The organism is Microbacterium sp. NPDC064942 (assembly GCF_049545525.1).
Taxonomy (GTDB): Bacteria; Actinomycetota; Actinomycetes; order Actinomycetales; family Microbacteriaceae; genus Microbacterium; species Microbacterium gawkjiense.
The window spans coordinates 169,821-227,491 of the sequence record NZ_JBMWDR010000002.1; the positions used below are offsets into that span (position 1 = coordinate 169,821).

The 57,671-nt window shown below is 71.8% G+C and carries 46 protein-coding genes (2 of these 46 cut by a window edge); 25 read left to right on the forward strand and 21 right to left on the reverse strand.

What is annotated here, in order from left to right; genetic code table 11:
* The 3 genes in view from ACPEH2_RS05180 to ACPEH2_RS05190 are tightly spaced (each overlapping or abutting the next) and all read left to right on the forward strand, a layout consistent with a single transcriptional unit that may run on beyond the window.
* On the forward strand, positions 1-1,651 hold the 3' portion of the coding sequence (locus ACPEH2_RS05180) for a beta-galactosidase (RefSeq protein WP_423718364.1). It extends 359 nt beyond the left edge of the window; 1,651 of the gene's 2,010 nt are visible here — the last part of the coding sequence; its start codon lies beyond the left edge, outside the window; it ends in the stop codon at positions 1,649-1,651.
* Positions 1,648-3,924, forward strand: a complete 2,277-nt coding sequence (yicI, locus tag ACPEH2_RS05185; protein ID WP_423718365.1) for an alpha-xylosidase — start codon at positions 1,648-1,650, stop codon at positions 3,922-3,924. Before ACPEH2_RS05180 ends, yicI begins: the two co-directional genes overlap by 4 nt.
* Complete coding sequence (locus ACPEH2_RS05190) at positions 3,921-6,419, forward strand: glycoside hydrolase family 3 C-terminal domain-containing protein (RefSeq protein ID WP_423718366.1); 2,499 nt, start codon at positions 3,921-3,923, stop codon at positions 6,417-6,419. Before yicI ends, ACPEH2_RS05190 begins: the two co-directional genes overlap by 4 nt.
* Here ACPEH2_RS05190 and ACPEH2_RS05195 read toward each other — a convergent pair.
* Genes ACPEH2_RS05195 through ACPEH2_RS05210 form a run of 4 tightly spaced genes read right to left on the reverse strand, consistent with a single transcriptional unit; the run spans position 6,409 to position 11,897 of the window.
* Positions 6,409-8,706 carry a glycoside hydrolase family 3 N-terminal domain-containing protein gene (locus ACPEH2_RS05195; RefSeq protein WP_423718368.1) on the reverse strand — a complete coding sequence of 766 codons (2,298 nt, stop codon included), beginning with the start codon at positions 8,704-8,706 and terminating at the stop codon, positions 6,409-6,411. The genes ACPEH2_RS05190 and ACPEH2_RS05195 overlap by 11 nt on opposite strands.
* Before the next feature lies 1 nt (position 8,707).
* Positions 8,708-9,583 (reverse strand): carbohydrate ABC transporter permease, encoded by an 876-nt coding sequence (locus ACPEH2_RS05200; protein WP_423718460.1) that lies wholly within the window; start codon positions 9,581-9,583, stop codon positions 8,708-8,710.
* Positions 9,584-9,591: 8 nt separating this feature from the next.
* Entirely contained in the window at positions 9,592-10,605 is a 1,014-nt protein-coding gene (locus tag ACPEH2_RS05205; protein WP_253035736.1) for a carbohydrate ABC transporter permease, read from the reverse strand.
* Positions 10,606-10,607: 2 nt separating this feature from the next.
* The gene (locus ACPEH2_RS05210) at positions 10,608-11,897 is read right to left on the reverse strand and encodes an ABC transporter substrate-binding protein (protein ID WP_423718369.1); all 1,290 of its coding nucleotides are present in this window, start codon (positions 11,895-11,897) and stop codon (positions 10,608-10,610) included.
* Between the two features lie 151 nt (positions 11,898-12,048).
* On the opposite strand from ACPEH2_RS05210, the gene ACPEH2_RS05215 reads away from it, so the two are divergent.
* From ACPEH2_RS05215 to ACPEH2_RS05245, 7 genes are all read left to right on the forward strand, one after another.
* Positions 12,049-13,071: a LacI family DNA-binding transcriptional regulator gene (locus ACPEH2_RS05215; protein WP_423718371.1), complete on the forward strand. Its 1,023-nt coding sequence runs from the start codon at positions 12,049-12,051 to the stop codon at positions 13,069-13,071.
* Positions 13,072-13,080: 9 nt separating this feature from the next.
* The gene (locus ACPEH2_RS05220) at positions 13,081-13,764 is read left to right on the forward strand and encodes a GTP pyrophosphokinase (protein ID WP_423718372.1); all 684 of its coding nucleotides are present in this window, start codon (positions 13,081-13,083) and stop codon (positions 13,762-13,764) included.
* A gap of 5 nt (positions 13,765-13,769) precedes the next feature.
* A complete protein-coding gene (locus ACPEH2_RS05225) occupies positions 13,770-14,249 on the forward strand; it encodes a glutaminase (protein ID WP_217529545.1) in 480 nt (159 codons plus the stop codon).
* Positions 14,250-14,318: 69 nt separating this feature from the next.
* Entirely contained in the window at positions 14,319-16,529 is a 2,211-nt protein-coding gene (gene glgX, locus ACPEH2_RS05230; RefSeq protein WP_366213688.1) for a glycogen debranching protein GlgX, read from the forward strand.
* A complete protein-coding gene (treY, locus tag ACPEH2_RS05235) occupies positions 16,529-18,877 on the forward strand; it encodes a malto-oligosyltrehalose synthase (protein ID WP_423718373.1) in 2,349 nt (782 codons plus the stop codon). Before glgX ends, treY begins: the two co-directional genes overlap by 1 nt.
* Positions 18,874-20,592, forward strand: a complete 1,719-nt coding sequence (gene treZ, locus ACPEH2_RS05240) for a malto-oligosyltrehalose trehalohydrolase (protein ID WP_359920206.1) — start codon at positions 18,874-18,876, stop codon at positions 20,590-20,592. Before treY ends, treZ begins: the two co-directional genes overlap by 4 nt.
* Positions 20,593-20,777: 185 nt before the next feature.
* Complete coding sequence (locus tag ACPEH2_RS05245) at positions 20,778-21,596, forward strand: tryptophan-rich sensory protein (protein ID WP_423718461.1); 819 nt, start codon at positions 20,778-20,780, stop codon at positions 21,594-21,596.
* A 90-nt stretch (positions 21,597-21,686) separates the two neighbouring features.
* Here ACPEH2_RS05245 and ACPEH2_RS05250 read toward each other — a convergent pair whose 3' ends face one another.
* The 4 genes from ACPEH2_RS05250 to ACPEH2_RS05265 form a co-directional block, all read right to left on the reverse strand.
* On the reverse strand, positions 21,687-22,412 hold the full coding sequence (locus ACPEH2_RS05250; protein WP_423718374.1) for a glutamine amidotransferase-related protein: 726 nt from the start codon (positions 22,410-22,412) through the stop codon (positions 21,687-21,689).
* 42 nt (positions 22,413-22,454) lie between these two features.
* The gene (locus tag ACPEH2_RS05255) at positions 22,455-23,177 is read right to left on the reverse strand and encodes a LysR substrate-binding domain-containing protein (RefSeq protein WP_359920217.1); all 723 of its coding nucleotides are present in this window, start codon (positions 23,175-23,177) and stop codon (positions 22,455-22,457) included.
* Positions 23,178-23,202: 25 nt separating this feature from the next.
* On the reverse strand, positions 23,203-23,733 hold the full coding sequence (locus ACPEH2_RS05260) for a thermonuclease family protein (protein ID WP_423718376.1): 531 nt from the start codon (positions 23,731-23,733) through the stop codon (positions 23,203-23,205).
* A 66-nt stretch (positions 23,734-23,799) separates the two neighbouring features.
* Positions 23,800-24,207: a transferase gene (locus ACPEH2_RS05265; RefSeq protein ID WP_064003742.1), complete on the reverse strand. Its 408-nt coding sequence runs from the start codon at positions 24,205-24,207 to the stop codon at positions 23,800-23,802.
* A gap of 96 nt (positions 24,208-24,303) precedes the next feature.
* Here ACPEH2_RS05265 and ACPEH2_RS05270 point away from each other — a divergent pair, with 96 nt between their 5' ends.
* Positions 24,304-24,969, forward strand: a complete 666-nt coding sequence (locus tag ACPEH2_RS05270; RefSeq protein WP_423718377.1) for a YitT family protein — start codon at positions 24,304-24,306, stop codon at positions 24,967-24,969.
* Complete coding sequence (locus ACPEH2_RS05275) at positions 24,969-25,268, forward strand: putative quinol monooxygenase (protein WP_423718378.1); 300 nt, start codon at positions 24,969-24,971, stop codon at positions 25,266-25,268. Before ACPEH2_RS05270 ends, ACPEH2_RS05275 begins: the two co-directional genes overlap by 1 nt.
* A 7-nt stretch (positions 25,269-25,275) precedes the next feature.
* Here the strand turns inward: ACPEH2_RS05275 and ACPEH2_RS05280 are convergent, their stop codons facing one another.
* From ACPEH2_RS05280 to ACPEH2_RS05295, 4 genes are all read right to left on the reverse strand, one after another.
* On the reverse strand, positions 25,276-26,049 hold the full coding sequence (locus ACPEH2_RS05280; protein ID WP_423718379.1) for a DNA-formamidopyrimidine glycosylase family protein: 774 nt from the start codon (positions 26,047-26,049) through the stop codon (positions 25,276-25,278).
* A 9-nt stretch (positions 26,050-26,058) separates the two neighbouring features.
* The gene (locus tag ACPEH2_RS05285; RefSeq protein WP_423718380.1) at positions 26,059-30,816 is read right to left on the reverse strand and encodes an ATP-dependent helicase; all 4,758 of its coding nucleotides are present in this window, start codon (positions 30,814-30,816) and stop codon (positions 26,059-26,061) included.
* 59 nt (positions 30,817-30,875) lie between these two features.
* Positions 30,876-32,570 (reverse strand): ABC-F family ATP-binding cassette domain-containing protein, encoded by a 1,695-nt coding sequence (locus ACPEH2_RS05290; RefSeq protein ID WP_423718381.1) that lies wholly within the window; start codon positions 32,568-32,570, stop codon positions 30,876-30,878.
* Between the two features lie 285 nt (positions 32,571-32,855).
* Entirely contained in the window at positions 32,856-33,515 is a 660-nt protein-coding gene (locus ACPEH2_RS05295; RefSeq protein WP_359920230.1) for an alpha/beta hydrolase, read from the reverse strand.
* A 92-nt stretch (positions 33,516-33,607) separates the two neighbouring features.
* Here ACPEH2_RS05295 and ACPEH2_RS05300 point away from each other — a divergent pair, with 92 nt between their 5' ends.
* Entirely contained in the window at positions 33,608-34,234 is a 627-nt protein-coding gene (locus ACPEH2_RS05300) for an NUDIX hydrolase family protein (RefSeq protein ID WP_217529510.1), read from the forward strand.
* A gap of 3 nt (positions 34,235-34,237) precedes the next feature.
* Here ACPEH2_RS05300 and ACPEH2_RS05305 read toward each other — a convergent pair whose 3' ends face one another.
* Positions 34,238-35,305, reverse strand: coding sequence for a threonine aldolase family protein (locus tag ACPEH2_RS05305; RefSeq protein WP_359920233.1), 1,068 nt, complete (start codon positions 35,303-35,305; stop codon positions 34,238-34,240).
* Positions 35,306-35,370: 65 nt separating this feature from the next.
* On the opposite strand from ACPEH2_RS05305, the gene ACPEH2_RS05310 reads away from it, so the two are divergent.
* Entirely contained in the window at positions 35,371-36,786 is a 1,416-nt protein-coding gene (locus ACPEH2_RS05310) for an MFS transporter (RefSeq protein WP_359920236.1), read from the forward strand.
* A 57-nt stretch (positions 36,787-36,843) separates the two neighbouring features.
* Here ACPEH2_RS05310 and ACPEH2_RS05315 read toward each other — a convergent pair whose 3' ends face one another.
* Positions 36,844-38,256: a DUF6421 family protein gene (locus tag ACPEH2_RS05315; RefSeq protein WP_423718382.1), complete on the reverse strand. Its 1,413-nt coding sequence runs from the start codon at positions 38,254-38,256 to the stop codon at positions 36,844-36,846.
* A 118-nt stretch (positions 38,257-38,374) separates the two neighbouring features.
* Between ACPEH2_RS05315 and ACPEH2_RS05320 the strand changes: the two genes are divergently transcribed.
* The 6 genes from ACPEH2_RS05320 (at position 38,375) to ACPEH2_RS05345 (ending at position 44,174) form a co-directional block, all read left to right on the forward strand.
* Positions 38,375-38,833 (forward strand): Lrp/AsnC family transcriptional regulator, encoded by a 459-nt coding sequence (locus ACPEH2_RS05320; RefSeq protein ID WP_359920242.1) that lies wholly within the window; start codon positions 38,375-38,377, stop codon positions 38,831-38,833.
* Between the two features lie 180 nt (positions 38,834-39,013).
* A complete protein-coding gene (locus ACPEH2_RS05325) occupies positions 39,014-39,961 on the forward strand; it encodes a diacylglycerol/lipid kinase family protein (protein WP_359920245.1) in 948 nt (315 codons plus the stop codon).
* Between the two features lie 59 nt (positions 39,962-40,020).
* Positions 40,021-41,184 carry a sensor histidine kinase gene (locus tag ACPEH2_RS05330; RefSeq protein WP_359920247.1) on the forward strand — a complete coding sequence of 388 codons (1,164 nt, stop codon included), beginning with the start codon at positions 40,021-40,023 and terminating at the stop codon, positions 41,182-41,184.
* A 19-nt stretch (positions 41,185-41,203) separates the two neighbouring features.
* Positions 41,204-41,845, forward strand: a complete 642-nt coding sequence (locus tag ACPEH2_RS05335) for a response regulator (RefSeq protein WP_064003752.1) — start codon at positions 41,204-41,206, stop codon at positions 41,843-41,845.
* 101 nt (positions 41,846-41,946) lie between these two features.
* Positions 41,947-42,708, forward strand: a complete 762-nt coding sequence (locus tag ACPEH2_RS05340; RefSeq protein WP_217529498.1) for an ABC transporter ATP-binding protein — start codon at positions 41,947-41,949, stop codon at positions 42,706-42,708.
* Positions 42,705-44,174: an FtsX-like permease family protein gene (locus ACPEH2_RS05345; protein WP_359920250.1), complete on the forward strand. Its 1,470-nt coding sequence runs from the start codon at positions 42,705-42,707 to the stop codon at positions 44,172-44,174. The genes ACPEH2_RS05340 and ACPEH2_RS05345 overlap by 4 nt, the downstream gene beginning before the upstream one ends.
* 74 nt (positions 44,175-44,248) lie before the next feature.
* Here the strand turns inward: ACPEH2_RS05345 and ACPEH2_RS05350 are convergent, their stop codons facing one another.
* Entirely contained in the window at positions 44,249-44,755 is a 507-nt protein-coding gene (locus tag ACPEH2_RS05350; RefSeq protein ID WP_359920252.1) for a hypothetical protein, read from the reverse strand.
* Positions 44,756-44,845: 90 nt separating this feature from the next.
* Here ACPEH2_RS05350 and ACPEH2_RS05355 point away from each other — a divergent pair, with 90 nt between their 5' ends.
* Together ACPEH2_RS05355 and ACPEH2_RS05360 are read left to right on the forward strand one after the other, a co-directional pair.
* Positions 44,846-47,305 (forward strand): beta-glucosidase, encoded by a 2,460-nt coding sequence (locus ACPEH2_RS05355; RefSeq protein ID WP_359920254.1) that lies wholly within the window; start codon positions 44,846-44,848, stop codon positions 47,303-47,305.
* Positions 47,302-47,961, forward strand: a complete 660-nt coding sequence (locus tag ACPEH2_RS05360; protein WP_359920256.1) for a 2-phosphosulfolactate phosphatase — start codon at positions 47,302-47,304, stop codon at positions 47,959-47,961. The genes ACPEH2_RS05355 and ACPEH2_RS05360 overlap by 4 nt, the downstream gene beginning before the upstream one ends.
* Here ACPEH2_RS05360 and ACPEH2_RS05365 read toward each other — a convergent pair.
* The 3 genes from ACPEH2_RS05365 to ACPEH2_RS05375 form a co-directional block, all read right to left on the reverse strand.
* A complete protein-coding gene (locus ACPEH2_RS05365) occupies positions 47,948-48,436 on the reverse strand; it encodes a SprT-like domain-containing protein (protein ID WP_217529482.1) in 489 nt (162 codons plus the stop codon). The two genes, ACPEH2_RS05360 and ACPEH2_RS05365, sit on opposite strands and share 14 nt — an antisense overlap.
* A 43-nt stretch (positions 48,437-48,479) precedes the next feature.
* A complete protein-coding gene (locus tag ACPEH2_RS05370) occupies positions 48,480-49,007 on the reverse strand; it encodes a hypothetical protein (RefSeq protein WP_064003759.1) in 528 nt (175 codons plus the stop codon).
* Between the two features lie 88 nt (positions 49,008-49,095).
* Positions 49,096-49,959: a spermidine synthase gene (locus ACPEH2_RS05375; RefSeq protein WP_253034819.1), complete on the reverse strand. Its 864-nt coding sequence runs from the start codon at positions 49,957-49,959 to the stop codon at positions 49,096-49,098.
* A gap of 149 nt (positions 49,960-50,108) precedes the next feature.
* Between ACPEH2_RS05375 and ACPEH2_RS05380 the strand changes: the two genes are divergently transcribed.
* The 3 genes from ACPEH2_RS05380 to ACPEH2_RS05390 all read left to right on the forward strand — a co-directional run bounded on the left by ACPEH2_RS05380 (position 50,109) and on the right by ACPEH2_RS05390 (position 53,825).
* Positions 50,109-51,779 carry an ABC transporter substrate-binding protein gene (locus ACPEH2_RS05380; protein ID WP_253034820.1) on the forward strand — a complete coding sequence of 557 codons (1,671 nt, stop codon included), beginning with the start codon at positions 50,109-50,111 and terminating at the stop codon, positions 51,777-51,779.
* Between the two features lie 85 nt (positions 51,780-51,864).
* Complete coding sequence (locus ACPEH2_RS05385; RefSeq protein WP_064003762.1) at positions 51,865-52,869, forward strand: ABC transporter permease; 1,005 nt, start codon at positions 51,865-51,867, stop codon at positions 52,867-52,869.
* Complete coding sequence (locus tag ACPEH2_RS05390; protein ID WP_253034821.1) at positions 52,866-53,825, forward strand: ABC transporter permease; 960 nt, start codon at positions 52,866-52,868, stop codon at positions 53,823-53,825. The genes ACPEH2_RS05385 and ACPEH2_RS05390 overlap by 4 nt, the downstream gene beginning before the upstream one ends.
* 388 nt (positions 53,826-54,213) lie before the next feature.
* Here the strand turns inward: ACPEH2_RS05390 and ACPEH2_RS05395 are convergent, their stop codons facing one another.
* From ACPEH2_RS05395 to galT, 3 genes are all read right to left on the reverse strand, one after another.
* Positions 54,214-55,875, reverse strand: a complete 1,662-nt coding sequence (locus ACPEH2_RS05395) for an ABC transporter ATP-binding protein (protein ID WP_217529473.1) — start codon at positions 55,873-55,875, stop codon at positions 54,214-54,216.
* A 70-nt stretch (positions 55,876-55,945) separates the two neighbouring features.
* A complete protein-coding gene (galK, locus tag ACPEH2_RS05400; protein ID WP_253034823.1) occupies positions 55,946-57,124 on the reverse strand; it encodes a galactokinase in 1,179 nt (392 codons plus the stop codon).
* Positions 57,121-57,671, reverse strand: partial view of a galactose-1-phosphate uridylyltransferase gene (gene galT, locus ACPEH2_RS05405; RefSeq protein WP_217529465.1) — the 3' end only. The gene runs 631 nt beyond the window's last position; only the last 551 of its 1,182 coding nucleotides appear in the window; its start codon lies beyond the right edge, outside the window — the gene reads right to left on this strand; the stop codon is at positions 57,121-57,123. Before galT ends, galK begins: the two co-directional genes overlap by 4 nt.

The following is a 57,671-nucleotide window of genomic DNA, read 5'->3' on the forward strand; positions in this document are numbered from 1 at the left end:
CAATCAGTTCGCGCCGTCCTCGCGGGTGTACCGCGACGCTGCGCGGGCGATCACGGCCGACCTCGCGGCGCGGTACGCGCAGCATCCCGCCGTCCGGATGTGGCACGTCGGAAACGAGTACGGCCAGATCGACCACGGCGACGAGGCGGCCCGGGCGTTCCGCGCGTGGCTGCTGCGCCGGTACGGGTCGATCGAGGGGATCAACGAGGCGTGGGGCACCGCCTTCTGGGCCCAGCGCTACGCCGACGTGTCCGAGATCCTGCCGCCACGGCGCGCGCCGTACCTCATCAACCCGACGCAGTCGCTGGACTTCCGGCGGTTCACCTCCGACGAGCTGCGCGACTGCTACCGCGAGCTGCGCGACACGATCCGCGAGGCCGGCGCGACGCAGCCCATCACCACCAACTTCATGGGGCCGTTCGCGCACGTCGATTACTGGTCGTGGGCCGACGACGTCGACGTCGTGAGCGACGACCAGTACCCCGACCCCGCCGATCCCGACAGTCCCGCCGACATCGCCTTCGCGCAGGACCTCATGCGCGGTCTCGGCGGCGGCCGGCCGTGGCTGCTCATGGAGCAGGCGATCAGCGCCGTGCAGTGGCGGCCGCACAACCTCCCGAAGACGCCCGCGCGGGCGCGGCTGGATTCGCTGCAGGCCGTCGCGCGCGGTGCCGACGGCGTCTGCTTCTTTCAGTGGCGCCAGTCGACCGCCGGCGCCGAGCGGTTCCACTCGGCGATGCTGCCCCACGCGGGCGCCGACACCGAGGTGTTCGCGGGCGTCCGCCGCCAGGGGAGCGACCTGCACCGGTTGCGGCCCGTCGTCGGCGGGCGCGTCCCGGCCCGTACGGCGCTCCTGTTCGACTGGTCCTCGTGGTGGGCCTCCGACGAACCCGCCCGCCCGACGACCCGGTTCGACGGCCTCGACCAGGTGCGTCGCTGGTACCGCGCGCTGTGGCGGCGCGACGTGCCCGTCGACGTGGTGCGCTTCGACGCGGACCTCACCGGCTACGACGTCGTCGTCCTGCCGCACGGCTACGTCCTGCGCCCCGCCGACGCCGCGCGCCTCGCGGAGGCCGCGGCCGCCGGTGCGCAGGTCGTGATCGGACCGTTCAGCGGCGTCGCCGACGAGCGCGGCCACATCCTGACGGGCCGCTCGCCCGCGCTCCTGCGCGACCTCATCGGCGCGAGCGGCGAGGAGTGGGTCGCCCTCCCCGACGCGGGGCTCGCCCTCGCCTCGGCGGACGGGCGGCACCCGGCATCCGTCGCCTCGGTCCTCGCCGAGAAGCTCCGCTCGGACGGGGCCGAGACGGTCGTGGCCTTCGCCGAGGGAGACCTCGCCGGGCGGCCGGTCGTGACACGCCAGGGCGGCGCGTGGTACGTCGGCGCGGTCGTCGACGACGCGCTGCTCGACGGGATCGTCGGCGACGTCCTCGAGGCGGCCGGGGTCGCCGGTGCGCTCGCCGAGCCCGTGCCCGGAGTCGAGGCGGTGCGCCGCGGCGACGCGCTGTTCCTGCTGAACCGCTCCCTCGAGGATGCGACGATCCCGCTCCCGGGCGCGTGGATCGACCTGTTGACGGATGACGAGATGGACGAGCACGTGACGGTCCCGAGGGGGGACGCGCGGGTCGTGACGGAAAGGCGAAGGACATGAAGTTCACCGACGGCTACTGGCTCATGCGGCCCGGAGTGACCGGGCTGTACGCGAGCACGGTGGACGATGTCCGTGCCGACGCCGAGGCGGGGAGTCTCACGGTCTACGCGCCCACCGCGCAGATCCGCCACCGCGGCGACACGCTCAACCGCCCGCTGATCACGACGACGTTCACGGCGCCGGCGCCCGGGGCGATCCGGGTGCGGGTGCAGCGGCACGCGGGCGCCGCGCACCGCGGGCCCGACTTCGCGCTGACGGCGCAGGAGGGGTACCTGCCGACGGTCTCCGTCGACGACGCCGAGGCGGTGCTGGATGCCGGTGACCTCCGCGTCCGCGTCTCGCGCGAGGGGGCGTGGCGGGTGGCGTTCGAGCAGGGCGACCGCGTCCTCACGACATCGCTGCCCCGGTCGATCGGACACATGAGCGGTCCCGACGGCGCCTTCGTGCACCAGCAGCTGTCGATCGAGCCCGGCGAGCGCGTCTACGGCTTCGGCGAGCGGTTCGGCGCGTTCACGAAGAACGGGCAGTCCATCGACACGTGGAACGCCGACGGCGGCACCTCGAGCGAGCAGGCCTACAAGTCGGTGCCGTTCTACCTGACGAGCCGCGGCTACGGCGTCTTCGTCGACAGCCCTGACGCGGTGTCGTTCGAGGTGGGGTCCGAGATCAACTCGCGCGTCCAGTTCTCCGTCCCCGGCGAGACGCTCGACTACTACGTGATCGCCGGCCCCGAGCCGAAGGATGTGCTCCGCCGGTACACGGCGCTCACCGGTCGGCCCGCGCGTGTACCCGCCTGGTCTTTCGGCCTGTGGCTGACGACGTCGTTCACGGCCGCCTACGACGAGGCGAGCGTCACCGAGTTCGTCGACGGCATGCGGGAGCGCGAGCTGCCGCTGTCGGTCTTCCACTTCGACTGCTTCTGGATGCGGGAGTTCCAGTGGACCGACTTCACGTGGGATCCGCGCATGTTCCCCGACCCCGACGGTCAGCTCGCGCGGCTGCGGGAGCGGGGGCTCAAGGTATCGCTGTGGATCAACCCGTACATCGCGCAGCGCTCCGCACTGTTCGCCGAGGCGGCCGAGAAGGGCTACCTGCTCAAGACCACGGACGGCGGCGTCTGGCAGTGGGACATGTGGCAGGCCGGCATGGCGATCGTCGACTTCACCAACCCCGAGGCATCCGCGTGGTTCGGCGAACACCTGCGCCGGCTCGTCCGGCAGGGGGCGGACAGCTTCAAGACCGACTTCGGCGAGCGGATCCCCACCGAGGGCGTCGTGTGGCACGACGGCTCCGACCCGCAGCGCATGCACAACTACTATCCGCAGCTCTACAACGCGCTGGTGTTCCGCGTGCTCGAAGAGGAGCGCGGCGTCGGCGAAGCGGTGCTCTACGCGCGCTCGGCGACGGCCGGCGGGCAGCAGTTCCCGGTGCACTGGGGCGGCGACAACGACTCGACCCTCCTGTCGATGGCCGAGACGCTGCGCGGCGGCCTCTCGCTCGCGATGAGCGGGTTCGGCTACTGGAGTCACGACATCGGCGGGTTCGAGGGCACGCCGGATGCCGGTGTCTTCAAGCGCTGGCTGGCGTTCGGTCTGCTCTCGTCGCACTCGCGACTGCACGGATCGGGGACGGTCCGCGTGCCGTGGGCGTTCGACGAGGAGGCGGTCGAGGTCACGCGCCTGTTCACGCGCCTGAAACTGCGCCTGATGCCGTACCTCGCGCGGGTCGCGGAGGAGGCGCACACCGACGGCATCCCGATGATGCGTCCGCTCGTGCTCGAATTCCCGGACGACCGCACGACGCACGACGCCGACGTGCAGTACCTGCTCGGTGACGCCCTGATGGTGGCGCCGGTGTTCGGCGAGGACGGTGACGTCGAGTACTACCTGCCCGACGGGCGATGGACCTCGCTCCTGACCGGCGATGTCGCGGAGGGGCGGCGCTGGCACGCCGAGCGCCACGGGTACGACTCCGTCCCGCTGCGGGTGCGGCCCGGCACGGTGCTGCCGTGGGGTGCTCGCGAGGACCGACCCGACTACGACTGGGCCGACGGGGTCACCCTGCGCTGCTTCGAGCTGCCCGACGGGTACGACGCCGAGACGATCGTGCCGGGCTTCGACGGCGCGCCCGCGACCGTGTTCCGCGTGCGCCGCGAGGGCGGTCGCATCACCGCCGAGTCGAGCGATGCGCGTGCGCCGTGGAGCCTGCAGGTCGGCGACCGCACGGCGTCGGCGACCGGTGCCGGCAGCGTCAGCGTGGAGGCGGCGGGGTGAGCGCCGAGGCCTTCCGCCGCGTCGACCTGCCCCTCGCCGAGCGGGCGCGCGACCTGCTCGACCGGCTGACCCCTGAGGAGCGCCTCGCGATGCTGCACCAGGCGATGCCGGCGGTCGACCGTCTCGGCATCCGTCCCTTCCACACCGGCTGCGAGGCCCTGCACGGGCTGGCCTGGGTCGGGGTCGCGACGGTGTTCCCGCAGCCGGTGGGCCTCGCCGCGACCTGGGACCCCGACCTGATCGAGCGGATCGGCGACCTCGTCGCGACCGAGGTCCGCGCGAAGCGCGCGTCGGGCGCCGACGTCGACCTGAACGTCTGGGCCCCCGTCGTCAACACGCTCCGCCACCCGGCGTGGGGGCGCAACGAGGAGGGGTACTCCGAGGACCCTCACCTCACCGGTCAGCTGGGTGCGGCGTACAGCCGCGGGCTGCGCGGCGACCACCCGCGCGTGTGGAAGACGGTGCCCTCGCTCAAGCACTTCCTCGCCTACAGCAACGAGACCGACCGGTCGGCGACGTCGTCGGAGATGTCGCTGCGCACCCTCCACGAAGAAGAGCTGCCCGCGTTCCGCCCGGCGATCGAGCAGAAGGTCGCGGGCAGCATGATGCTCGCGTACAACCGGGTGAACGGGGTGCCGGCGCACACGCAGCCTGAGCTCGTCGCCGAGGCGCGCCGCTGGAGCGACGAGTCGATCGCGGTCGTGTCGGATGCCGGTGCCCCCACCTTCCTCGTGACCATCCAGCGCGCGCAGCCCGACAAGGTGCACGGCGCCGCGGCGCTCGTGACGAGCGGGATGGACTCGTTCACCGACGACGGCCCCGACGCCGGCCCCACCCTCGAGGCCGTCCGCGGGGCGCTCGCGGCGGGGCTGCTGACCGAGGCGGATGTGGATGCCGCGGTGCTGCGTCTGCTCGAGATGCGGGTGCGGACCGGCGAGTTCGACGGCGACGACGATCCGTACGCCGGGATCGCCCCGGACGAGATCGACATCGCGGAGGCCCGCGAGCTCGCCCGGGTCGCCGCGGCGCGCCAGGTCGTGCTGCTGCGCAACGACGCCGGCATCCTTCCGCTCACGCCGCCCTCGTCGGTCGCGGTCGTCGGACCGCTGGCCGATCTCGTGCTCACCGACTGGTACTCGGGCACGCCGCCCTACGAGGTCGGGATCGCCCAGGGGGTGCGCGACCGGTACCCCGACGCGCACGTCGAGGCGGTCACGGGAGCCGACACCGTCGCCCTGCGCGCCCCCTCCGGCTACGTCGCCGCGACGGCCGACGGCGCGTTCGTCGACGCCGTCACCGCGACCCGCACCGACACGACGCTGTTCGACGTGACCGACTGGAGCGACGGCGTGCTCACGCTGCGGTCGCACGCGAGCGGCCGGCTGCTCACCGGCGCCGGCTGGCCGATGCGCGCCGACGCGACGCGCGTCGGCGGCTGGGTCGTGCAGGAGAGCTTCCGCCGTCACGTCCACGAGGACGGCACGTGGTCGCTCCTGCACCTCGGCTCGGGCCGGTGGGTCCGGGTCGTCCGCGACATCGGGCAGCTCGCCGCCGAGGCGGTCACCCTCGACGAGGCCGCGCGCTTCGAGGTCGAGACGGTCGTCTCGGGCCGCGACGAGGTGGCCCGCGCAGCCGCGGCGGCTGACGTCGTGATCGTCGCCGTCGGCAACGATCCGCACCTGTCGGGGCGCGAGACCGTCGACCGGCCGCACCTGTCGCTGCCGACCGCTGCCACGGATCTCTGGCGCACCGCGCGCGACGCGAACCCGCGCAGCATCCTCACGATCGTCTCGAGCTTCCCCTACGTGCTCGCGGACGCCGCCGACGCCGAGACGGTCGTGTGGTCGAGCCACGCCGGCCAGGAGCTCGGGCACGGTCTGCTCGACGTGCTGAGCGGCGACCGCGAACCGACCGGCCGCCTCGCCCAGTCGTGGCCCGCGCACCCCGCGCAGGCCGGCGACCTGTTCGACTACGACACGCAGCGACAGCAGGCGACCTACCGCCATCAGCCCGATCCCTACGCCTTCGCGTTCGGCCACGGGCTGGGCTACGGCGAGGTCGCCTACACGGCGGTGACGGTGGATGCCGCCCAGGTCGCCGCGCCGGCGCCCGGCCACCGGCATCCCGCCCTCGACCCACGGGTCGACGAGAGCGTCGTCGTCGCGACCGTGACGGTCGCGAACACGTCGGCACGGGCCGTCGAGGAGCTCGTGCAGGTCTACGCGGTCGCGCCCGAGCTGCCCATCGCCGCTCCCCGCCGCCTGCTGCTCGGGTACGCCCGCGTGCGGGTGCAGCCCGGCACCACCCGCACGGTGCAGGTCCCCTTCGCCGTCGAGCGCCTCGCGGTCTGGGACGACACGATCCGGATCGACGGGGCGCCCGAGGGCTGGCTGCACGAGGGCGCGCTGCGGGTGCAGCCGGGGGCGTACCGCATCGCCGCCGGCTGCTCGGCCGACCGGCTCGCGGTCGAGGCGGCCCTCGTCGTCACCGACTGACGACGGCGCCCTCGAGGACGGATGCCGTCGCCAGCCGCGCGTCGTCCGGTCCGATGACGTACGCCTCACCCGTGAACTCGACCGAGGCCGTCGCTTCGCGGTCGGCGCTGGAGGGCCCGACCCACAGGTCGACGCGTCCCGGCTCGACCGCGCGCACCGCGTCGCGGCCGGCGTAGGCGAGGCGGGCGGGCGGCACGCGGAACTCGACGGTCGCCGCCTCGCCCGGGCCCAGCGGCACGCGCTGGTAGGCGAGCAGCTGCGCCGACGGTCGTGTCGTCGTGCCCACGACGTCGTGACCGTACAGCTGCACGACGTCGGTCGCCGGGGCCTCGCCGGTGTTGCGCACCGTGACCGTCGCGGTGAGCCCGTCGCCGGTGGCGGCCTGCGGCGCGACACGCAGGTCCTCGTACGCGAACGTCGTGTAGGTCAGTCCGAACCCGAACGGCCGCACCGGGGTGGGGTCGGCGCTCGTGATGTCGCTGCGTCCGCCGAGGCGCGGGTGCAGGTAGGTGAACGGCTGCGCACCGGCCGAGCGGGGGAGCGAGACGGGCAGGCGGCCCGACGGGGTGACCCGACCCGAGACGATCCCCGCGAGGGCGTCCGCGCCCTCTTCGCCCGGGAAGAAGGACTGCACGATCGCCGCCGGCGCGGCGGCGCCGTCGAGCGCCCATCCGATCGCGTACGGCCGCCCCGAGAGGACGAGCACGACGACGGGGGTGCCCGACGCGACGACCTCCTCCACCAGGCGCCGCTGGACACCCGGCAGCTCGAGGTCGTCGACGTCGTTGCCCTCGCCCACGGTGCCGCGGCCGAACAGGCCGGCGCGGTCGCCGACCACGACGATCGCCAGGTCGGACCGGGATGCCGCGGCCACGGCATCCGCGATCCCCGCCGCGTCCTCGCCCTCGACGTCGCACCCGCGCACCGACTCGATCCGCGCCGCCGGGTACTCGGCGCGCAGCGCGTCGAGGACGGTCGGGATCTCGATGCCCGCGGGTGTGCCGGGGTGGTGGGCGAGCACGTGGTTCACGAACGAGTAGCAGCCCATGAGCGCCTCGGACGAGTCGGCGTTCGGGCCGAGGACGGCGATGCGCGCCGGCGCTGCCGCGGGCAGCGTGCCGTCGTTCGAGAGCAGGACGGCGGACTCGGCGGCGAGGCGCCGCGCGAGCTCGCGGTGGCGCGGCCCGTCGAGGTCGACGCTCGCGGGAGGCTCGGCGAAGTCCGCGTCGAGCAGCCCCAGGCGCTCCTTCTGCGCGAGGACCCTCAGGACGGCATCGTCGAGGACGCCCTCGTCGAGCGCCCCCGAGCGGATGCGGTCGCGCAGGGGACCGGCGAACGCGTCGAGCGTCGGCAGCTCGACGTCGATCCCGGCGCGCAGGGCGAGCTCCGCCGCTTCGCCCAGGTCGGCGGCGACACCGTGCGTGGAGTGGAGGAACGCGACTGAGAAGTAGTCCGCGACGACCGGCCCCTCGAACCCGAGGCGTCCGCGGAGGACCTCGCTCAGGTAGTACGGGCTCGCGCCGACCGGAGCGCCGTCGATCTCGGCGTAGCTGTTCATGACCGATCGCGCGCCGCCGTCGCGGAGGGCCATCTCGAACGGCGGCAGGAAGACGTCGGCGAGCTCGCGGGGTCCCGCGTGGACCGGCGCATGGTTGCGACCGGACTGCGAGCCGGAGTATCCGACGAAGTGCTTCAGCGTGGCATCCACCCCCGTCGACTGCAGACCGCGGACGTAGGCCGTCCCGATCGTCCCGACGAGGTACGGGTCCTCGCCGATGCACTCGTCGACGCGCCCCCAACGGGGATCGCGGATGACGTCGAGGACGGGAGCGAGCCCCTGATGGATGCCGAGCTCGCGCATCGACTCGCCGATCGCGACGGCCATCTCGGCCACGAGGTCGGGGTCGAACGAGGCGCCCCACGCGAGCGGGGTCGGATACGTCGCCGCCTGCCACGCCGCGAGGCCCGTCAGGCACTCCTCGTGGACGATCGCGGGGATACCGAGGCGCGTCTCGGTCTGCAGGCGGCGCTGCTCGCCCCACAGCCACGCCGCCCGCTCGACCGGGTCGACCGGGCGTGTGCCGTAGACCCGGGTGAGGTGGCCGAGGCCGTGGGTCGTGGCATCCGCGTACTTCGTCGTCGTGACCATCTCGTCGGCCAGGGGAGCGACGACCTCGCCGCCCTGGTCGACCCAGTAGCCGACGAGCTGCGCCGTCTTCTCCTCGAGCGTCATCTGCGCGAGCAGGTCGCGTACGCGCGCCGAAGCGCGCACCGTCGTGTCCGTCATGTCAGCCCTTCACGGCTCCGGTGAGGCCGCCGACGATGCGCCGCTCGAACAGGCTGAAGAACAGCAGTGCGGGGAGCATCGACAGCGAGGTGAACGCCAGCACGCGCGCCGTGTCGACGGAGTACTGCGACGAGAACGCCTGCACGCCCAGTGGGAGCGTGAACGACGCCTCGTTGTTGAGGATGAACAGCGGCAGCAGGTACGCGTTCCAACTGCCGATGAAGGCGAGGATGCCGACGGTGATGACACCGGGCACCGCGAGCGGCAGCACCATCCGCCAGAAGAACCCGAGTCGGCTGCAGCCGTCGATCGACGCCGCCTCCTGGATCTCGTCGGGGATCGCCCGCAGGAACGGCACCAGGATGATGATCGTCGTCGGCAGCGCGAACGCGATCTGCGGGAGGATGATGCCCGGCAGCGAGTTCATGAGCCCGAGCGAGCGGATCACGATGTAGAGCGGCGTGATCGCGACGGTGATGGGGAACATGAGCCCCGACGCGAACAGCGCGTAGAGCGCGCCGCGGCCGCGGAAGTTGTAGCGGGCGATGACGTAGCTCGCGGCGAGGCCGAGGGCGACGGCGCCGACGGTGGTGGCGAGCGCCACCATGGTCGAGTTCCCGACCTGCCCCCAGAACTGGCCGCTCGTGATCACCCCGACGTAGTTGTCGACGTTCCACGGATCGGGGAAGCCCGCCGGGTCGACCGTGATCGCCGAGTTCGACCGGAACCCGCCCAGGATGATGTAGATCACCGGCCCGAGCATGAGGGCGATGACGACGAGGGCGACGAAGTAGACGACCGGCGAGCCCCACGGCAGCGCCTTCTTGGGTGCACGGCGCGGGCGGGTGTCGACGGGCGGAGCCGTGACGAGGGTCATGGTGGCGCTCACTGCACGCCCCTCTCTGTGATCGCCCCGGCCGTGTCGCGGCGGAGCACGAAGCGCTGGTAGAACAGCGCGACGATGAGCGAGATGACGAAGATCACGACGGCGACGGCGTTGCCGTAGCCGAAGTTCCCGGCGTTGCGACCGGTGACGACCATGTAGATCGCCATCGTGTTGGTGCCGGCGACCGACGAGACGTACTGACCCCAGATGATGTACACGAGGTCGAACAGCTGCAGCGCGCCGATGATCGACAGGAACGCCCAGATGCGCAGGGTCGGAGCCAGCAGGGGCAGCGCGATGCGGCGCTGGATCTGCCAGTACGACGCGCCGTCGATCGCGGCGGCCTCGTAGAGCTCCTCGGGGATGCCTTGCAGGCCCGCGAGGAAGAGGATGACGGCGAAGCCGACGTACTTCCACGTGAGGATCGCCATGAGGGTCCAGATGGCGATCGCCGGGTCGGCGAGCCAGTCCTGCGCGAGTCCGCCGAGGCCGAGCTTCTCGAGCATCCCGTTGGCGGCGCCGCCCGTCGAAAGCAGCAGGCTGAACCCGGTGCCGACGACCACCTCGGCGATGACGTACGGCACGAAGATGAGGACGCGGATGACGGACTGCCCCCGCATCTTGCGGTTGAGCAGCAGTGCCAGCAGGATCGCGATCGGTCCCTGCAAGACGATCGACATGACGACGATGAAAGCGTTGTGCAGCAGGGCGCTCTGGAAGTTCGGGTCGCTGAAGATCGTGATGTAGTTCTTCAGCCCGACGAACTCGGTGGCCGGCCCGAACCCGGACCAGCGGAAGAAGCCGTAGTACGCGGCCATCAGCACCGGCAGGATCACGAACCCGACGAAGAAGACGACGGCGGGCCCGGCGAGCAGGAGCACCTCGAGGCGCCCCGACCAGCCGAGGCCCCGCCGGCGGCGGGACCGCGGCCGTGCCGGGGGCGACGAGTCGCCGCCCCCGGCGTGCGCCGCGAGAGCAGGGGTGTCCGAGACGGACATCTCGCGAACGGTCATGCTCAGCCCTGTGCGCCTGCGGCGTTGACGGCGGCGATGAACTTCTCGGGGTCGCTGCCTCCCGCGAGCAGGTCGACGACCGCGACGTTCAGCGCGTTGCCGACGTTCTGGCCGAGGACCGTGTCGAGCCACTGCGAAACGAACGGTGCGTTGTTGTACGCCTCGAGGATCTGCTGCAGGTACGGCTCCTCCACCGCCTCCTGCGCGACCGAGTTGACCGGCGGCGACTGGAAGGCCTCGTAGTACTTCGTCTGCTGCTCGGAGCCTGCGATGAAGTTGAGGAAGTCGGCGCACTCCTTGGGTGCCTGCGCGGCGCACGAGTAGCCGTCGACACCGCCCATCATGGAGCCCGGCTCGCCGTCACCGCCCGAGATCTCGGGGAAGGGGAACCAGGCGAGGTCGGGGAGCGGCTTCTCGTCGGGGGTGAGGGACGCGATCACGCCCGGGTCCCACGCGCCCATGAGTTCCATCGCGGCCTTGCGGTTGGCGATGAGGCCCGCCGAGCTGCCGGCGCCCTGCTGGGCGGCGGTCGTCAGGAAGCCCTCGTTGAACGGCTGGATGGCGGCGAAGTCCGTGAGGTCCTGAGCCGCGCGCGTCCAGCACTCGTCGCTGAAGTCCTTGGAGTCGCCGGTCTCCTCGATCACCTGGGGGCTGCACTCACGAAGGGCGAAGAAGTAGTACCAGTGAGCGGCGGGCCAGGCATCCTTCGCGCCGAGGGCGATCGGGGCGATCCCGGTGCCCTTCAGGTCCTCGACCGCGGCCTTCAAGTCGTCGATCGTGCTCGGGTTCTCCGCAATGCCGGCCGCGTCGAAGGCGTCCTGGCTGTAGAAGAAGCCGCCGGGGAGGACGGAGAGGGGCATGGCCCACACCTTGTCCTGGTAGGTCTCGGCGGCGAACGAACCCTCCGACACCTCGCTGCGGACGTCGTCCGAGATCAGGTCGGTGAGGTCCATCAGCTGGCCCGCGTTCACCATCGCGGTCATCTTGCCGCCGCCGCGCTGCAGGAAGATGTCGGGCGGGTCGCCGGCGTTGAGCGCGGTCTGGAGCTTGCCGTCCATGTCCTCGTTCTGGACGGACTGCATCGTGATCGTGACGCCCTCGTTCTCGGCCTCGAAAGCTTCGATCGCGTCCTTCCAGAACTGCTGACCGGGGCCGGTGGTCGAGTTCTGCCACAGCGTCATCTCGACGTCACCGCCGCCGCTGCCGCCGCCATTGCCTGCCGAACATGCGCTGAGCGCGAGGGTCGCCGCCGCGAAGGCCGCGAGTCCCACTGCGAACCGTCTGGTCCTCATGTGATCACCAATCTCCTCATTGAGTGCACGCTCGGTCGTCGAGGTGCGGGTGGTCCCGGCGGTGCGTGCCGGGCTTGCTCCAGTGTCGGAATTGTTGTGGTCGGCGTCAAACGTTTTCGAAAATGTTTTCCATGGGGCTACGCTTCGAGGCATGCGCAGGCGCACCACCATCCACGATGTCGCCGCGGCGGCCGGTGTGTCGGTCGCCACGGTCTCGAAAGCCGTCAACGGTCGCTACGGTGTCGCGCCGGCGACGGTGCAGCGCGTGCTGGGTGCCGTCGAGGAGCTCGGCTACGAGTCGAGCCTCGTCGCGAGCAGCATGCGCGCACGTCGGACGGGGGTCGTCGGGGTGCTCGTCGCGGACTTCGAGCCCTTCTCGGCCGAGGTGCTGAAGGGCGTCGGGGCGGCGCTGCGCGATTCGCGTCTGGACCTGCTCGCCTACAGCGGGTCGCGCCAGGTGTCGAGTCAGGGCTGGGAGCGGCGTTCGCTCAGCCGGCTGAGCGGCACGCTCGTCGACGGCGTGATCATGGTGACGCCGACCGTCGTGAACGTGACCGCCGAGGTGCCGGTCGTGGCGATCGACCCGCACACGGGGCCGGCGGATCTGCCCACCGTCGAGTCCGACAGCTTCGCCGGCGCCCGTCACGCGGTCGCCTACCTGATCTCGCTCGGGCACCGGCGCATCGGATTCGTCGCGGGCCGACCGGACCTGCGCTCGTCGATGCTGCGGGAGGGCGGGTACCGCCGCGCGCTGGAGGACGCCCGCATCCCCTTCGACCCGAGCCTCGTCGGGGTCGGAGAGTACGTCGAGGACATCTCCCGCGAAGCCGCGACCCGGCTGCTGCGCCGCGCCGACCGGCCGACGGCAGTGTTCGCCGCGAACGACGTCTCGGCGTTGACCGTCATCCGCGTCGCGCACGAGCACGGGCTGTCGGTGCCGGGCGATCTGTCGGTCGTCGGGTTCGACGACGTGCCCGACGCGTCGCAGTCCGACCCGGCGCTCACGACGGTCCGTCAGCCGATGCAGCGCCTCGGCGCCGAGGCCGTGACGATGCTGCTCGAGCTGATGGGCGGGGCGACCCCGGCCGCGACGCACCTGCGGCTGCCGACGGCGCTCGTGACGAGGGCGACGACGGCGCCGCCCTCACAGCACGCTCAGAGTGGTTCCCGATAGCGTCGCACCATGTCCACTCCGCTCGACGAGCAGCAGATCACGGTGTCGGCGTCCTCCCTCCGGGCGATGCGCGACGAGTTCCAGCGGTTCCTCATGGAGTACCGGTTCGGGCTGCAGGAGATCGAGACGAAGATCTCGATCCTCCGCGAGGAGTTCCACGAGATGCACGACTACAACCCGATCGAGCACGTCTCGAGCCGGGTGAAGTCGCCCGACAGCATCGTCGAGAAGATCCAGCGCCGCGGCATCGAGCCCGACTTCGACTCGGTGCGCGCGCACATCACCGACATCGCCGGCATCCGCATCACCTGCAGCTTCGTCAGCGACGTGTACCGGCTGTTCGACCTGCTCACGGCGCAGGACGACATCACGGTGCGCGAGGTCGAGGACTACATCGCGACACCCAAGGGCAACGGGTACAAGAGCCTGCACACGATCATCGAGGTGCCCGTCTACCTCTCGACGGGGCGGGTCGACGTGCCGGTCGAGGTGCAGTTCCGCACGATCGCGATGGACTTCTGGGCGAGCCTCGAGCACAAGATCTACTACAAGTACGAGCGGCAGGTGCCCGAGCACCTGCTGGGCCAGCTGAAGGACGCCGCCGACGCCGCCGCCGAACTCGACGCGCGCATGGCGCGGCTGCATCAGCAGATCCGCGGCGGCGCCGCGGTCGCGCCGACCCGCCTCGTCTGACGACGGTGACGGATGCCTCGACGACCACGGTCGGTCTGCTCGACGCGGCGCGCGCCCGGCTCGCCGGCTCCCCGCGGGAGCGACTGGGGGACTGGGCGGCGAACCGCCGCATCCTCGGCATCGGTCGCGCGCCTCGCATCCTCCCGGTCACCGAGGCGTGGCACGTCGGGGTCCTGCTGATCGGCGACGATCGGGTGTTCGCCACGGGAGAGGTCCTGCGCGCTCGGCACGACGCCGTCCGCGGGTACACGGCCGAAGCGCAGCGGGCACGCTCCGAGCGAGCCGCGGCGGCTTTCCGCGGCGGTTTCGCCGAGGGTGAGGTGCTGCACCTCGGCTGGACCGAGATGGATGCCGCAGCCGTCGACCGCGGCGAGAGCTCCGGCATCCTGTCCCTCGTGGACGGCGTGCCGCACGTCGCGTGGAGCACGACGGGGCCGCCGCGGCCCCTCGCGGCGTACCTCGACGACATGCTGTCGCTGCGCTGACCTGTCAAGGGCCGGAGGGTGGAAACCTCGCCTGGGTACTGTGGCCTTCCACCTAACACGGGAGTACGCATGCAGGTTTGGCCCGGTTCCGCTTACCCCCTGGGAGCGACCTTCGACGGCAATGGGACGAACTTCGCCCTGTTCAGCGAGGGCGCCGAGAAAGTCGAGCTCTGCCTGTTCGACGAGAGCGGTCAGGAGACCCGCGTCGAGCTCATCGACGTGGACGCGTTCGTCTGGCATGCCTACCTGCCGTCGGTGCAGCCGGGGCAGCGGTACGGCTACCGCGTGTACGGCCCGTACGACCCCGCCAACGGATGCCGCTTCAACCCGAACAAGCTCCTCCTCGACCCCTACGCCAAGGCCGTCGACGGCCAGGTCGAGTGGGGGCAGTCGGTGTTCAGCTACACGTTCGGCGACCCCGACTCGACCAACGACGAGGACTCGGCCGCAGCAAACATGAAAGGCGTCGTCGTCAACCCGTTCTTCGACTGGCAGGGTGACCGGCAGCCGAAGACCCCGTACGCCGAGACCGTCATCTACGAGGCGCACGTCAAGGGCCTCACGATGACGCACCCCGACATCCCCGAGGACATCCGCGGCACGTACAGCGCGATCGCGCACCCCGTCGTCATCGAGCACCTCAAGAAGATCGGCGTGACGGCGCTCGAACTCATGCCGGTGCACCAGTTCGTCAACGATTCGACGCTGCAGGAGAAGGGCCTCTCGAACTACTGGGGCTACAACACGATCGCCTTCTTCGCCCCGCAGAACACGTACTCGGCGGGCGGCGGCGTCGGCCAGCAGGTGCAGGAGTTCAAGGCGATGGTGCGGGCGCTGCACGCCGCGGGCATCGAGGTCATCCTCGACGTGGTCTACAACCACACCGCCGAGGGCAACCACATGGGCCCGACGCTGTCGATGCGCGGCATCGACAACATGGCGTACTACCGGCTCGAAGACGACGACAAGCGGTACTACACCGACTACACCGGCACGGGCAACAGCCTCAACGTCGGCAACCCGCACGCGCTGCAGCTGATCATGGACTCGCTGCGCTACTGGGTGCTCGAGATGCACGTCGACGGCTTCCGTTTCGACCTCGCCTCGACCCTCGCCCGCGAGTTCTACGACGTCGACCGCCTGTCGACGTTCTTCGAGCTCGTGCAGCAGGACCCGGTGGTCAGCCAGGTCAAGCTGATCGCCGAGCCGTGGGACATCGGCCCCGGCGGGTACCAGGTCGGCAACTTCCCCCCGCAGTGGACGGAGTGGAACGGCAAGTACCGCGACACCGTCCGCGACTTCTGGCGCGGCGAGCCCTCTACGCTCGGCGAGTTCGCGTTGCGCCTGACGGGGTCGGCCGACCTGTACGAGCAGGACGGGCGGTGGCCGGTGGCATCCATCAACTTCGTCACGGCGCACGACGGGTTCACGCTGCGCGACCTCGTGTCGTACAACGAGAAGCACAACGACGCCAACGGCGAGGACGGCAACGACGGCGAATCGCACAACCGCTCCTACAATCACGGCGTCGAGGGGCCGACCGACGATCCCGACATCCTGCGGGTGCGGGCGCGGCAGCAGCGGAACTTCCTCGCGACGCTGCTGCTGAGCCAGGGCGTGCCGATGATCGCGCACGGCGACGAGCTCGGCCGCACGCAGGGCGGCAACAACAACGGGTACGCGCAGGACAACGAGATCACCTGGATCGACTGGAGCTCCGTCGACCAGCCGCTCATCGAGTTCACCTCGGTGCTCGCTCGGTTGCGGCGCGACCACCCGACGTTCCGGCGTCGGCGGTTCTTCGACGGCCGACCGGTGCGCCGCGAGGAGGGGGCGCCGCTCCCCGACATCGCGTGGATCCGCCCCGACGGCTCCGAGATGCAGCCCGAGGACTGGGATTCCGGGTTCGGGCGCGCGGTCGGCGTGTTCCTCAACGGCGACGGCATCCGCGAACGCGACCGTCGCGGTGAGGAGATCCACGACCGGCACTTCTTCGTGTTCTTCAATGCGAGCGACGAGGACATCGACTTCACGGTGCCGACAGCGTCGGCGAGCCCCCGCTGGGAGGTGATCGTCGACACCGCCGGCGGTGCGGCAGACGCCCCCCTCGTCGACCCGGGCGGCACCGTCTCGGTCGGCGGTCGTGCGCTCGTCGTCCTGCGCGACCACGTCCAGGAGACCGTCGAGCCGGATCCGTCCGTCGCGGCCTCGCTCGCCGCCCTGACGGGCGCGATCGACGTGATCCCCGCTGAGGCGCCGCAGATCGAGCTGCCCCACTGATGACCGGGCGACGGAGCACTCCCCGGTCGACGTACCGGCTGCAGATCCGCAAGGCTTTCGACCTGGATGCCGCAGCCGAGCTCACCGACTATCTGCGCGACCTCGGCGTCGACTGGGCCTACCTGTCGCCGATCCTGCAGGCGACGAGCGGCTCGGACCACGGCTACGACGTGACCGATCCGACCGTCGTCGACCCCGAGCGGGGCGGCGCGGAGGGTCTGCAGCGGTTCGCCGACGCCGCTCGCGCGGCGGACCTCGGCATCCTCATCGACATCGTGCCGAACCATCAGGGCGTGTCCGCCCCGCGGGAGAACCCGTGGTGGTGGGACGTGCTGCGGCGCGGTCAGGACTCACCCCACGCGGCCGCGTTCGACGTCAACTGGGCGCTCGGCGGGCGGTTGCGGCTGCCGGTGCTGGGCCGTGAGCTCGAGCAGGCGATCGACGACGGCGAGATCGAGGTCGACTCCGCAGCGGGAGTCGTGCGGTACTTCGACCACGAGTTCCCGCTGGCCGACGGCACCGGTGAGGGCGACGTGCGCGACGTGCTCGCCCGGCAGCACTACGAACTGCTGTTCTGGCGGCGCGGCGACGCGGAGCTCAACTACCGGCGCTTCTTCGCCGTGACGACGCTCGCGGGGGTGCGCGTCGAGGACCCGGCGGTCTTCGACGCGTCGCACGTCGAGATCGTGCGGTGGATCCGCGAGGGCCTCGCCGACGGACTGCGGGTCGACCACCCCGACGGCCTGGCCGACCCGGGCGGATACCTCGACCTGTTGGCGGATGCGACCGGCGGCGCGTACGTGCTCGTCGAGAAGATCCTCGAGCACGGCGAGGAGCTGCCCGCGTGGTGGGCGACCGACGGCACGACCGGGTACGACGCGATGGCGGTGCTCGACCGTGTGCTGATCGATCCGGCCGGGGAGCAGGCGCTGACCGAGCTCGACGCCCGGCTGCGGGGCGGCCAGGACGCCGACTACGCCGACATGATGCACGAGGCGAAGCTCGCCTGGGCGACCGACGGGCTGCACGCCGAGGTGCTGCGGCTCGCGGCCCTCGTGCCCGCTGCCGAGCGCGGCGGAGCGTCGGACGAGCAGTGGCTCGACGCGCTCGCCGAGCTGCTCGCAGCCTTCCCGGTGTACCGCGCGTACCTGCCGGCGGGAACCGAGGAACTCGACGCGGCGGTCGCGCTGGCGTCGGGACGGCGCCCCGAGCTCGCCGCCGCCTTCGAGGCGATTGCGGCCCGGCTGGTCGCGGAGCCCGAGGCGGAGTTCACGCGACGGTTCATGCAGACGACCGGCCCCGTCATGGCGAAGGGCGTCGAGGACACGACCTTCTACCGGTTCACCCGGCTGGGCACGCTCACCGAGGTGGGCGGCGACCCGACCGAGTGGGCGGTGGATGCCGACGGGTTCCACGCGGCATCCGCTCACCGTCAGGCGGCGTGGCCCGCGGCGATGACGTCGCTGTCGACGCACGACACGAAGCGCAGCGAGGACGTGCGCGCGCGACTGTCGGTGCTGGCCGAGATGCCGGAGCGGTGGGCCGAGGTGCTCGGCGCGCTGCGCGAGGTCTCGTCCACGGGCGACGGACCGTTCGACAACCTTCTGTGGCAGGCGATCGTGGGGGCGTGGCCCGCGTCGCGCGAGCGGCTGCACGCGTACGCCGAGAAGGCGTCGCGCGAAGCCGGGAACAGCACGACGTGGTCGGAGCCCGACGAGGCGTTCGAAGAGAAGATGCACCACCTCGTCGACGCCGCGTTCGGCGACGCGCGGGCGATCGTCGAAGGGTTCGTCGACGAGATCGCGCCGCTCGGCCGGTCGAACTCGCTGTCGCTGAAGCTGCTGCAGCTGGCGGGACCGGGTGTGCCCGACGTGTACCAGGGCACCGAGCTGTGGGACCACTCACTCGTCGATCCCGACAATCGCCGCGAGGTCGACTTCGCAGAGCGTCGCCGGCTGCTCGCGCGTCTCGACGAGGGGTGGATGCCGCCCGTCGACGGCTCGGGCGCGGCGAAGCTGCTCGTGGTGTCGCGCGCGCTGCGGCTCAAGCGCGACCGCCCGGAGCTGTTCGCGCGGTACACGCCGATGACGGCGGCCGGGGAGGCGGCGGACCACGCGGTCGCGTTCGACCGCGGCGGGGCCGTCGCGGTGGCGACGCGTCTGCCCACCGGTCTCGCCGCGCGCGGCGGCTGGGGCGACACCGAGCTGCTGACGCGCACGGGTGCGATGGTCGACGTGCTGACCGGCCGACGTGTCGAGGGTGGGCGCGTGCGCCTGGCCGATCTGCTGGACAGTTATCCCGTCGCGCTGCTGGCGCCGGCGGATGTCATCGAGGGGAACGCATCGTGATCGAGGTCTGGGCTCCGCGGGTCGAGCGGGTGCGTCTGCGCCGTCCCGGGATGGACGACGTGGCGATGGTCGCGGCCGGCGACGGCTGGTGGCGTGCCGACGTCGTGCTCGCGGACGGCGACGAGTACGGCTTCGTGCTGGGCGACGGCGACGACCTGCGGCCGGATCCCCGGTCGCGGCGGCAGCCGCGCGGTGTGCACGAGGCGTCGGCGTGGTTCGACGCGGCATCCTTCTCGTGGACGGATGACGCGTGGACGGGGCGTCAGCTCGGTGGCGGGCTGATCTACGAGCTGCACCTGGGGACGTTCACACCCGAGGGAACGCTGGATGCCGCGATCGCCCGGTTCGACCACCTGATCGACATCGGCGTGACGCACATCGAGCTGCTGCCGGTGAACGCCTTCAACGGCACCCACAACTGGGGCTACGACGGCGTGCTGTGGTACGCCGTGCAGGAGACCTACGGCGGGCCGGCCGCGTATCAGCGGTTCGTGGATGCCGCGCACGCCGCGGGTCTCGCGGTCATCCAGGACGTCGTCTACAACCACCTGGGTCCGAGCGGAAACTACCTGCCGGAGTACGGGCCGTACCTGCGGGACGGGTCGCGGAACACGTGGGGCGACAGCCTGAACCTGGATGAGGCGGCCGTGCGGTCGTTCATCGTGGAGAACGCGCTGATGTGGATGCGGGACTTCCACGTCGACGGTCTGCGTCTGGACGCGGTGCACGCGCTGCACGAGTCGGGCGCGCAGCCGGTGCACATCCTGCAGGAGATCGCGGAGCGGACCGATGCACTGAGCGCGCACGTCGGGCGGCCGTTGACGCTGATCGCCGAGAGCGACATGAACGATCCGGTGATGTTCCTGCCGCGCGAGGCCGGCGGGTACGGTCTGACGGCGCAGTGGTCGGACGACTGGCATCACGCCGTGCACGTTGCTCTGACGGGCGAGACGGTGGGGTACTACGAGGACTTCGCCGATCCGGAAGCGCTGCCGAAGGTGTGGACGAAGGGCTTCTTCCACGACGGGACCTACTCGTCGTTCCGGGAGCGCGATCACGGCAAGCCGGTGCCCGACGAGTCGGCGTCGTGGCGGCTGGTGACGTACGCGCAGGACCACGACCAGATCGGCAACCGCGCGGCGGGCGACCGGTTGACGGCGACGCTGTCGACGGATCGGCTGGCGGTGGCCGCGGTGCTGACGCTGACCGCGCCGGGGACGCCGATGCTGTTCATGGGCGAGGAGTGGGGCGCGTCGACGCCGTGGCAGTTCTTCACCTCGCACCCCGAGCCCGAGCTCGCCGAGGCGACCGCGAAGGGACGCATCGAGGAGTTCGTGAAGATGGGTTGGGATGAGAGCATCGTGCCGCATCCGAACGAGCCCGCGACGTTCGAGCGGTCGAAGCTGGACTGGTCGGAGGTCGAGGTCGGTGATCACGCACGGTTGCTGGACCTGTACCGGCGGCTGGCCGAGCTGCGGCGTTCGCGCCCCGAGCTGACGCATCCGGGTCCCGGTGGGCGGGATGCCGAGGTGCTGCCGACGGCGTCGGGCAACCGGTACATGCTCCGCCGTGGTGGTGCCCGCGTGGTCGTGAACCTGTCGAGCGAGCCCTGGGACGTGCCGGGCGGCGACGTCTGGATCGCGTCGACCGACCCCGGTCGCGAGGGCGATCGACTCGTCGTCGCGCCGGACTCCGCGGTCGTCATCGGGGAGTAGGTCGGCGGGCGCCTACCTGCGCCGGATTCGGAGCATGTCCCCGGATTCGGATGCCAACCGCTGGTGTGGTCCGAATCCGGCGGGCACATCCGAATCCGTGACACCCGCGACCGCGCTGGGCGCCCCGGCATCCGACTGTCAAGAGCTCGCTGCGCCGCCGGGGCGCGACGTACCGTCGCGCCATGATGAGCTCCACCGCATCCCGCTCCTCCGACCTGACACGTCAGATCGTCGTCATCTCGGCGGTGACGTTCATGATCATCGCCGCGCTGTTCGGCTCGGGCGTCTTCGGCGGCACCCCGGTGCAGGATCTGCAGAACGGCGCGCTCTCCGCGACCTCGACCGTGCTCGCGCCGGCGAGCTCCGCGTTCTCGATCTGGAGCGTCATCTACACGTTCATGATCGCGTACACGGTCTGGCAGGCGCTGCCGTCGCAGCGGGGCAGCGATCGTCAGCGTCGCGTCGGCTACCCCATCGCCCTGACGGCCGTCCTCAACGGTCTGTGGCTGCTCGCGGCCCAGTACACGACGCTCCTGCTGACCGTCGTGACCATCGTCGCGCTCCTCGTCGCGCTCGGCTGGACCATGCGTCTCCTCGTCCTGAACCCGCCGCGGACGGTGGCCGAGACGTTCTTCACAGACGTCACCGTGGGGCTTCACCTCGGATGGGTGACGCTGGCGACGGTCGCCAACACGACAGCCTGGCTCACGACCGAGGTCGCCCCCGAGTCGTGGGGTCGGGCGGCGAACGCGTGGGGCGTCGCCGTCCTCATCGTCGTCGCCCTCATCGCCGCGGCCAGCGCGATCGGCACGGGCGGCCGCCTCGCCCCGGCCCTCGCCTCGGCGTGGGGCCTGCTCTGGATCGGCGTCGGCCGCACCGTGAGCGAGCCCCAGTCGACCCCGATCGCCATCGCGGCGTTCATCGCGGCCGCCGTCGTCGTGCTCGTCCCGATCGCGCTCTGGATCCGCGGACGCCGCGGCGAACTCGCCCTCGCCCGCGCCTGACGTCCGCACGACCCGTGGGGTCGGTGTCGCCTCACGCGGCTCGCGTGTGCACACCAGCACCACGCATCGTGCAGATGCCCGGCGACCGGGTCAGAACATGGCAGCGAAACGGCGCAACAGACGCTGCGGCTCGGCGAGGTCGGCCGACAGCACGAGCGCCGCGACGGCGTCGTACTCGTCCGCGTCGAAGTAGCCGTGGTTGCGGTAGATCGTCATCCGCTCGGTGAAGGCGACCCCGGTCGGCTCGGGGTGGAACTGCGTCGCGTACAGCCGCTCGCCCAGCCGGTACGCCTGCACCGGGCAGTCGTCGTTCGTGGCGAGCAGCACGGCATTCGCGGGCAACCGCGAGGTGCCCTCCTTGTGCGCCGTCAGCGCGCTGAACTCCTTTGCCAGGTCGCCGAACAGCGGATCGCGTCGACCGTCCTCGGTGAGACGGATGCCTGTGGGCCCCGTCCCCTCCGGGTAGTCCCGCGTCACCTCGCCGCCCAACGCGCGCGAGGCGACCCCGATCCCGAAGCACGTGAACAGCGCGGTCGTCCGGCCCGCCGCGGCAGCCTGCGCGACCGCACCGAGGCCCGCCTCGATCCGCCGCTGCTCCACCGGTTTCGTATCGGCGGGATCGGTCGTGTTGTACGGGCTCCCGCCGACCACGAACCCCCGCCACCGGGTGAACGCGTCGGCGGGCAGGTCGTCCTCGACGAGGTTCCACCGCTCGAGCCCGGTCTCGTCGACGCCCATCGCGTGCTGGAACGACGCGTACTCGCCGTCCGCGGCATCCACCTGCGGGCGCACGCAGAGGTAGACGAGCGGGGCCATCCGTCCAGTCTAAATGCCCGGTCGGAGGCCGAACGCCGTGTGTCAGCGGGACGAGTTGGCGGTGCGGCCCCGCACGATGCCCACGAACGCATCGACCAGCTCGGTCGTCCCGTCCGCCGGCCAAGCCAGGGCGACAGCGGATGCCGGGGCCCCCGCGAGCGGACGGAACGTCACGTCCTTGCGGTGATGCAGCCGTGCGAGGGACATCGGCACGACGACCATCCCGACGCCGGCGGCGACGGTCTCGATCGCCTCGCCCGTCGTCGCAGGTGCGGCGAAGCGGGGCGCCTCGGTTCCCGGCAGGTCGACGCCGAGCACATCGTCGCGCGGGACGATCCGCACCTCGCCGGCGAGGTCCTCGACGGTCAGCTCATCGGCAGCGGTCAGGTGCGAGTCCGCGGCGCACACGACGACCGTCGTCTCCTCGTACAGAGGGATGACGTGCAGCCCGTCGCGGTCGATGGGCAGCCGCACGATCGCGGCGTCGACATCGCCCCGCTCGAACGCCCCGCGCTGCTCCGCGACGAGCAGGGGGACGAGCTCGAGCGGCGTGCGCGGCATCCGCGTCTTCCAGGTGTCGATCCACTTCCCGGGGGTCGCGCCGGGCACGGCGCCCAACCGGAACGGTCCCGCGGGAGGTGCCGCGACGGTCGCCGGCTCCGGCACGGCCTTCGCGCGCGACTTCGGCTTCGCAGACGTCTTCGCCGAAGCCTTGCCCAGGCCGGGGCGGCCGCCCTTGCGCTGGGGTCCGCCGCGTGTCGCCATGCCTGTCAGCGTAGCCGCGCGGGTCTCAGCACGACCCCCAGCGGCCGAGACCGTCCGCCTCCGCGGTGCGCTGCGCGTCGGCGAACCGCGTCGCGTAGCGCGTGTTCGGAGGGATGCGGAGAGTCTCCGCGTGGCCCTCGGCGACGAGCGTCTCGTTCACGAACACCCCGTCGGGCGTCCAGAGGTAGCGCAGCGCACGGTCGTACCGGTCGACCGGCTCCCGGTCGGCGGTCGCCCAGACCCGGCTCCCGTCGGGGGCGAGTTCGCGCAGCCGGGCGGTCGCGGCATCCGCTCCGCACTCCGGTTCGGGCCGGGCCTCGGGGGTGTCGATGCCGATGAGGCGCACCCGCACCTCGCCGTCCGGCCCCCGTGCGGCGAGGGTGTCGCCGTCGACCACCCGTTCGACCGTGTAAGCGACCGCGCCCTCGGGAACACCCGCGCCCTCGGGAACACCAGCGGGCTCGGGCGCAGCGGACCACGCCACCCAGAGCCCGGCGAGCACCAGCATCCCGATCACGGCCGCCAGGGCGACACGACGCGACCGGGAAGTACTCACCCGCCGAGGCTAACCCGCGGCACGGACAACGACCCGACCGGGTGAGGGTCGGGTCGTCCGATCAGGTCAGGCCGCCAGTCGCAGCCCGCGACGGTCGGTCGCGACACGCTCGCCGTCGCCGATGCTCTCGTCGTCGCCGATCAGCGACTCGTTCGCCACACGGGCGCCCGCCCCGACGAAGCAGCGCACGCCGATCTTCGCGCCCGCGCCGATCACGGCGCCCGGGCCGATGTGCGCGTGCGGCGCGATCTCGGCGTTCGGGCCGATCATGGCATCGGGTTCGATCCAGACGCCGCGTCCGATCCGCGCCCCGGCCGCGATCTGCGCTCCCGGTTCGACGTAGGCGCCCGCTTCGACGACCGCGCTCGGGTGCACCTTGGCGCCGTTCGCGATCAAGCCACGTCCGTTGGCATGCTTGCGGTAGCGCAGCGTCTCGCCTCGGTCGTTCTCGATGTCGATGTAGTTCTTGCCCACGGGTCCTCCTCGACGGATACAACGTCCCACAAGGCATTTCATTCCCCTGAGACCACCGAAATCATGGGGTTGACCAGGGCTGGGTAACCTGATTCGGTGACCGCGCCCGCAGACCCGATCGACGCCGCCGCTCCCGAGACCGGTCCGTCGCTCGTGTTCGAGCAGAAAGCCGCTCCGCATTCATGGCTCGACGACGTCGTGGGATTGGCGACGGGCACTTTCACCGTCTCGCTCGGCCTGTTCCTGCTGCACCTCAGCACCGCGGTCACCGGCGGAACCGCGGGCCTTTCGCTCTTGCTGAATTATGCGGTCTCGTGGCCCTTCTGGGCCTTGTTCGCGGTGGTCAACCTGCCCTTCGGTGTCCTCGCCGTCTGGAAGCGCGGCTGGGACTTCGCGCTCCGCACCCTGGTCTGCATCGGCGCCGTCTCGGGGTTCTCGGTGCTCATCGAGCACTTCTTCGTCGTCGAGCGCATCGACCCGATCTTCGGCACCGTCGCCGGGAACCTCCTCGCCGGCATCGGGCTGCTCATCGTCTTCCGCCACGGCGCCAGCCTCGGCGGCGTCAACGTCGTGGCGTTGATCGTCCAGGATGCGACCGGCATCCGCGTCGGGTGGACCATGATGGTCTTCGATGTCCTCGTCATCCTGCTCGCCCTCCTCGTGGTCCCGTGGCCGAACGTCCTGCTCAGCGCTGCGGGGGCCGTCGTGCTGAATCTCGTGCTCGCCCTCAACCACCGGCCCGGCCGGTACATCGGTCACTGATGGTCGACATCGGAGGCGTCCGTCTGTCGGGCCGCATGATCTGCCACACGCAGGAAGAAGCGGATGCCGTGCGTCGCCACGTCGACGCGCACATCGAGCGCACGCGGGCCGAGCCCGGATGCCTGCTGTTCGAGATCACCCCGCTCGGCGGGGGTCGCGCCTGGTCGGTCGAGGAGCTCTTCACCGACGCGCAGGCGTTCCGCGCCCACCAGCGTCGCACGGCGGAGAGCGAGTGGGGCCGCGCGACGGCGGGCATCGAACGCCGCTACCGCATCGAGGGGCTGCCGCCCGAGGAGTGAGCCTCTGTCACGGCTGGCAGACGGGACACCAGAAGACGATCCGCTCGCTCGTGGCGCGCGCCCCGAGCTCGGACCCCTGGATGAGCGTGCCGCACCGGCGGCACGGCTTGCCGCCGCGTCCGTAGACCCACGTCTGCTTGCCGGGTCGGTTGTCGCCGGTGAACGTCCGCCCTTGCCGGTCGCGGTTCGCGCGGATCATCCGCACCCCGGTGTCGATGAGACCCGCCACGTCGACCTCGCGGGCGAGGGCGGTGGGACGGATGCCGCGCACGAACAGCAGCTCGTTGGCGTACTCGTTGCCGAACCCGGCCACGTTCCGCTGGTCGAGCAGCGCGACGTGGATCGCCCGCTCGTCGGCGGCGACCCGGCGCACCGCCTCGGCGGCATCCCAGTCGGCGGACAGGGGATCCGGCCCCAGGTGCCCGACGACGCGGCCCTCGTCGGCGGTCGGCAGGACCTCGACCAGGGCGAGCTCGAAACCGACGGCATCCGCGGGTCTGGTGCCGACGATCGCCCGCGCCTGGAACGCGGGCGCGCGCCACTTCTGCCCGGGCCGGTAGACGTGCCAGCGGCCCTCCATCTTGAGGTGCGAGTGCAGGGTCTGTGTGCCGATGCGCATGAGCAGGTGCTTGCCGCGGGGGACGACCTCGCGCACGGTCTCGCCGCGCAGGTCGACGGTCGCGCTGCGCGGCACCCGCACCTCGAAACGGGTCACCTCGTGGCCGGCGAGTGCCTCGTGCAGCTTCCGCGCGGCGCGGAAGACGGTGTCGCCCTCGGGCATGCGGCCTCCCTACGCTCGCTGCGGCTCGCGAGCTCCGCGCCGCAGCGTGAGGCCCTTCGGCGATTCGACGAACCCGGCGTCGCGCAGGGCGCGGCCCGCGGCGGTCGTATAGACGAACGCGCCGCTGACCTGCTCGATCGTGAGGGTGTCGAGTTTCCGCGCGCGGGCGGTGTCGACGAGGCTGCGGGCGGCGGCGGCGAGGATCTCCTCGTCGTCGGTGAAGGCCAGCGCCGTGCGCCCGCCGCGCTCGAGGTACAGCACGAGGGCGCCGTCCACGAGCACGACGAGCCCGCCCGCCTTGCGCCCGGGCCGGTGGTTCACACCCTCGAGCGCGGGCCAGGTGAGCGCCGCACCGTACGGGTTCGCCGGGTCGGTCGCGGCGAGCGTCCGCGCGGTGAGCGGCGCGGGCTCGGGCACCGACGCGAACTCGCGCAACCGGTCGACGGTGGCGGACGTCGCGAACTGGGCGGCGCCCAGCTTCTCGACGAAGTAGCCGCGGCGGCAGTGCCCGGCATCCTCGAATCCGGCGAGGATCCGGTAGACCTGCGCGAACCCGCCGGGCACGCCCTCGGACTGCACCGAGCCGCGCGTGACGACGCCGTAGCGCTCGAGCAGCAGACCGGCCGTCGCCGTCGCCCGCAGCGTCGCGTCGGTGTCGGGCGTCGGCAGCAGCGACCACCGCCCGCCCACCATCGCGGGACGCTGCGGTGCGGGACGTGCGGCGGCCGCGATCGGCGTGCCGCGGAACATGCGGCTGCGCGGTGTGCGCCGGGTCACGCGGTGGGCCTGCGACCCCCCGCCGAGGAGCCCGCGGACCGGGGCGAACGTGTCGTTCGTCACCCGCCCCGACCAGGTCAGGTTCCACAGCGCGTCGATGACGGACTGCTCGTTCGGCGCCTCGACCATGCCGGCGAGCTGGCCCGCGAAGTACGCGCCGCCCGCGCTGAGCGCGTCGAGGATCGACTGCTCGAACGGCGTGGGCTCGTCCTCGGGCACCTGCAGGGTGAGGGATGCCGCATCCGCGGGGTGCAGGGCGATCCAGCCGTCCCGACCGGGCAGTGAGCCGTGACCCGACCACAGCACCTCGCCGGTCGCGGTGAGCTCGTCGAGCAGCGCGGGGGAGTAGTCGCGGACGCGCGAGGGGAGGATGAGCGACTCCCACGCGCTCGCCGGCAGCGGCACACCCGCCAGCTGTTCGACGACCGCGAGCACGCCGTCGACCCCCTCGAGCGGACGCGTCAGATGCTGCCAGACCGGCAGGAAGCGGCCGAGCGCGTCGGGGGCGACGGGTTCGACGCTGCCGCGGATCGCGGCGAGCGACCGCATCCGGATCCGGCGCAGCACCTCGCTGTCGCACCACTCCAGGTCGTCGGTGTGCGCGGAGTCGGCGGGCAGGAAGAATCCGCTCGCCAGGCGCCCCTGCGCTTCGAGTCGCTGCAGCGTCTGGCGCGCGACCGCACCGCCGACGCCGAGGCGGGTCGCGACGTCGGAGGTGCGGAACGGGCCGTGCGTGCGCGCGTAGCGGGCGACGAGGTCGGCGAGCGGATCGGCGACGGATTCGAGGAAGGCGGTCGGGATGCCGACGGGCAGCGCCGCCCCGAGGGCGTCGCGCAGGCGGCCCGCGTCCTCGATGCCCGCGACGCGTGCGACGCCGCCGAACGTGACGCGGATCGCCCGGCGTGCCTCGACGAGCTCGTCGAGGAGCGCGGCGGCGTCGGCTTCGGTCGCGGCCGGCGCCGGCGCGTCGGGATCGACGGACGCTCCCTCGAGCCGCTCGGCGACCTCGGCGGCCGAGAGCGGACCGAGCAGACGCAGCAGGTCGGCGACACCCTCGACGCCGCGCACCCGCCGCGTCGGGTCGAGCCGCTGCAGTTCGCGCTCGTACTGCTCGATGACCCCCGGGTCGAGCAGCTCGCGCATCTCGATCTTGCCGAGCAGCTCGCTCAGCAGCGCCGGATCGACCGAGAGCGCGGCGGCGCGACGCTCGGCGAGGGGCGATTCGCCCTCGTACATGAACGCCCCGACATATCCGAAGAGCAGGTCGCGCGCGTACGGCGACGGCGAGCTGGTCGTCGTCTCGACGAGACGGATGCGGCGGTCCGCGATGCTCCGCGCGATGCGGAGAAGGGCGGGCAGGTCGTAGACGTCCTGCAGCACCTCGCGCAGGGTCTCGAGGATGATCGGGAAGGTCGGATGCTCCTTCGCGACCTCGAGCAGTTGCGCGGAGCGCTGCCGCTGCTGCCAGAGCGGCGATCGCTTGTTCGGGTTGAGGCGCGGCAGGAGGAGGGCACGGGCGGCGCACTCGCGGAAGCGCGAGGCGAACAGCGCGGAGCCGCCGACCTCGGAGGTCACGAGCTGCTCGAGCTCGTCGGCGTCGAAGACGAAGAGCTCTGCGCCCGGCGGCTCGGCATCGGTGTCGGGCACGCGCGCGATGATCCCGTCGTCGCTGGCGACGGCGGCGCCCTCGACGCCGAGACGCTCGCGGATGCGCGCGTTCACGGCCAGCGCCCACGGGGCGTGCACGTGCATGCCGTACGGGGAATGGAGGATGACGCGCCAGTCGCCGACCTCGTCGCGCGACCGCTCGACGGTCAGTGTCTTGTCGGTCGGCAGGCTGCCCGTGGCCTCGCGCTGCTCGCCGATGTAGGCGAGCAGGTTGCCGATCGCGTTGTCGTCGAGGCCGGACTCGCGCAGCCGCTCGGTCGCCTTCTCGGGCTTCGCCGTCGACAGCTCGCGCGAGAACTTGCCGAGCGCTTCGCCGAGCTCGGCGGGGCGGCCGAGGCCGTCGCCGTGCCAGAACGGCAGCTTGCCCGGCTGCCCGTACGCGGGCAGGACGTTGACGCGGTCGTGGGTGATCTCGACGATGCGCCAGCTCGTCGTGCCGAGGGTGAAGACGTCGCCGACGCGCGATTCGTAGACCATCTCCTCGTCGAGTTCTCCGACGCGGGCGTTGCGGGCCTCGCCCGAGATGAAGACGCCGAACAGCCCCCGGTCGGGGATCGTGCCGCCGCTGGTGACGGCGATGCGCTGCGCACCGGGCCGCCCGGTGATGGTGCCGGCATCCCGATCCCACACGACGCGGGGGCGCAGTTCGGCGAACGCGTCGGACGGATAGCGCCCTGCGAGCAGGTCGAGCGTCGCCTCATAGGCCGAGCGCGGCAGCGAACGGAACGGGGCCGACCGCTTGACCGTCTCGAACCACCCCTCGACGTCGAGGACGGCCACGGCGGAGGCGGCGATCGTCTGCTGGGCGAGGATGTCGAGCGGGTTCTGCGGCACCGAGATCGCCTCGATCTGGCCCGCCAGCATCCGCTCGGTCACGACCGCGGTGTGCAGGACGTCGCCGCGGTGCTTGGGAAAGAGCGCGGCTCGGCTGACCTCGCCGACCTGGTGGCCCGCGCGCCCGACGCGCTGCAGACCGGAGGCCGCCGAGGGCGGCGCCTCGACCTGGATGACGAGGTCGACGGCGCCCATGTCGATGCCGAGCTCGAGGCTGCTCGTCGCGACGACGCAGCGCAGCGCACCCGACTTCAGCTCGTCCTCGACCTGCGCGCGCTGCTCCTTCGACACCGAGCCGTGGTGCGCCTTCGCGAGGATCGCCTCGACGCCGGCCGAGGCCCCCGCCTGCGCCGCCCTGACCGCTCCTCCAGACGTCGCATTCGCGACGCCCGGAGCCTCTGCTCCCGGGACCCTCATCGCGGCCGGAACCGTCGGGTCGGGCACGTCGATGCCGACGCGCTCGGCGTAGATCTCGTTCAGTCGGCCGGTCAGCCGTTCGGCGAGCCGGCGCGAGTTCGAGAACACGATCGTCGAGCGGTGCGCGAGGATGCGGTCGACGATCGCCTCTTCGACGTGCGGCCAGACCGACCCCGTCATCTCGGACGACTGCGGCGGCGTGTACCAGTTGCCGCCGTCGCCGTCGCCGTCATCGTCGTCATCGGTCGCGACGGGCGCCTCCTCCTCGGGCGCACCCGGCGGCGGGGGCGGGTTCGTGAGGTCGTCGATCGGGACGACCACCGAGAGGTCGAAGGCCTTGCTCCCCTTCGGCGCGACGATGTCCACCGGAGCCGCGCCGCCGAGGAACCGGGCGACCTCGTCGATCGGACGCACCGTCGCCGACAGTCCGATGCGCTGCGCCGGGGTGTCGAGCAGGGCGTCGAGCCGCTCGAGACTGACGGCGAGGTGGGCGCCGCGCTTCGTCGCGGCCACGGCGTGGACCTCGTCCACGATGACGGTGTGGATGCCGCGCAGCGTCTCGGCCGCCTGCGAGGTCAGCATGAGGTACAGCGACTCGGGCGTCGTGATGAGGATGTCCGGCGGATCCGCGAGCAGGCGGCGCCGGTCGGCGGAGGGCGTGTCGCCGGATCGGACGCCGACCGTGACGTCGGGCGCCGGCATCCCCAGCCGCCGGGCCGACTGGCCGATGCCTACCAGCGGGGAACGGAGGTTGCGCTCGACGTCGACGCCGAGCGCTTTGAGTGGGGAGACGTAGAGGACGCGTGTACGGGGGGAAGCGGCATCCGCTCGCTTCTTCGTCGGCTTCGCGTCTTGCCTCGGCGCCTCGGCGACACGGTCGCGGAAGATGCGGTCGAGGGCCCACAGGAATGCCGACAGCGTCTTGCCCGAGCCGGTGGGCGCGACGACGAGGGCGTGCTTGCCCGCCGAGATCGCCTGCCAGGCGCCGGCCTGCGCCGCGGTCGGGGCGTGGAAGGCGCCGCGGAACCAGTCCTGCGTCGCAGGACTGAAGCGCTCGAGCACGTCCGCCATGCTCCTATCATCACGCGGACCACCGACATCGGGCCGGGGCTTGCGCCCCGGCCCGCGCGTCAGAGCTCCGTCATCCGGCCGTCCCGCAGTTCCAGCGTGAGGTCGGGACCGATCCGCTCGAGGAACACGTCGTCGTGGCTGACCACGAGCACGGCGCCCCGATACGCCGAGACGGCGTCGACGAGCTGGTCGACCGTGTCGAGGTCGAGGTTGTTCGTCGGCTCGTCCAGCACCACGAGGTGCGGCGCCGGATCGGCGAGCAGCAGCCGGGCGAGTGCGACGCGGAACCGCTCGCCGCCCGACAGCGCCGATACCGGCCGCAGCACCGTGTCGCCGCGGATGAGGAACCGGGCCAGCCGGTTCCGCAGCTCGGCGTCGCCGACCCCGGGCGCTCCGGCGCGGACGTTCGCCAGCACCGACGCGGCCTCGTCGAGCCCGTCGACCCGCTGCGACAGGTATCCGATCCGGTCGGTGTGCGCCTCGGCGGTGACGTCGTGATGTGCCGAGTGCAGGGCCGAAGCTGCATCCGACCCCGTCTCGCCCCCTTCGCCGCCGGCTGAACCTGCATTCGGCACAGAAAGCGCCCGACCGGGGATCCCGACCGCCCCCGCCGAGGCGACGAGCCGTTCGAGCAGCGTCGTCTTGCCCGCGCCGTTCGGCCCCACGAGCGCCACGCGCTCGGGCCCCTGGATGGTCCAGGAGCGCTCGCCGTCGCCGATCGTCGCGATGCGCCGACCGGTGCCGACGCCGGGGTCGGGCAGGTCGATGTGCACGGTGTCGTCGTCGCGCACGCGTCGGCCGGCGGTGTCGACGGCCGCCCGGGCGGCCGCGACCTTCTCGTTCGCCTCGACGCGGAGCTTGCCCGCGGTGACCTCGGCGGAGCGCTTCATGGCGCCCAGCACGATCTTCGGCGCCGCTTTCTTCGCGGCGAGCTTCTTGCCGTGCGCGTTCCGCATGGCGATCGCCGACTCGACCTGCTGCCGGTCGCGCTTCTCGCGCCGGAGCAGCTGCCGAGCGGCGGTCTCGGCCTGCACGGCCGCGGCCTGCTCGGTGTCGAGCCACGCCTTCCATGCGGAGTATGGGCCGCCGAACACCGAGAGCTCATGCTCGTGGAGTTCGGCGGTGTCGTCGAGCTCCTCGAGCAGCGCGACGTCGTGGCTGACCACGATCAGGGTGCCGCGCCACGTGCGCACGAGTTCGTGCACCCGCGCCCGCGCGTCGCGGTCGAGGTTGTTCGTCGGCTCGTCCAGCAGCGCGATCTCGGCGCCGCGCAGCCGCACGCCGACGAGCGCGGCGAGCACCGCCTCGCCGCCCGACAGCTCGCCGACACGGCGGTCGAGCGCCCCGTCGGGCAGGCCGACCTCGGCGAGGGCCGCCGTCGCACGTGCTTCGACGTCCCAGTCGTCGCCGACGGTGTCGAAGTGCCGCTCGTCGACGTCGCCGCGCTCGATCGCCCGGACGGCGTCGAGCACCGGCGCGATCCCGAGCACGTCGGCGACGCGGCGTCCGGTGTCGAGCGTGAGCTGCTGCGGCAGCAGGTCCACGCGTCCGGCCGTCGAGATGGACCCGGATGCCGGGACGAGGGTCCCCGCGATGAGCTTCAGCAGCGTCGACTTGCCGCTGCCGTTTCGCCCGACCAGGCCGGTGCGGCCGCCGCCGAAGGCGCCGGACACGTCGCTCAGCGCGACGGTGCCGTCGGGCCAGGCGTAGGTGACGCGGTCGAGGGTGACCGCGGAGGTGAGAGTGGTGGGCATGAGCGCCTCCCTGTGATGGGGGTGCGCGGACGCCGGCGTCGACGATACGGAGGCAGCGCTTCATGCATCCGGGCAGCACGAGGTGCTGCGGTCGAAGGGGGACGGTCCGCGCCGGTCGGTGAATCGATCACCGGGCGGACCGTCGGAATCGTCCTCGAGGAGGGTCGACGGGTCAGCGCGGGATCACAGCGCGATCGCGTCGATTGCCTTCAACGGCTCTTCCTCACACTCGGGACAGGGACCGGACCATGGTAGCCGCGACGACGAGCGGATGCCAGGGGCCGATCAGCCCGCGCGCTTCGCGAGCTGCTTCTCGAGGAACACCCGCACGTCGCCGAGCTCCTCCTCCGAGACGCTGTGCGCCAGGTTCGGGTACACGCGTCCGCTGAGCTCGACGTGGCCCGGCAGCCACTGCGCCGTGTGGTCGACGAACCGCGGCGGGATGACCTCGTCGCGCGCGCCGCGCCCCCAGAACACCGGCGGGCGCACCTCGGCGAGCTCGGCGTCGCCGGGATGCGGCTCGGGGAACGCGTAGCCCGCGAGGTTCACCGCGAACGCCGCGTCGCGGGGCCGCATCCGCAGCATCTGCAGCGCGATCACGCCGCCCTGCGAGAAGCCGAGGAGACCAACGGATGCCGCGTCCCCTCGCACCTCGTCGACCCAGTCCCAGACCGCCTCGGCACTGGCGAGCACCTCGCCGTGGTCGCGGCTCTCGACGCCATCGATCGTGAACCACGAGTACCCGGGCATCGGGAACCGGGGGGCGAGCGGGGCCCGCACGGCGGCGACGACGAACGCGGAGGGCAGGTGCGGCACGAGCCCGAACAGGTCGCCCTCGTGCGAGCCGTACCCGTGCAGCAGCACGAGCAGCGGGCGGTCGCCGCGCTCCTCGGCGGGCGCGGACCACAGGACGACATCGGGATCGAGCGGTGAGGCGGCGGCCATGCGTCCATCCTGCACCAGGGCGCCGACACCGCTCCGGCGGCACCGGCGCACGAGCCGGGCGGCGCGGCATCCGCTCGGGTATACATGGAGGCATGGCCGTCCGCACTCCCGACCCCGACCCGAACGAGCGCGACGACGAGGGGGCCGCGCGCGATCCGCTGCGGGGGCTCGGCTCGTCGATGGGGCGTCCCGGCTCGGCGAGCAATCCGGCCTGGTTGAGCGACGTCGAGCTCGCGGAGGCGCGTCGGCGTCTGCCGATGCTCTACGTCGAGGCGGTGCCGGTGCGCCTGGACGGCATGGGAGCGGTGACCGAGGTCGGCATCCTGCTGCGCGCGACCCCGATGGGGGAGATCTCCCGCACGATCGTGTCGGGCCGTGTGCGGTACGGCGAGACGGTGCGCGACGCGCTGTTCCGTCACCTCGAGAACGACCTCGGCCCGATGGCCTTCCCGCTGCTGCCGCCGCAGCCCGCGCCGTTCACGGTCGCGGAGTACTTCCCGATCCCGGGCGTCAGCGCGTTCCACGACGACCGGCAGCACGCGGTGTCTCTCGCCTTCGTCGTGCCGGTGACGGGAACGTGCGAACCGCGTCAGGACGCCCTCGAGGTGACGTGGATGTCGCCCGAGGAGGCGGCATCCGACGCCCTCGCCGCCGAGATGGAGGGCGGCCGGTCGACGCTCGTGCGGCAGGCGCTGGCCTCGGTCGGCGCCCTGCGCTGAGCCTCAGCCGCGCGTGAGGCGCGAGAGCTCGGCGACGAACGCGTCGACGTCCGACTCGGTCGTGTCGAACGAGCACATCCAGCGCACCTCGTTCATCGAGGCATCCCAGTCGTAGAAGCGGAACGACTCGCGCAGCCGGTCGGCGACGCCGTCGGGCAGGATCGCGAACACGCCGTTGGCCTGCGTGGGCTGGCTGAACCGCACCCCGGCGATCGACCCGTCCGCGAGCCCGGCCTCGACGGCGGCACGCAGGCGCGCGGCCATCGCGTTGGCGTGGCGGGCGTTGCGCAGGTAGAGGTCGTCCTCGTACAGCGCGATCAGCTGCGCCGAGACGAAGCGCATCTTCGACGAGAGCTGCATGTTGAGCTTGCGCAGGAAGGGGAGCCCGGCGGATGCCGCGGGGTCGAGCACGACGATCGCCTCGGCCGCGAGCGCGCCGTTCTTCGTGCCGCCGGCGCTGACGACGTCGACGCCCGCGTCGAGCGTGAACGCGCGGATCGGCAGGTCGAGCGCGGCGGCCGCGTTCGAGAGCCGTGCGCCGTCGAGGTGCAGGCGCATGCCGCGCGCGTGCGCGTGGTCGGCGAGGGCCCGGATCTCGTCGGGCGTGTAGAGGGTGCCGAGCTCGGTCGACTGCGTGATCGAGACGACGAGCGGCTGCGCGCGGTGCTCGTCGCCCCAGCCCCACGCCTCGCGGTCGACGAGCTCGGGGGTGAGCTTGCCGTCGTCGGTGGGCACGTTCAGGATCTTGATGCCCGCGACCTTCTCGGGAGCACCGCCCTCGTCGACGTTGATGTGGGCGGTGGATGCCGCGACCACGGCGCCCCAGCGCGGGAGCATCGACTGCAGGCCGGTGACGTTCGCCCCGGTGCCGTTGAAGACGGGAAACGCCTGCGCGTCGTCGCCGAAGTGGCGGGCGAACACCTGCTGCAGGCGCTCGGTGTAGAGGTCCTCGCCGTAGGCGATCTGGTGTCCGTCGTTCGCTGCGGCGAGGGCCGCCAGCACCTCGGGGTGCACACCTGAGTAGTTGTCGCTGGCGAAGGAACGGATCGTCGGGTCGTGGAGCGTCGTCACCCCTCCAGCCTAGGTCGCGTGCGGACTCTCTTTCCGGTGTCGGAGGCCGGCGATACCCTCGCGGCATGAGCGACGCGACGCCGGCATCCCGCACCGTCCCGCCCGGCGGCATGCGCACGTTCCTGCACGTGCTGGTGAACACGGCCGTCGCGAACGTCACGACGAGCTTCCTGTGGTTCGCCCTGACCTTCTGGGTGTACCTCGAGACCGAGTCCGTGCTCGCGACGGGCATCATCGGCGGCGCCTACATGCTGCTGCTCGCGATCTTCGGCATGGTCTTCGGCACCCTCGTCGACCGGTTCCGCAAGCACGCCGTCATGGTGTTCTCCGGGGTCTTCACCCTCGCCGCCTTCCTCGCCGCCGGTGCGATCTACCTCGCGCAGCCCGAGTCGGCGATCCTCGACCTCGGCGGCCACTGGTTCTGGCTCTTCTCGGGCATCATCCTCATCGGCGCGGTGGTCGAGAATCTCCGCAACATCGCCCTGTCGACGACCGTGACGCTGCTGGTCCCCACCGAGCGCCACGCCAACGCGAACGGGCTCGTCGGCACCGTGCAGGGCATCGCGTTCATCGTGACGAGCGCCCTGTCGGGCCTCGCGGTCGGCTTCGTCGGCATGGGCGGCACGCTCGCCGTCGCGATCGCCTTCACCGCGGTCCCGCTCGTCCACCTGTTGTTCGTGCGCATCACCGAAGGCGCGCCGACGCCCGACCCGGGCTCGAAGATCCTCGACGTCCGGGGCGCGGCGGCGGCCATCCGTGCCGTCCCCGGGCTGTTCGCGCTCATCCTCTTCTCCACCTTCAACAACCTCATCGGCGGCCTCTACATGGCGCTGATGGACCCCTACGGTCTCGAGCTCTTCGACGTGAAGATCTGGGGCGTCGTCCTCGCGGTGACCGCGACCGGCTTCCTCATCGGCGGCGGCATCGTCGCCGCGAAGGGACTCGGCACGAAACCGATCCGCACGCTCCTGCTCGCGGTCGCGGCGATGGGACTGCTCGGCGCGGTCTTCACCCTGCGGGAGTGGTGGTGGCTCTACGCGCTGGGAATCTGGGCGTACATGACGCTCGTCCCCGTGATCGAGTCCGCCGAGCAGACCGTCATCCAGAAGGTCGTGCCGTTCGAGCGCCAGGGCCGGGTGTTCGGCGCCGCGACGGCCCTCGAGGTGTCGACCGGGCCGATCACGTCGTTCGCGATCGCCCCGATCGCCGAGTTCTGGATCATCCCCGCCCTGCGCACCGACGAGGGCCGGCGCACCTGGTCGTGGCTGCTCGGCGAGGGCGAGATGCGCGGGATCGCGCTCATCTTCCTCATCGGCGGGCTCGTCATGGTGGCCGCGGCGCTCGCCGCCTTCCTCTCCCGCTCCTACCGGACGCTCTCGGCCGAGTACCGCGAGGCGCCCGAGACGACCGAAGCGGATGCCGCGGCCCCCGGCATCCCGTCGTCGTCACGCGAAGCCGCGGGCGGCGTCGCGAGCGAGTGACCGTGCGGGCACTGAACCGCGGCGGCCGGCATCCCCCCGGAGCCGGCCGCCGGCGGATCAGGCGTCGGTGGCCCGTATGCCGGCCACGCCGGCGATCACGGGACGCATCTTCTTCTCGAGGGCCTCGAAGAACATCGACAGCGGGAACTCGTCGTCGAGGACCGCGTCGGTGTAGCCCTTCGGGGGACCGGCCAGGATCTCGTCCGACAGGCCGCGGGCCCACTGCGAGGCGGGGTGGGGGGTGACCGTCTGGCGGACGAGGTCGTAGGCGGCGAGCCAGTGCGCGACCTTCGGGCGGTCGATCGACTCCCAGTAGAGCCGGTCGATCGCGTCGCTCAGGGCGATGACGGCGTCGGCGACGCGGTCCCACTCGAACGCCAGCGAGGTGTCGGTCCAGTGCAGCACGCCGCGCTGGTGCAGCCACGCGAACAGCAGCTGCCCGCCGAGTCCGTCGTAGTTGCGCACGCGCGTGCCGGTGATCGCGAAGCGGAAGATGCGGTCGAAGATGACGGCGTACTGGACGAGGCCGGCGTGCTCGAGCATCTCGGTCTCGGCATCCGTCAGCTGGGTCTTCGCCGACAGGTCCTTCTCGATGGCGACGCATTCGCGGAAGGCGGTGAGGTCGCAGCGCAGCTCCTCGAGCGAGTACAGGAAGAACGGCATCCGCTGCTTGATCATGAACGGGTCGAACGGCAGGTCGCCGCGCATGTGCGTGCGGTCGTGGATGAGGTCCCACATGACGAAGGTCTTCTCGGCGAGACGCTGGTCGTCGAGCAGCCGCGCGGCGGCGTCGGGCAGGTCGAGCCGGGTGATGTCCGCGGCGGCGCGCACGACGCGGCGGTAGCGGGCCGCCTCGCGGTCCTGGAAGATCGCGCCCCACGTGAAGGTCGGGATCTCGCGCATCGCGACGGTCTCGGGGAAGAGTACGGCCGAGTTCGTGTCGTAGCCGGGCGTGAAGTCGAGCAGGCGGAACGACACGAACAGGCGGTTCGTGTAGGTCTGCTCGAGCTCGGCGATGAACTCGGGCCAGATCGTCTCGACGAGGACGGCCTCGACCTTGCGGTCGCGGGTGCCGTTCTGCGTGTACATCGGGAAGACCACGAGGTGGCGCAGTCCGTCGATGCGGTGCTCCTGCGGCTGGAAGGCGACGAGCGAGTCGAGGAAGTCCGGGACGCCGAAGCCCTCCGAGACCCAGCGGTCGAAGTCCGCGACGCTCGCTTCGAGGTAGGCGGCGTCGTGCGGGAAGGCAGGGGAGAGCGAGCGGATGCCGGCGGTGATCGCCTCGACGTGGCGGCGGGCGGCGTCGTGGTCGGCGGCGTCGGGCACCGAGCCGTCGGTGGTCTGCAGTTCCTGCAGGGCGGTCGCGGCATCCCGCAGCATCGCCCAGGCCGTGGAGGTCTCGGCCGTGCGGGCGTCCTCGACGACCTCGGGCATCCCGATGATCGTCGGCGCAGTGGTGACGGTGCTCATGGTGGACCTCCTGTCGATTCCTCACGGTTTCCTCGCGCTGTTGCGGGAAGATTTCCGGTCATTTCAGCGTAAGGCCGTAAGGATCTCGTATGCAACCCGCCTGCGGTACGGTCGGAGCGTGGCCGCAGACGAGACCGACACCCCCGACACCGCGATCATCGCCGCCCTCTCGGCCAACGCGCGCGCGACGCTCAACGAGCTGTCCGCCGTCGCCGGGCTCTCGGTCTCGGCGACGCAGGCGCGCGTGCGCCGGCTCGAAGCGCGCGGGCTCATCTCGGGGTACCGCGCCGTCATCGACCCCGAGGTCGCGGGCAAGCCGCTCGCCGCGTTCGTCGAGATCACCCCGCTCGACCCCGGGCAGCCCGACAACGCCCCCGAGCTCATCGCGCACCTCGATGAGATCGAGGCGTGCCACTCGATCGCCGGCGACGCGGCGTACATGCTGTTCGTGCGCGTGGCCACCCCGCGCGACCTCGAGCGGCTGATCCGCGACATCCGCTCGGCCGCCTCGGTGGGCACCCGCACGACCGTCGTCCTGCAGACCTTCTTCGAGCACCGTCCGCTCTCGCCGGCCTGACCCGCCCCCGCCCCTCACCGCCGAGTCACCACTCGGTTGCCGAATCACCATCGCGATGTCGCCAATTCGGTGGTGATTCGGCACAGGGGCGGTGATTCGGCGCCGGGCGGTGCGCGTCGGCGAACCGCGTGCGGGTGTCAAGGGGAGGCGGCGGACCCCGAGGAAGCCTACCGTGGCGGCATGAGCGACACCCCGATCGGTTTCGAGGTCCTCGTCGTCGCCAACGCCCGCTCGGGCGCCTCTCTCGGGCGACCCGATCGCGTCCCAGGCGTGCAGCGACGGATGCCGGGCGCCACCGTGCACCGCCTGGGTGAGGACGAGACCCTCGACGACGTCGTCGCGGCGGCTGTGGCCGACGACAGTCCGCCGCGGGTCCTCGCGATCCTCGGCGGCGATGGGTCGGTCTCGCGCGCCGCGCACCTCGCGCGCCGCCACGACCTCACTCTCCTGGTGCTGCCGAACGGCACGTTCAACCACTTCGCGCGCTCGGCGGGGATCGAGGACGTCGACGCCGGGCTCGATGCCTACGCGGCGGGACACGTGCGTCCGGTCGCGGTCGCCGAGGTCTCGGTCGACGGCGGCGATCCGATCACGGTCCTCAACGCGGTCTCGCTCGGAGCGTACCCCGAGTTCCTCGCCGAGCGCGAGCGCCGCACGAGCCTCGGCAAGTGGTGGGGCGGCGCGGTCGCCGCCTGGCGCGAGGTTCACGGTGCCCACCCCGTCGACGTCGTCCGCGGCGGCAAGCGCGCCCGCGTGTGGTCGGTGTTCGCGGGCGTCGGGCGCAACGACCCCGACCACATCGCGACGATGCAGCGGGCCACCCTGCACGACGCCGTCATCGACGTCCGCGTCCACCACGCCCGCGGGTCGCGGCTGCGCGCCGTCGCCTCGCTCGCCTTCGGCAAGAACACCGTCAAGGTCCTCCGCGCGCTGCGGGTGATGCCCCCGGCATCCGATCTGGAACGGATCCTCGACGACGACTTCGAACTCGAGGTGGCCGCCGGCAGCGCGCCCGACATCTGGGTGCACGACGGCGAGCTCGAAGAGGTCGGCGCCGACGGATTCCGGATGCGGGTGCGCGCGGTCGCGGACGGTCTGCGGGTCTACCTCCCCGCCGCCGACGGCTGAGCGCGGGATACATCCCGGGGCGGATGCCGCGCCGCCGCCGACCGCGTAGCGTCGAAGGAGTGTTCCGCAAGCTCCGCCCCTACCAGGCCGCCGTCGATGCGGCCGTCGCGATGCTGTTCGCGCTGGTGGCGCTGCCGTACGAGCTGAACACCGGCACGATGACGTCGCCCATCGGCGGGTGGTCGGCGGTCCCGGTCGTCTTCCTCCTGGCGGGCGCCCTCGGCCTGCGACGATTCTCGCCGGGTCTCGCGCTCGCCGTCGCCTGGGTCGGCGCCGTCGTGCAGATGGGTCTGGGCCGGGGGCCGAGCTTCGCCGACATCGCGATCTTCGCCGTCCTGTACGCGACGGCGGCCTACGGGTCGCGCCGCGTCTTCTGGTTGGGGCTGTCCTCCGTCGTCCTCGGCGCCGGGACCATCACGGCCTACCTCTTCCGCTGGGCGTACCTCGGCACGGGCTCGCTGTCCGACATCCCGACCCTGATCTTCGTCCTGCTCGCCGCCCTCTTCGCTCTCGGTCTCTCGTGGACCGCCGGCGCTCTCGTCCGCACCGCCCTCCGCGCGCGAGCGAACCGCGCGGCGCAGTCGCGGGCCGAGGAGGAGACCGCGGCCGAGCAGGAGCGCACCCGCATCGCGCGCGACATGCACGACATCGTCGCGCACTCACTGGCCGTCATCATCGCGCAGTCCGACGGCGCGCGGTACGCGGCAGCATCCGATCCGAAGGCGCAGTCCGACGCCCTCGGCACGATCTCGTCGACGGCCCGGGCCGCGCTGTCGGACGTGCGCCTGCTGCTCACCCAGATGCGACACTCGCAGGCCGAGGGGCCGCAGCCGACGCTCGCCGACCTCGAGCAGCTGTACGCGCAGGTGCGGGCGGCGGGCACGCCGCTGCGCGTCGACGTCGACCCCGCCCCCACCGCCGAGGTGCCCGCCTCGGTGCAGCTCGCCGTGTACCGGATCCTGCAGGAGGCCCTGACCAACGCGATCCGCCACGGCGGCGACGGTGGAGTCGACGTCGCGCTCGCGTGGCATCCCGACCGCGTCGACCTGTCGGTGCGGAACGACCTCGTCGACGTGTCGACGGGTGAGAAGCGCGCCCCCGGGCACGGGCTCATCGGCATGCGCGAGCGGGCGCAGCTGATCGGCGGCCGCCTGGACGCCGCCCCCGCCGGAACGTCCTTCCTCGTGTCGGGATCGCTGCCGATCGGCGCACCCGCCGCATGACCCCCACTGGAGACCCCGCATGACCCCGATCCGCGTCGTCCTCGTCGACGACCAGGCCCTCTTCCGCGCCGGCATCCGCATGGTCGTCGCCTCGCAGCCCGACCTCGAGGTCGTCGGCGAGGCCTCCGACGGCGCGCAGGCCATCGAGGTCGTCCGCGCGACCCGGCCCGACGTCGTGATGATGGACATCCGGATGCCGGTGATGGACGGACTCGCCGCGACCGAGGCGCTGCTGGCCGACCCCGACCCGCCCAAGGTCGTCATGCTCACGACGTTCGACCTCGACGAGGCCGCCGCGCGCGCGATCCAGCGCGGCGCCAGCGGGTTCCTGCTGAAGGACGCCGACCCCGAGTTCCTGCTCGCCGCGATCCGCACGGTCCACGCCGGGTCGTCGGTCATCGCCGCCGCCGCGACCCGCGACCTGTTCGCCTCGCTCGGCGGTCCGACCCGTCCGGTCCCGCCCGCCTTCGACGCCCTCACCGAGCGCGAGCGCGAGATCTTCGGGCTCGCGGCGCGGGGCCTGTCCAACGCCGAGATCGCCGCGCGCGAGTTCCTCTCCGAGGCCACCGTGAAGACGCATGTCAGCCGCATCCTCGCCAAGTTGAGCCTGCGCGACCGCGTGCAGCTCGTCGTCTTCGCGTTCGAGCACGGCCTGGCCTGACCCACCGTCGCGACGGGGGATGCCGGATCATCCTCACGATGTACGCGGAGGCACCGTCAGGCCGACGCGGCGCGGGCGGCCTCCTCCGTAGCGTCGAAGACATGGAGATCACGACCACCGACCTGGGCCTCGCCGCCCGCGTCCAGCACCTGACCAAGACCTACGGCGGGGGCGAGTCGATCGTCCGCGCACTCGACGACGTGACCGTCGGCATCCGCCGCGGGGAGTTCACCGCGATCATGGGCCCGTCGGGCTCGGGCAAGTCCACCCTCATGCACATCATGGCGGGACTCGACGCCCCGGCCTCCGGCCGCGTCTGGATCGGCGACACCGACATCACGGGCCTGTCCGACGTCGAGCTGACGATCCTGCGCCGCCGCCGGGTGGGCTTCGTCTTCCAGTCCTTCAACCTGGTCCCGACCCTCGATGCGATCGGCAACATCCTGCTGCCCTTCGACCTCGACGGTCGCCGGCCGACCACGCAGGAGCGCGCCCGCATCGACGGACTCGTCGAGACACTGGGCCTCGGCCCGCGTCTGCGGCACCGCCCCCACCAGCTCTCGGGCGGGCAGCAGCAGCGCGTCGCGATCGCCCGCGCCCTCGCGACGGCACCCGACCTCGTCTTCGCCGACGAGCCGACCGGCAACCTCGACTCCCGCAGCGGGCGCGAGGTGCTCTCGCTGCTCGCCGCCGCGAGCACCGAGCACGGTCAGTCCATCGCCATGGTCACGCACGACCCGGTCGCCGCGTCGTACGCCGATCGCGTGCTGTTCCTCGGCGACGGCCGCATCGTCGCCGACAAGCCCCGTCAGAGCGCCGAGCAGATCTCGGCCCACATGCTCAGCGCGGAGGTGACCGCGTGACCGCGCTCGCCGCTCCGGCCGCCCCCGTCACCGCCGTGCCGGAGCCCGCTCGGACCTCTCGGCTCGCCTGGTTGCGGGAACGCGGGATGGGGGCCACGATCCTCGTCTCGGCCATCTCGACCGCGTTCGGTGTCGTTCTGCTCTCGGCCACCGGGTACCTCTCGAACGCGCTTGGGTCGAACCCGGAGTACGGGGACTCCGGCACGATGACCCTCGTGCTGATGCTGCTCAGCGGCATCCTGCTCGCCGTCGCCGTCTACGTCGCCGCCATCGTCACCGCGAACACGTTCTCGACGATCATCGCCGGCCGCACGCGGCGTATCGCCCTCCTCCGCCTCATCGGCGCGACCGCCCGTTCGCAGCGCGCCGAGGTCGCGACGCAGGGTCTCGCGGTCGGCGCGATCGGTGCCGTCCTCGGCCTCGTCCTCACGACCCTCGCGATGCTTCCGGCCGTCCCGCTCCTCGACCGGGCGCTGGGGGTGACGAGCAACTGGTCCCCCGTCCAGGCAACCCTGCTCGTGCCGGCCGTCGCCGTCGCCCTCACGACGTGGATCGCCGCGTGGTCGGGGTCGCGTCGGGTGCTCACCGTCACGCCGCTCCAGGCGCTCGGCGGATCGGTCGAGCGCTCGCGGGAGGAGATCGCCGAGAATCGTGGGCGCAAGGTCGCCGCCCTCGTCCTCGGTGTGATCGGCGCCGTCCTGCTGGGCGGGGGACCGTTGCTCGGGCTGCTGAGCCCGATCGGTGTGCTCGTCGCCTTCTTCGGCGGGCTGTGCAGCTTCACCGCCGTCTCGATCAGCGCGGTCTCGATCATGCCGCCGCTGCTGAAGGCCACCGGCCGCTTCTTCGGGAAGTCGGTCACGGCGCGGCTGGCCGCCGAGAACGCCGTCCGGTACCCGGAGCGGTCGAGTCGCATGGCCATCGGCGTCGTCATGGGCGTCGCGCTCGTCGTGATGTTCGCGGTCGCGGCCGAGTCGGCCAAGTCCCTCGTCACCGCCTCGAGCGGCGGCGAACCCGACGCAGCCTTCAACCAGATGATGGACACCTTCTCGACGGTCATGATGTCTCTCGTCGCCGTCAGTGCGGTGATCGCGGCGGTCGGCCTCGTGAACCTCCTCACGATCGGCATCGTGCAGCGCAAGCGTGAGCTCGGGCTCCTGCGGGCGCTGGGTCTCACCTCGGCGCAGATCCGCCGGATGGTCCTCATCGAGGCGGCGCACGTCACGGTCACGGCGCTGCTGTTCGGGCTCGTCCTCGGCGTCCTCTACGGCTGGGTCGCCGCGCAGTCGCTGCTCGGCTCGGTCGCGATGCCGCCGCTGTGGCAGTCGCCGACGTTCGTCGCACCCGCGATCCCGCTGCTGCCGGTGGCGATCGTGATCGTCGCCACCGCCGCCCTCACCCTCGGCGCCGCCGTCGCCCCGACGCGGATCGCGACCCGCACGGTGCCCGTCGAGGCTCTGTCGGAGTAGGCGCCCCGTCGCGCGCAGATCGTCGCCCCTTCGTGTGACCAGTCCGGGTCACGCGGAGGGGCGGCATCCGTCCGTCAGTCGGTCTCCGCGGCGGGCGGGTCGTACGACCAGGTCGGGGCGAGGGCCCGCAGGCGGATGCCGCGGTACTGCCACGCCGCCCACAGCATCGGCCACAGCGGCAGCGCCGCGATCCCGCCGATCGTGAGGCGATCGCGCCACAGCGTCCGCGACGGATCGCCCGGCAGCGGGCTGACCGCCATCTGGTGGTCCCAGACGTCGAGCGCCGCGAGGGGACCGGTGAGCGGGATGCCGCTGTCCCGGAAGATCCGCACCGGACCGTTCGCGTCCTCGGTGTAGCGGTCGCTCGCGTGGATCAGCTGCTGACCGACGGGGAGGAGGCCGAGGGCGCGGATCTCGACCGGGACGTCGGCGCCCGGCTCGAACGAGGTCGGGAGCGACGCGGCCATCGGCGCCATGTCGAGGAGCGGTCCGTACAGCTCGGTGACCGCCCGCGGCGAGTGCAGGGCGCGCCACGCCGCATCCGCGGTGCAGTCGAGTTCGAGTTTCAGCAGGATCCGCATGCCTCCACTCTCGCATTCCGGCGGGGGAGTCGGTACGTTGGGAGCGCTCCCATACTTCCGTCGCCTCGGCGACCCTTGCGAAAGACCGCCATGCCCCTCGAACCCGCCATCGAATCCGGCGACCGCTCGCACACGCTCGCTCCCGTCGAGTCCGTTGCGCAGATCTCGTCGATGCTGCTCGACACCGACCCGACCCTCGATCCCGCCCTCGCCGAGATCGCGCGGGCGACCGCCACCGAGGGTGTCGTGCTGCTGACCAACGACGGCACGCTGCCGCTCGGCGAGCGCACCGTCGCGGTCTTCGGGCGCGTGCAGGTGGACTGGTTCGCCGTCGGCTACGGCTCGGGCGGCGACGTCAAGGTGCCCTACATCTGGAACCTGCTCGCCGGGCTCCGCGACGCGGGCGTCCGCGTCGACGACGACCTCGCGACCCTGTACTCGACGTGGTCCGCCGAGAACCGGCCGGTGTTCACCGCCAACTGGGGCCAGTGGCCGCACCACTTCCCCGAGATGCCCATCGCCGACGCCGAGGTCGCGGCCGCGGCATCCCGTGCCGACACGGCGGTCGTCGCCATCGGCCGCGCGGCGGGCGAGGCGCGCGACAGCATCCTCGAGCCCGGCAGCTACTACCTGACGCCGGAGGAGAGCGCCCTCCTCGACGCCGTGACCGCGCACTTCGACCGTGTGGTGGTTGTCGTGGACGCGGGCAACGTGATGGACCTGTCGTGGGTCGTCGCGTACGGCGACCGGATCAGCGCCGTGCTGCTGGCCTGGCAGGGCGGCATGGAGGGTGCCCGCGCCGTCGCGGGGGTGCTCGCCGGCGAATCGGGCCCCAGCGGCAAGCTGACCGACACGATCGCCCTCAGCTACGAGGACTACCCCAGTGCGCCGAACTTCGGTCACCTCGACGTCAACGTCTACGCCGAGGACGTCTTCGTCGGCTACCGCTACTTCGAGACGTTCGCCCCCGACCGGGTGCTGTTCCCGTTCGGGCACGGCCTGTCGTACACGACGTTCGAGCTGGCGACGACGGTGACGACGGATGCCGGTGCCCTGACCCTCGAGGCCGTCGTCACCAACACGGGGGCCGTCGCCGGAAAGGAGGTCGTGCAGGTCTACACCGGCGCTCCGGACGGCGCCCTCGGCAAGCCCGCCCGTCAGCTCGCGGCGTTCGGCAAGACCGGGCTGCTCGCGCCCGGGGCGAGCGAGACGATCCGGCTCACGGTGCGTCTCGACGACCTCGCCTCGTACGACGACGCCGGCGCGACCGGTACCCGCAGCGCCTGGGTCCTCGAAGCCGGCGAGTACCCCGTGTTCGTGGGGACCGACGTGCGCTCGGCGACGCGCGTGGCGGCGTTCGACGTGCCCGAGACGCGGGTCGTGCGCACGGCCACCGAGGTCGCCGCCCCGGTCCTGCCCTTCGAGCGACTCACGCTCGCGCGAGCGGCAGACGGCTCGGCCGTCGTCGCCCACGAGACCGTCCCCACGCGCACCGTCGCGCGGGCCGACCGGATCCTCACCACCCTGCCCGCCGAGATCCCGCACACGGGCGACAGGGGTGTCGACCTCGCCGACGTCGCCGCGGGTGCGGCATCCCTCGACGACTTCGTCGCGCAGCTGAGCGATGAGGAACTGTCGCTCCTCGCCCGCGGCGACGTCACGATGGACAGCCCGCTGGGGGCCGCCGGCAACGCGGGCGTGCTGGGCGGGGTGTCCGAGTCGCTGCGCGCCAAGGGCGTGCCGCCGATCACGACGACCGACGGGCCGAGCGGCATCCGCCTCGCGGCCTACGCCTCGTTGCTGCCCTCGGGGACGGCGTTCGCCTCGACCTGGAACGTCCCGCTCATCGAGGAGCTCGCTGCGCTGCACGGCCAGGAGATGCTGCGCAAGGGCTCGGACGTGCTGCTCAGCCCGGGCATGAACATCCACCGCGACCCCCTGTGCGGGCGCAACTTCGAGTACTTCAGCGAGGACCCGGTCGTCTCGGGACGCATCGCCGCCGCCGTCGTGCGCGGCGTGCAGAGCACCGGACTCGCCGCCTGCCCGAAGCACTTCGCCGCGAACAACCAGGAGACCAACCGCACCCGCAACGACTCGCGGGTCTCCGAACGCGCCCTGCGCGAGATCTACCTGCGCGGCTTCGAGATCTGCGTGCGCGAAGCCGCGCCCCGCGTGATCATGACGTCGTACAACCAGATCAACGGGGTGTGGGCGCACTACCACCACGACCTCGCGACGGTCGTCCTGCGGGGCGAGTGGGGGTACGAGGGCACGGTCATCACCGACTGGTGGATCGAGGAGTCCGCCGACTCGGACTTCCCCGCCCTCGCGGACAACGCCTACCGCGTCCGTGCGCAGGTGGACGTCCTCATGCCCGGCGGGGTCAAGCGCGACGGCGCGCCGCAGGCGTACGCCGACACGTCGATCCTCGACTCGCTCGCCCGCGCGGACGGACTCACCCGCGGTGAACTGCAGCGCACGGCGCGGAACGTCCTCGGCCTCGCGCTCGCGCTGAAGCCGGTCGTCGACGCTCGTACGCTGGAGGGATGACCGCGAGCCCATTCGACCAGTCCCGCTACCAACTGCGTTTCGACTGGGGGCAGGAGGGCCTGCGCCGCCTCGCCCCCGCGGACGTGGTCGTCGTGGTCGACGTCCTGCGGTTCTCGTCGACCGTGTCGGCGCGGATCGTGGGCGGCGAGACCGTGCCGCACGACGACGCGGCCCACGCCGTTTCGCGCAACGGCGCCGCCGTCGCCTCGGCCGCCGCGGACGCGGGCGCGGTCGTCTTCCTGGGGTGCCTGCGCAACGCGACCGCGGTCGCGCACGCCGTGCTGGCCGAGCAGAACCGCCGCGCGGCGCGGACGAGCGTCAACGTGATCGCGGCGGGGGAGCTGTCCGGGCAGGGGGATGCCGCGGTCCTCCGCTTCTCGGTCGAGGACCAGCTGGGCGCGGGCGCGGTGTTCGCCGCCCTCGAGGCGCTCGGCCTCGACCATTCGTCGCCGGAGGCGGCGGCGGCATCCGAGTCCTTCCGCGGGCTCCGTTCCGCCGTCCGTCACCTGCTGACGGCGAGCGGCTCGGGGCAGGAGCTGCTCGAGGCCGACCGCCGCGCCGAGGTGCTCGCCGCCGCGGTCCACGACGCCGACGATGCGGTGCCGGTCCTGCGCGGCGGCGTGTGGCGGGCGTACGAGGCGATCAGCGCGGAGTGAGGGCGGCCCGCCGCGTCTCGGCGGTGATCTCGCGCCGCCGCCAGGTGATGAGGTGGCGCGGATCGAACGTCGGTGCGCAGCGTGCGCACGAGGTCGCCCGCGTGGCCTTGCGGTGCCGGTAGGCGACGTGCCCCGCGGGGCAGACCCCGACCCAGGGGGCGAGCTCGGTCGCCGTCTCGCCGCGGTGCGTCACGCCGCCGGTGTAGCCGAGCGAGCGCGCGATGCGCTTCCAGTCCGCGCCGTGCCCGGCGGCGGCCCCCGCGATCGCGTGGGCGATCTCGTGCAAGATCGTCTGCCGGTTGGTCTCGGCGTCGTACCGCGCGGCGAGGTAGCGCGAGAGCGTGATGCGCTTGCGCAGGTAGTCGCACGCGCCCGCGCGCCGTTTGGCGTTGTCGAACGCGAAGCTCCACGAGTCGTCGAGCAGCTGCCGCAGCAGGGACTCCGCCTCGCGGCGGACGTCGATCAGATCGCTCATGCCAGCACGATAGAACGGATGTACGACACTCGCCGGGAACGGCTCAGCTGGCGACCGTGGAACGGTTGCGGCGCCGGTCGACGGCGTCGATCGCGAGCAGCGTCGACTCGAGCTGCTCCTCGGGCGCTCCGGCCTCCTGCCGCAGGAAGAGCGCCTTCTTGAAGTCCGCGCGCGCCGACGCATCGTCGCCGGCGTCGAAGTGCACCTTCCCGCGGTGCTGGCAGCCGAACGCGGCCACCGCCGCCCAGCCCTGGCCCTCGGCCTCTTCGACGCACGTGTTGAGTTCGTGGATCGCGGCCGCGTAGGCGCCGCGGAACTGCTGGACGGTGGCGTGCAGCATCCGTGCGCGCAGCAGGTCCTTGCGTGTCCCGGCCATCCGCGCGAGACGGACCGACTCCTCCGACACCACGAGCGCGTCGTCGAGACGGCCGGTCACCTTGAGGAGCCACACCTTCTCGAGCATCGCCGCGAGGCTGCGCTGCTCGCCGAGCTCGACGAGCCGTGCCTGGCATTCGTCGAGGTCGACGATCTCTCGGAGTGTCTCCGGGTCGTATCCCTTGATGAAGCCCACGGCCAATCCTTCCCACCCAGCGACGTGTGCCTCCAGTGTCGCCGGGCGGGACCCGGAATCGGCTGAGGGCGCGCCGCGCGTCGTGGCCTCAGCGGTCGAAGACGGATGCGGCGGGCTTCGGCGACGGGGTGGCGTCGGCATCCGTCATGATCCGCGCATCGCGCGCGAACGCCTCGAGCTCGGCGCCGTGAGCGACCTTCGCGGGGTGCGGCCCCGCCGCCATGAGCCGCGGCAGCCAGTCCATCGGCAGCGGAGCGGGAGAGGCGGCGATCACGATGTTGCCGAACCGACCGCTCTTGAGTGTGCCGACCTCGGCGAGGATCACGACGTGCTCGAGCACCGAGCGCACGGTCGCGACCTGACGGCGCGCGAAGGCCAGCCCGCTGCCGTCGGCGATGTTGACGAGCAGGATGCCGGTGGGTGCGAGCAGCCCCGCGAGGATGCGGTAGTACTCCACGCTCGTGATGTGGGCGGGGGTCTGGGCGCCCGCGAACACGTCGGAGACGACGAGGTCGACGTTGCCGACGAGCCCCGCGGGCAGGCGCGCCGCGACGTCGCGCGCGTCGCCGATGCGTACCCGGAGCTGTCCAGTGCGGGGGAGCGGCAGGTGCGCGCGGACGAGGTCGACGAGCGCCTGCTCCAGCTCGATCACCTGCTGCCGCGACCCCGGCCGGGTGTGCTCGACGTACCGCGGCAGGGTCAGGGCGCCCGCACCGAGGTGCACGGCCGTGAGGGGCTCGCCCGGCATCCCGATCTGGTCGATCACCGCACCCATCCGGGCGACGTACTCGAAGTGGAGGTGCGACGGATCGTCGAGGTCCACGTGCGACTGGGGGGTCGTGTCGACGATCAGTTCCCAGCCGCCGGCGAAACGACCCGGCACGATGCGCGCCTGCCGGCCGTCGGACAGTCTCGCGACAGGCGGGTCGATCGGGTCGCGGGAGCGGGCCATTCGTCTACGGTAGCCCGCAGGAAGAAACACGATCGAGATGCAGATGTAACCGCTTGCCCGCAGTGGGGCAGGTAGCGTCAGCGGCATCCCTTCGGCAGCGCCGCCCTCCAGGCGCGTCGCCGACGAGCCTCATCGGAAGGTGCACAGCAATGCTCCCCATGTCCAGGAAGCGGGTGGTCGCGGGCGCCGCGGCCCTCGTCATCGGTGCGCTCGCGCTCAGCGCGTGCGCCAGTCAGCGCGGCGGCGAGACCGAAGGCGAAGGCTCGGCCGACGTCGACGGCACGTTCGTCTTCGGCGCCTCGGCCGACCCGGCCAGCCTCGACCCCGCCTTCGCCCAGGACGGCGAGACGTTCCGCGTCTCGCGTCAGATCTTCGAGGGTCTCGTCGGCACCAAGCCCGGCACTGCCGACCCGGCGCCGCTCCTCGCGGAGTCGTGGGAGGTCTCGGACGACTCGCTGAGCTACACGTTCGCCCTCAAGAAGGACGTCACGTTCCACGACGGCACGCCGTTCAACGCCGAGGCCGTGTGCGTCAACTTCGACCGTTGGTACAACTGGGAGGGCCTGGCCGCCAGCGAGGCGCTCGGCTACTACTACAACAAGCTCTTCAAGGGCTACGCGTCGAGCCCCGACACCGCGGTCTACGACTCCTGCACGCCCGACGGCGACGACTCGGTCACCATCGCGCTGAAGAAGCCCTTCGCCGGCTTCGTCGCGGCGCTGTCGCTCCCCGCCTTCGGGATGCAGTCGCCGACCGCCCTCGAGGAGTACAAGGCCGACGAGGTCGGCGGCACCGCCGAGGCCCCGACCCTCAGCGAGTACGCGATGGGTCACCCCGTCGGCACCGGTCCCTACAAGTTCGACGAGTGGTCGCCGGGCGAGCAGCTGACGCTGAGCTCGTACGAGGACTACTGGGGCGACGCCGGCCAGATCGACGAGATCATCTTCCGCGTGATCGACGACCCGACCGCCCGCCGCCAGGCGCTCGAGTCGGGCTCCATCGACGGGTACGACCTCGTCGGCCCCGCCGACACGGCCGCCCTCGAGGAGGACGGCTACAAGATGGTGTCGCGTCCTCCCTTCACGATCCTCTACCTCGCCTTCAACCAGGCGGTCCCGGAGCTTCAGGACCCGAAGGTCCGTGAGGCTCTCTCGTACGCCGTCGACAAGGACGCGCTCATCTCGCAGGTCCTCCCCGAGGGCACCGAGAAGGCGACGCAGTTCATGCCGCCGACCGTCAACGGCTGGAACGCCGACGTCACGACGTACGACTACGACCCCGAGAAGGCGAAGCAGCTGCTCGCCGAGGCCGGCTACGACGAGGCGAACCCGCTCGCGCTGACCTTCAACTACCCGGTCAACGTCTCGCGTCCGTACATGCCGGACCCCGAGCAGATCTTCACGGTGCTGTCGAAGCAGCTGAACGAGGTCGGCGTCGAGACCACGCCGCAGTCGAACGAGTGGGGCGAGTACCTCGACCTCATCACCGGCGGCACGGACCACGGCATCCACCTGCTCGGTTGGACCGGCGACTACAACGACACCGACAACTTCCTCGGCGTCTTCTTCGGTCAGAAGTCGGCGGAGTGGGGCTTCGACAACCCCGAGCTGTTCTCCGCCCTGACCGACGCCCGCGGCATCGCGGACCTCGACGAGCAGACGCAGGTCTACTCCGACATCAACGAGCAGGTCGCCGAGTTCATCCCCGGTGTCCCGCTCGCCCACCCGGCTCCCACCCTGGCCTTCGACCCCCGCGTCGAGAGCTACCCGGCGAGCCCCGTGAACGATGAGGTGTTCAGCGAGATCGTCCTCACGAAGTAAGCCGATCGAGGCGGCCCCGGCCGCCTGACCGGTGCGGGGCGGGACACCCTCCCGCCCCGCACCGACCTCCCCGAAAGCGACACCCGTGCTGCGAACCATCGGCAAAAGGCTCCTGCTGCTGATCCCCACCCTCCTCGGCCTGAGCATCCTGCTCTTCTGGTGGGTGAGAACCCTCCCCGGTGGGCCCGCCCAGGCCCTGCTCGGCGAGAAGTCCACCCCCGAAGCCGTCGCCCGCATCAACGAGCTCTACGGCTTCGACCGCCCGCTCCTCGAGCAGTACTTCACGTGGATCGGCAGGCTCCTCTCGGGCGACTTCGGCAGCTCGCTGCAGACGAGCCGTCCCGTGCTCGACGAGTTCCTGCGCCGCTTCCCCGCGACGATCGAGCTCTCGCTCGCCGCGCTCATCATCGCCGTCGGCGTCGGCGTGCCCCTCGGGTACTGGGCCGCCCGCCGCCACGGCAAGGCGGCCGACAGCGCCGCCGTCGTCTTCAGCCTGCTCGGCATCGTCGTGCCGGTGTTCTTCCTGGCCTTCATCCTCAAGTACGTCTTCGCGGTGCAGCTGGGATGGCTGCCCTCGGACGGCCGCCAGAGCCCCCGGATCGACGCGACGCATTACACGAACTTCTACGTCCTCGACGGCCTCATCACAGGGGAGTTCGACGCGGCATGGGATGCCGTCCTCCACCTGATTCTGCCGGCGGTGGCGCTCGGCACGATCCCCCTCGCGATCATCGTGCGCATCACCCGGGCATCCGTCCTCGAGGTCCAGAACGCGGACTACGTGCGCACCGGCAAGGCCAAGGGCGTGCCCGGAGCGCTGCTGCGCAACCGCTTCATCCTCCGCAACGCGATGCTGCCGGTCATCACGACGATCGGCCTGCAGGCGGGTCTGCTGCTGTCGGGAGCGATCCTCACCGAGACGGTGTTCGCCTTCCCCGGCATCGGATCGTTCCTCGCCGGCGCCATCTTCAACCGCGACTTCCCGGTCCTGCAGGGCTTCATCATCTTCATCGCGATCGTCTACGCGCTGATCAACCTGCTCGTCGACGTCTCGTACAGCCTGATCGACCCGAGAGTGAGGGTCTCATGAGCACCGTCCTTCCCCCCGCCGCCGGCGGGAGCCCCGCCGAGGACGCCACGGCCGTCGACCTGAACGCCGGCAGCGGCGGAGCGCCGCGCGGCGGCTTCTGGCACGACGTCTTCCGTCGCCTGCGGCGCAGCCCCGTTGCGTGGACCGGCCTCGTCATCGTGCTGCTGTTCGTGCTCGTCGCGATCCTCGCGCCGCTGCTCGCCCCGTACCCCGAGACCGACCTCCCGGGTGCGCGCGAGATCACTCCGACCTACATCCCCGGTCCCGGCGAGATCGCGGCGTTCCCGCTCGGCCTCGACCGGTTCGGCGGCGACGTGCTGTCGAAGCTCATCTGGGGAGCGCAGTCGTCGCTGCTCATCGGCGTCATCTCGACCGCTTACGGCCTCGTCGGCGGGATGCTGCTGGGCCTCATCGCCGGCACGTTCGGCGGCTGGGTCGACAACGTCATCATGCGACTCGTCGACATCCTGCTGTCGGTGCCGAGCCTGCTGCTCGCCGTCTCGATCGCAGCGATCCTCGGCCAGAACCAGAACTCGGTCATGATCGCCATCGGTGTCGCGCAGGTGCCCATCTTCGCGCGCCTGCTCCGCGCCTCGATGCTGCAGCAGCGGTCGGCCGACTACGTCCTCTCGGCGCAGACCCTCGGCCTCGGCCGCGGGCGCATCACGATGACCCACGTCCTGCCGAACGCGGTCGGACCGGTCATCGTGCAGGGCACCCTGTCGCTCGCGACCGCCGTCATCGACGCCGCAGCGCTGTCGTTCCTCGGCCTCGGCGGCGGACGCCCCGAGACCGCGGAGTGGGGCCGCATGCTCACCTACGCGCAGGCGGAACTCGCCATCGCGCCGTGGTTGGCGTTCCTCCCCGGCATCTGCATCGCCATCACCGCGCTCGGCTTCACGCTCTTCGGTGAGGCGCTGCGCGAAGCCATGGACCCCCGGACGCGCGGGCGCTGATCGTGAGCCGGCGGGCGCTGCTCGTCGTCGTCGGGCTCGCCGTCGTCGTGGTCGTGGGGCTGGCCGCGCTGTACACGCTCGGCGGGCTCGGCAACGCGGTCGTGCCGTAGTCGCGCCGGGGTACCGCTGCGCGATCCCGGCGGGGCGGCTGGTACCGCTGCGCGATCCCGGCGGGTCGGACAACAGGGCCCCTTCCCCGACTGTCCGGCCCACCGGGATCGCTTCGCTGCCCGTGCGTGCTGGGGCTGTTCGCCTGTCGCGTTGTGCGGCGTGGGGCGGCGTGTTGTGACAGGGGAGGGTTGCGGAGGCGCGGCATCCGCTGTTCGCCTGTCGCGTCGTGCCGCGTCGGGCGGCGTTTTGTGACAGGGGAGGGATGCCGGAAGGAGGGTCAGACGGCGATGTCGAGCTCGTTGCCGGGGATCGAGGCGAGGAGGTTGCGTGTGTAGGGGTCGCGCGGGTTCGTGAAGATCTCCTCGCTCGAGGCGGCCTCGACGAGCGCGCCGTCCTTCATGACGCAGACGTAGTCGCTGATCAGGCGCACGACGGCGAGGTCGTGCGAGATGAACAGGTAGCTCAGGCCGTACTCGTTCTGCAGGTCGCGCAGCAGCGACAGGATCTGGTCCTGCACGAGAACGTCGAGCGCCGACACCGGCTCGTCGCAGACGATCAGTTCCGGCGACAGGGCGAGGGCCCGCGCGATCGCGACGCGCTGACGCTGACCGCCGGACAGCTCCGACGGGTAGCGCCGCAGCATCGACTCGGGCAGGGCGACGTCGTCGAGCAGCTTGCGCACCCGCGCGGCACGGTCCTTCGCGGAGCCGCGGTTGTAGAAGTCGAGCGGTTCCTGCACGATCCGCTCGATCGTGAACATGGGGTTCAGCGACGAATACGGGTCCTGGAAGATCGGCTGCACCTTCTGCCGGAACTCGCGCAGCTGCCGTCCTTTGAGGGATGCCACATCCGCACCGTCGTAGCGGATGACACCCTCCGTCGGGTCGACGACCTTCAGCAGCATCCGTGCCGTCGTCGTCTTGCCCGACCCGGATTCGCCGACGATCGCGACCGTCTCGCCGCGGGGGATCGCGAACGAGACGTCGCGGACGGCGGCGAAGTCCTCCTTCTGCCCGCGGACCTTGTAGAGCTTGGTGAGCCCCTCGACCTCGACGATGTTGTCGACCGGCTTCGGCGCGGCATCCGGTGTCGGGGCCGTGAACGCCTCGGGGCGCAACCGTGCGACGGCGACCGAGGGCGCCGCCTGCACGAGGGACTGGGTGTAGGGATGCTGCGGGTCCTCGAGGATCTGCCGCGCGGGGCCCTGCTCGACGATGCGGCCCCGGTGCATGACGACGACCCGGGCGGCGCGCTCGGCCGCGAGACCCAGGTCGTGCGTGATCAGCAGGACGGACGTGCCGAGCTCGGTCGTCATGCGGCCGAGCTGGTCGAGGATCGTCTTCTGCACCGTCACGTCGAGCGCGCTCGTGGGCTCGTCGGCGATGAGCAGGCGCGGGTTGCAGGCCAGGCCGATCGCGATGAGTGCGCGCTGGCGCATGCCGCCCGAGAACTCGTGCGGGTACTGCTTCGCGCGCTCCTCGGCATTCGGCAGGCCGGCCGCCGCGAGGGTCTCGACGACCTTCCGGTCGACGTCCTTCTTCGTCGCGAGCCCGTGCGCGAGCAGGGTCTCGGCGACCTGCGTGCCGATCTTCGACGTCGGGTTGAGGTTCGACATCGGGTCCTGCGGCACGAGTCCGATCTGCGCCCCGCGGATGCCGCGCATCGTCGCCTCGGAGGCCCCGACGAGCTCCTGGCCGTCGAGGCGGATGCTGCCGTCGGCGATGCGTCCGTTGCCGGCCAGCAGGCCGATCACGGCCATCGCGGTCGTCGACTTGCCCGAGCCCGACTCGCCCACGATCGCGACCGTCTCACCCGCGGCGAGGTCGAGGTCGACGCCCTCCACGGCGCGCACCGATCCGTCGATGGTCTGGAACTCGACGGCGAGGTCGCGCACCTGCAGGAGGGGCGTGCCGGCGGCGGGGGTGGTGGCGAAGGGCATGGGTCCATCCTGCCCTCCGCCCGCCGCGGGCGCACGGGCGGATCGCCGGCTTTACCGAGCCGTAACGGGATCAGCCGTCGCGGCGGGCACCCTCGGACGGTCGCACCGTGAAGACGTGCGGCTCGGTGTGCCCCGCCGCGGCGAAGGCTGCCAGAACCGCGCCTCGCACGGCCGGGACGGCGGCGCGGTCGATGAGCGCGATCGCCGACCCGCCGAATCCGCCGCCCGTCATCCGCGCCCCGACCGCGCCGTTCTCGCGGGCGGTCTCGACGGCGAGGTCGAGCTCGGGCACCGAGATCTCGAAATCGTCGCGCATCGAGGCGTGCGAGGCGTAGAGCAGGTCGCCGATGGCGCGGGGGCCCTGTTCGCGCAGCGTACGCACGGTGTCGAGCACGCGCTGGTTCTCGGTGACGACGTGACGCACCCGCCGATAGGTCACCTCGTCGACGAGCTGCTCGACCTGCGGCAGCTGGTCGACGCGCACGTCGCGCAGGGCCGGGACGCCCATCGCCTCCGCACCGCGCTCGCACGCGGCGCGGCGCTCGCCGTAGCCGCCGGTCGAGTGCGCGTGGGCGACACGCGTGTCGATCACCATGAGCTCGAGCCCCGCGGCGTCGAATCCGAGGGCGACCACCTGCGCGTCGAGGCTGCGGCAGTCGAGGAAGGTGCCGGCATCCGTCTCACCGAGCATCGACGCCATCTGGTCCATGATCCCGGTCGGAGCGCCGACGGCCTCGTTCTCGGCGCGGCGTCCCGCCTGCGCGAGTGCGACGCGGTCGAGGCCGAGCCCCCACACGTCGTTGAGCGCCGAGCCGGTCGCACCCTCGATGGCCGCCGACGACGAGAGCCCGGCGCCGACGGGGACGTCCGAGGCGAACGCGAGGTCGACACCGGTGACGGATGCGGCATCCGTCCCGGTCGCCTGCAGCAGGGCCCACGCGACACCGAGCGGGTACCTGGCCCACTCGACGACCTCGTCGCGGCGGTCGGGGAACAGCGCGTCGAGGTCCGCGAGCGCCACCTCGACCGGCGCCTCGTCGAAGGTCGAGACCACGCGGATGCGGCCGTCCGAGCGGCGGCCGAGCGCGACGTGCGTCCGGTGGGGCGTCGCGAACGGGAAGACGAAGCCGTCGTTGTAGTCGGTGTGCTCGCCGATCAGGTTGACGCGCCCGGGCGCCGACCAGAGGCCGACCGGCTCGTTGCCGGTGAGGGTGGAGAAGAGGCCGTGGGCCTCGCCGGCAGCGGTCACAGGGTGACTCCTTCGATGGCGGTGCGGAGGCGCGCGGCGGCGTCCTCCGGGGGGACGTCGCCGATCCAGGCGCCCATGGCGGCCTCGGATCCGGCGAGGAACTTGAGCTTGTCGGCGGCGCGACGGGGACTCGTGAGCTGCAGGCTCAGGCGCACGGTGTCGCGGCCGACGTGGACCGGCGCCTGGTGCCAGGCGGCGATGTAGGGAGTCTCGGACTCGTAGAGGGCGTCGACGCCGCGCAGCAGTCGCAGGTAGAGCGGGGCGAGCTCGTCCTTCTCGGGCTCCGAGAGCGTCGCGAAGTCGGCGACGTGACGGTGCGGGAGCAGGTGGATCTCCAGTGGCCAGCGGGCGGCGAACGGCACGAAGGCGGTCCAGTGCTCGCCGCGCAGCAGGACGCGGGGGCCGGCCTGCTCGAACTCGAGGATGCGCTGGAACAGGTCGGGGGCGGTGCGGTCGATCGAGTCGAGCAGACGGGTCGTGCGCGGAGTGACGTACGGGTAGGCGTAGATCTGGCCGTGCGGATGCTGCAGCGTGACGCCGATCGCTT

What these genes read in the sequence shown, in the direction of transcription:
- yicI (WP_423718365.1), top strand. Translation starts at nt 1,648, where the DNA reads ATGAAGTTCACCGACGGCTACTGGCTCATGCGGCCCGGAGTGACCGGG.
- ACPEH2_RS05195 (WP_423718368.1), bottom strand. Translation starts at nt 8,706, where the DNA reads ATGACGGACACGACGGTGCGCGCTTCGGCGCGCGTACGCGACCTGCTC.
- ACPEH2_RS05200 (WP_423718460.1), bottom strand. Translation starts at nt 9,583, where the DNA reads ATGACCCTCGTCACGGCTCCGCCCGTCGACACCCGCCCGCGCCGTGCA.
- ACPEH2_RS05205 (WP_253035736.1), bottom strand. Translation starts at nt 10,605, where the DNA reads ATGACCGTTCGCGAGATGTCCGTCTCGGACACCCCTGCTCTCGCGGCG.
- ACPEH2_RS05210 (WP_423718369.1), bottom strand. Translation starts at nt 11,897, where the DNA reads ATGAGGACCAGACGGTTCGCAGTGGGACTCGCGGCCTTCGCGGCGGCG.
- ACPEH2_RS05215 (WP_423718371.1), top strand. Translation starts at nt 12,049, where the DNA reads ATGCGCAGGCGCACCACCATCCACGATGTCGCCGCGGCGGCCGGTGTG.
- ACPEH2_RS05220 (WP_423718372.1), top strand. Translation starts at nt 13,081, where the DNA reads ATGTCCACTCCGCTCGACGAGCAGCAGATCACGGTGTCGGCGTCCTCC.
- glgX (WP_366213688.1), top strand. Translation starts at nt 14,319, where the DNA reads ATGCAGGTTTGGCCCGGTTCCGCTTACCCCCTGGGAGCGACCTTCGAC.
- treY (WP_423718373.1), top strand. Translation starts at nt 16,529, where the DNA reads ATGACCGGGCGACGGAGCACTCCCCGGTCGACGTACCGGCTGCAGATC.
- ACPEH2_RS05245 (WP_423718461.1), top strand. Translation starts at nt 20,778, where the DNA reads ATGAGCTCCACCGCATCCCGCTCCTCCGACCTGACACGTCAGATCGTC.
- ACPEH2_RS05250 (WP_423718374.1), bottom strand. Translation starts at nt 22,412, where the DNA reads ATGGCCCCGCTCGTCTACCTCTGCGTGCGCCCGCAGGTGGATGCCGCG.
- ACPEH2_RS05255 (WP_359920217.1), bottom strand. Translation starts at nt 23,177, where the DNA reads ATGGCGACACGCGGCGGACCCCAGCGCAAGGGCGGCCGCCCCGGCCTG.
- ACPEH2_RS05275 (WP_423718378.1), top strand. Translation starts at nt 24,969, where the DNA reads ATGGTCGACATCGGAGGCGTCCGTCTGTCGGGCCGCATGATCTGCCAC.
- ACPEH2_RS05280 (WP_423718379.1), bottom strand. Translation starts at nt 26,049, where the DNA reads ATGCCCGAGGGCGACACCGTCTTCCGCGCCGCGCGGAAGCTGCACGAG.
- ACPEH2_RS05285 (WP_423718380.1), bottom strand. Translation starts at nt 30,816, where the DNA reads ATGGCGGACGTGCTCGAGCGCTTCAGTCCTGCGACGCAGGACTGGTTC.
- ACPEH2_RS05290 (WP_423718381.1), bottom strand. Translation starts at nt 32,570, where the DNA reads ATGCCCACCACTCTCACCTCCGCGGTCACCCTCGACCGCGTCACCTAC.
- ACPEH2_RS05295 (WP_359920230.1), bottom strand. Translation starts at nt 33,515, where the DNA reads ATGGCCGCCGCCTCACCGCTCGATCCCGATGTCGTCCTGTGGTCCGCG.
- ACPEH2_RS05300 (WP_217529510.1), top strand. Translation starts at nt 33,608, where the DNA reads ATGGCCGTCCGCACTCCCGACCCCGACCCGAACGAGCGCGACGACGAG.
- ACPEH2_RS05310 (WP_359920236.1), top strand. Translation starts at nt 35,371, where the DNA reads ATGAGCGACGCGACGCCGGCATCCCGCACCGTCCCGCCCGGCGGCATG.
- ACPEH2_RS05315 (WP_423718382.1), bottom strand. Translation starts at nt 38,256, where the DNA reads ATGAGCACCGTCACCACTGCGCCGACGATCATCGGGATGCCCGAGGTC.
- ACPEH2_RS05325 (WP_359920245.1), top strand. Translation starts at nt 39,014, where the DNA reads ATGAGCGACACCCCGATCGGTTTCGAGGTCCTCGTCGTCGCCAACGCC.
- ACPEH2_RS05335 (WP_064003752.1), top strand. Translation starts at nt 41,204, where the DNA reads ATGACCCCGATCCGCGTCGTCCTCGTCGACGACCAGGCCCTCTTCCGC.
- ACPEH2_RS05340 (WP_217529498.1), top strand. Translation starts at nt 41,947, where the DNA reads ATGGAGATCACGACCACCGACCTGGGCCTCGCCGCCCGCGTCCAGCAC.
- ACPEH2_RS05350 (WP_359920252.1), bottom strand. Translation starts at nt 44,755, where the DNA reads ATGCGGATCCTGCTGAAACTCGAACTCGACTGCACCGCGGATGCGGCG.
- ACPEH2_RS05355 (WP_359920254.1), top strand. Translation starts at nt 44,846, where the DNA reads ATGCCCCTCGAACCCGCCATCGAATCCGGCGACCGCTCGCACACGCTC.
- ACPEH2_RS05360 (WP_359920256.1), top strand. Translation starts at nt 47,302, where the DNA reads ATGACCGCGAGCCCATTCGACCAGTCCCGCTACCAACTGCGTTTCGAC.
- ACPEH2_RS05365 (WP_217529482.1), bottom strand. Translation starts at nt 48,436, where the DNA reads ATGAGCGATCTGATCGACGTCCGCCGCGAGGCGGAGTCCCTGCTGCGG.
- ACPEH2_RS05375 (WP_253034819.1), bottom strand. Translation starts at nt 49,959, where the DNA reads ATGGCCCGCTCCCGCGACCCGATCGACCCGCCTGTCGCGAGACTGTCC.
- ACPEH2_RS05380 (WP_253034820.1), top strand. Translation starts at nt 50,109, where the DNA reads ATGCTCCCCATGTCCAGGAAGCGGGTGGTCGCGGGCGCCGCGGCCCTC.
- ACPEH2_RS05390 (WP_253034821.1), top strand. Translation starts at nt 52,866, where the DNA reads ATGAGCACCGTCCTTCCCCCCGCCGCCGGCGGGAGCCCCGCCGAGGAC.
- ACPEH2_RS05395 (WP_217529473.1), bottom strand. Translation starts at nt 55,875, where the DNA reads ATGCCCTTCGCCACCACCCCCGCCGCCGGCACGCCCCTCCTGCAGGTG.